Genomic DNA, 57523 nt, shown 5'->3' on the forward strand with positions numbered 1-57523 from the left:
GCCGGACGTCGCCATCGTCGACGTGCGGATGCCACCCACCCACACCGACGAGGGAATCATGGCAGCCGTCGAGGCACGCCGCCGCCGGCCCGGCCTCGCGGTGCTCGTGCTCTCGGCGTACGTGGAGCAGGCGTTCGCCACCGAGTTGCTGACCACCGGCGCCGACCGGCTCGGCTACCTGCTGAAGGAACGGGTGGGGCGGGTCGACGAATTCCTGACCGCGCTGCACCGGGTGGCCGGTGGCGGCACCGCCGTCGACCCCGAGGTGGTGGGCCAGCTGCTGGCACGCAACCCGCACACCAGCGCGCTGGGCCGGTTGAGCCCCCGGGAACGGGATGTGCTCGCGCTCATGGCCGAAGGACTCGGCAACACCGCCATCGCCGAGCGGCTCGTGATCACCGAGGGAGGAGTGCACAAGCACATCCGCAGCATCTTCGCGAAGCTCGACCTCGCACCCGACGACCGGGCCGACCGACGCGTCACCGCGGTCCTGCGCTACCTCAAGGGCGCCGGACCGAGGTAGCGCCGCTGGTTCACCGGGTCGGTCTGCCGGCCCTGTGGAGTCGTGGTGGCGGAAATGACGGCCGAGGGCATGGGCAGGCGTTTGGCACCACGGTGAGCCACTGTGGTGCCATCGTGAGCCAATGTGGCTTGCATGTGGTGCCACGGTGTGTCAGAGTGATGCCATGGACCTGACGCCGTACGTTGATTCCCTCGGTCGCGAACTGCTGACCGTCGCCGAGACCGGTGGTGACGACGCCACCGTGCTGATCGAGCGGTTGACCGTGTCGATGGAGTCGGCGATCCGGCTCGCGCTGCTCGAAGCCCTCTCGGCCGCTGCCGACGAGATCACCCGCGACCTGGCACCCGGCTCGGTCCAAGTGCGCCTGCGTGGCCGCGACCCGAACTTCGTCGTGACGGTGCCGCAGGCGGAGCAGTCGTTCGACAGCACGACGGACCTCGCCGCGGCGCCCGCCGACGATGCCGCGGCCGGCTTCGAGGACGGTCCGGCGGTGCGGTTCAACGTCCGACTCCCGGAGCAGCTCAAGGCCGCGATCGAGGAGGCGGCGGCGAAGGAAGGCCGGTCGCTCAACGCGTGGCTGGTCCGGGCGGCCACGGCCGCTTTGCAGACCCCCGCGCGCGACCAGGGCCCTGAACGGCGCAGTAAGCGCACTTCGCAGCACTACACCGGTTGGGTGCGCTAGCCCACCTCTCGCTCCGCTTCACCTCAACGCTCCCACCTGCGGGAACGTTCTTCCGACTCACTCTTAGGGGACAGCCATGCCTGTTTTCGCCACTCCGGAACCGATCTCCGTCACCATCGAACTCCGCGCCGGCGACGTGCAGATCATCGCGACCGACCGCACCGACACCCTGGTCGAGGTGCGGCCGAGCGACGAGTCCGACGAGTCCGACGTGGAGGCCGCGCAGAAGACCCGCGTCGAGTACGCCGACGGCGTGCTGCTGGTCCGCGGCCTGAAGGCCCGCGCCATCGACTTCTCCAAGAAGACCCGCTCGGTCGACGTGCTGATCGAGCTTCCCGCCGGCTCCCAGGTGCACAGCGACATGTCGGTCGCGGACGTCCGCAGCACCGGGGTGCTGGGGGAGTGCCGGTTCAAGGCCTCGGTCGGGCACTTCCGCCTCGACCGGACCGGCCCGCTGCGGCTGGAAACCCTCGGCCACGTCACGGTGGAAGCGGTCGACGGCGACGCCGACGTCGCCACCGGCACCGGACGGGTGCAGCTCGGTCACGTCAGCGGCGCCGTCGTCGTCAAGAACTCCAACGGCCACACCGAAATCGGCACGGTCGCCGGCGAGCTGCGGGTGCGTTCGGCCAACGGCGACATCTCCGTCGACCGGGCCGGCGCGAAGGTGGAAGCCAAGACCGCCAACGGGAGCATTCGCATCGGCGAGGTCGTGCGCGCCTCGGTCACGCTGAACACCTCGTCCGGCGACCTCGAGATCGGCATTGCCGAAGGCACCGCCGCCTGGCTCGACCTGAAGACCGGGCACGGGCGGGTGCGCAACTCGCTGGACGACGTCAGCGGGGCGCCGGCGAAGTCCGACGAGACCGTCGAAATCCGCGCGAACACCTCCTACGGCGAAATCACCATCCGCCGTTCCTGACCTGACTTCCTGAGGGGAATTCCCATGACCACGCCATCCCGATCGGCGATCACGGTGACCGGACTGCGCAGGTCGTTCGGCGACCACGTGGTGCTCGACGGCATCGATCTGAACGTGCCCAGCGGCACTGTCTTCTCCCTGCTCGGCGCGAACGGCGCGGGCAAGACCACCATGGTCAAGATCCTGTCCACCCTGATCAAGGCCGACGGCGGCAGCGCGAAGGTCGCGGGCCACGACATCGCCGCCGACCCCGACGCCGTCCGCGCCGCGATCGGCGTCACCGGCCAGTTCTCCGCGGTCGACAACCTGCTGACCGGCTACGAGAACCTGACCCTGATGGCCGACCTGCACCACCTCGGCCGTGCGGCGGGCCGGCGTCGGGCCGACGAGCTGCTCGAACAGTTCGACCTGGTCGAAGCGGGCAAGAAGACGGCGTCCACCTACTCCGGCGGCATGCGGCGGCGGCTCGACCTCGCGATGACCCTGGTCGGCTCACCGCAGGTGATCTTCCTGGACGAGCCGACCACCGGGCTGGACCCGCGCAGCCGTCGCGGCATGTGGCAGATCGTCCGGGAGCTGGTGGCCGGTGGCGTCACGATCTTCCTCACCACGCAGTACCTGGAGGAGGCGGACCAGCTCGCCGACCGGATCGCGGTGCTCGACCACGGGAAGATCGTCGCCGAAGGCACCCCGGAAGAGCTCAAGCGGCGCATCCCCGGCGGTCACGTGCGGCTGAAGTTCACCGACGCCCGTGAACTCGAATCCGCCGCTCGCGTCGTCGGCCAGGCGTCCCGCGACAGCGACGCGCTCGCCCTGACCGTGCCGCACGACGGCAGCCTCAAGTCGCTGAAGGCACTGCTGGACCGCCTCGACGCGGGCGCGGTCGAAGTCGACTCGCTGAGCGTCGACACCCCTGACCTGGACGACGTCTTCCTCGCCCTCACCGGCAAGCCCAAGAACGAGAAGGTGGCCACGCCATGAGCACCGTGTCCTACGCACTGACCGACTCGGCGACGATGATCCGCCGCAACCTCAAGCGCATGGTGCGGTACCCGTCGATGACGGTGATGCTCATGGTGATGCCGGTCGTCTTCCTGCTGCTGTTCGTCTTCGTCTTCGGCGGCACGCTCGGCGCGGGGATCGGTGGCGCCGCCGCCGGACGCGCGGAGTACGTCAACTACGTCACCCCCGCGATCATCCTGATGACGATCACCTCCGCTATCCAGGGCACCAGCATCTCGGTCGCCATGGACATGACCGAGGGAATCGTGGACCGGTTCCGCACCATGGCGATCGCCCGCGTCTCCGTCCTCACCGGGCACGTCGTCGGCAGCCTCATCCAGACGATGCTGAGCATCACGGCCGTGATCGGCGTCGCGCTGCTCGTCGGCTTCCGGCCGTCGGCGGACGTCGGCGGCTGGTTCGCCACCGTCGGTGTCCTGCTGCTGATGACGTTCGCCTTCGTCTGGCTGGCCGCCGCACTCGGCTTGGCCAGCAAGACCGTCGAGTCTTCGAGCAACGTCGGCCTGCCGCTGGTCCTGCTCCCGTTCCTCGGCAGCGGCTTCGTCCCGACCGACTCGATGCCGACCGCGCTGCGCTGGTTCGCCGAGTACCAGCCGTTCACCCCGCTCATCGAGACCCTGCGCGGCCTGCTGATGGGCACGCCGATCGGGAACAACGCCTTCATCGCGCTCGGCTGGTGCGTCGTCATCGGACTCGGCGGCTACCTCTGGTCGAAGAAGCTGTTCAACCGCGAATCCACCCGCTAGTCACCTGCTCTGGGGGAAGAAACCATGCCGCACCACGAGGTTCCGCCGCTCGACTCGCTACCCACCACCCGACCCGCGGGCTGTCCGTTCGACCCGCCCAGCGAGCTGGCCCGGATCCGTGCGGAGAGCCCGCTCACCAGGATGGTCTACCCGGACGGGCACGTCGGTTGGCTGGCCACCGGTCACGCCGTGTCCCGCGCGGTACTGGCCGACAGCCGGTTCACCTCCCGGTACGAGCTGATGCACTACCCGCTCCCGGGCGTCACCGAGCTGCCCCCGGCGCCGGTCGGCGACCTGACCGGGATCGACGCGCCCGAGCACACCCGCTACCGGAAGCTGTTGACCGGCAGGTTCACCGTCCGCCGGATGCGGGTGCTCACGGAACGCCTTGAGCAGATCACCGCCGAGCACCTCGACGCCATGGAAAGCCATGGCCCGTCGGTGGACCTGGTGCAGGCGTACGCCCACCCGGTCCCGGCGATGATGATCTGTGAACTGCTCGGCGTCCCGTACGCGGACCGCGAGACGTTCACCCGCCACGCGAGGGCGCTGACCGACCCGGACAACACTCCGGAGGAGATGTACGCGGCTTGGGGCGCGCTGGAGGAGTACGTGCGCGGGCTGGTGTCGGCCAAGCGCGCGAACCCGACCGACGACGTGCTCAGCGAACTGACCGCCACCGACCTGGACGACACGGAGATCGCGGGCCTCGGCTCGTTCCTGCTCGGCGCCGGGCTCGACACCACCGCCAACATGATCGCGCTGGGCGCCTTCGCCCTGTTGAGCCACCCGGACCAGCTCGCGGCCCTGCGCGCCGACCCGGACGGCATCGACCAGGCGGTGGAGGAACTGCTGCGCTACCTGACCATCACGCACACCGGCGCGCGGGCGGCGCTGGAGGACGTAGAGCTGGACGGCCACCTGATCAAGGCGGGCGAGACGGTCACCATCTCGGCGCAGGCCGCCAACCGCGACCCGGCGAAGTTCGCCGATCCGGACACGCTCGACCTGCGCCGGCAGGCCACCGGGCATCTCGGCTTCGGGCACGGCGTCCACCAGTGCCTCGGGCAGCAGTTGGCCCGGGTCGAGATGCGGGTCGCGTTCCCCGCGCTGTTCGCCCGCTTCCCGTCGCTGCGACTGGCCGTGCCGGACGAGGACGTCCCGCTGCGCCACGACGCGAGCATCTACGGCGTCCACCGACTTCCGGTCACCTGGGATCACCAGCACTGAGGCTCTGGCCCACCACCACCGAAGGAAATCCGATGACTCAAACGGTTCCCGTCCCGCAGGGCCTCCCCATGGACCGCGATGCCGGTCCCTTCGACCCACCCAGCGACATCACCCGGCTGCGTGAGGCACGCCCCGTCAGTCCCATGGTCTTCCCCGACGGTCACGAGGGCTGGCTCGTCACCGGGTACGACGCGGTCCGCAAGGTCATGGCCGACACCCGGTTCAGCTCACGCCAGGACATCGGCATCATCCACGTGCCGTACCCGACGCCCGGCATGCCCGAGCAGACCGAGCCGTCCCCGCAGATGCCGGGCCTGTTCATCTCCATGGACCCGCCGGACCACACCAGGTTGCGGCGCATGCTCACCGGCGCGTTCACCGTCAAGCGGATGAAGCAGCTGGAAGAGGGCATCGTCGAGATCGTCCAGCGGCAACTGGACGAGATGGCCCGCCTGACGCCGCCGATCGACCTGGTCAAGGAGTTCGCGCTGCCGGTGCCCTCGCTGGTGATCTGCGAACTGCTCGGTGTGCCTTATGCGGACCGCGAGACCTTCCAGTCGAACTCCTCCAAGTTCATGGAGAAGGACGTGAAGCTGGAGGACAAGATGGCCGCGTTCGGCGCGATGGTCGGGTACCTGGGCGAACTGGTCACGCGCAAGCGCGCCGAACCGGACGAGGACATGCTGTCCGACCTGGCCCGCAACGACGACCTCACCGTCGAGGAGTTGACCGGGATCGCCTTCCTGCTGCTGCTCGCGGGCCACGAGACCACCGCCAACATGCTGTCCCTCGGCACCTTCGCGCTGCTGGAGAACCCGTCGCAGGCGGCCGAGCTGCGGGCCGACCCGGACCTGATGCCGGGCGCGGTCGAGGAACTCATGCGCTACCTGTCCGTCGCCGACATCTTCTTCCGCTACGCCACGGAGGACATCGAACTCGGCGGTGAGACGATCCCCGAGGGGTCGACCGTCGTCGTCTCGCTGCTGGCCGCCAACCGCGATCCCCAGCGCTTCGAGAACCCCGACACCCTCGACGTCCACCGCACGGCTCGCGGTCACCTGGCGTTCGGGCACGGCATCCACCAGTGCCTCGGCCAGCAGTTGGCCCGCATCGAGATGCGCGCCGGTTTCGAAGGGCTGCTGCGCCGCTTCCCGACCCTGAAGCTCGCCATTCCCGCCGACGAGGTGAAGCTCCGGACCGACATGAACATCTACGGCGTCCACGAGCTGCCGGTGACCTGGACGGAAGCCGCCGGGTGACACCGTCGCCCGTCGAACCTGCTGACACGGGTTCGACGGGCGATGTCGTGCCTCAGTTGCCGCGGCCCCGGTCGTCCAGGACGAGAGGGGCGCGGCCCTTGACGCTGTAGCGGATGTGCGTGACGTCGGGGGTGTGCACGACCCTGGTCGGGGTCAGCTCGATGCCCTCCTTGACGCCGAGACCGAGGTCGGCGTCGAGCAGTCGCATCCCGGTGCCGAGCACGACCGGCACGACGTGCAGCTCCAGTTCGTCCAGCAGGCCGGCCGCCAGGATCTGCCGCACGAGCGTGCCGCCACCCGCGACCGCGACGTTCTTGCCGCCGGCCGCCGCCTTGGCCTGCTCCACCGCGCTCGTGATGCCGTCCGTGACGTAGGTGAAGCTGGTCCCGCCCTTGCGCTCCAGGGTCTGGCGCGGGCGGTGGGTCACTACGAAGACGGGGGCGCGGAACGGTGGCTCCTCGCCCCACGGCACCTCGCCGCCGTCGGCCATGCGACGTCCCATGACGTATGCGCCGGCGGCCTCGAACGTCTCCTGAATGATGTCGGAGTTGACGTCCCGCTCGCCGCCGGCGAAGCCCTGCCGTTCCCGCCACGCCATCGCGTTGATCACCCAGCGGGTGACGCGGTAGAACGCGGCGGCCTCCGCGGACTCCAGCCAGCCGTCGCCGCCCTCGTGGCGCGGTCCGGCGTAGAAGCCGTCGAGGGACACCGACATCTGCGCGGTCACCTTGGTCATCGTGTTCCTTCCTCCCGGCGGCCCCCGACGGGCTCGCTCGGGAGGGGATCGGAGCCGCCGGCCCGATTTCTACGTCGCCGGCGACTTCTTTTCGGCGGGTTGGTCGACGTCATCCGGTGGACGCGCAGCGCGCCGCGCGTAGCAGCAGGAACCGCTGCTCGGGGACGTTGCCGGCCAGCCGTGCGGCCTGGCGGAACGCCTCGCTCGCCTCCTTGAGGTCACCCGCCTGTTCGAGCAGGTGGGCGCGGACCGCGAACAGTCGGTGGTTGCCCGCCAGCACCCCCTGCTCCAGTTCCGCGACCGCCTCCAGGGCTGCTCGGGGGCCGTGCACCTCGCCTACGGCCACGGCCCGGTTCAGCGCGGCGACGGGGCTGGGCGCGAGGCGTTCCAGCACGTCGTACAGCGCGAGGATCTGCGGCCAGTCGGTGTCCTCGGCGGTGATCGCCTCGCAGTGCACGGCCGCGATCGCCGCCTGCACCTGGTACGGGCCGACGGCGTGGTCCGCAAGGCTGCGGGTCACCAGGTCGGCGCCCTCGGCGATCGCGGCCCGGTCCCACTTGGACCGGTCCTGTTCGGCCAGCGGGACCAGGATGCCGTCGGGTCCGGTGCGGGTCGCGGCGCGTGCCTCGGTCAGCAGCATCAGGGCGAGCAGGCCGGCGGTTTCACCGGCGTCGGGCAGCCGGCGGTGCAGCTCCTGCGTCAACCGCATCGCCTGTTCGGTGAGGTCCGGACGGCGCAGCGTGGGCCCGGCGCTGGCGCTGTAACCCTCGTTGAACAGCAGGTACAGCACGTGCAGGACGGTTCCGAGCGCTTTGTGATCGGGCGGCGGTTCGAACCGGGCGCCCACCTCGCGCAGCCGCTGCTTGGCGCGGGAGATCCGCTGGCCCATCGTCTTGTCGGGCACGAGGAACGCCGTGGCGATCTCGGTCGTGGTCAGCCCGGCGACGGCCCGCAGGGTGAGCGCCATCTGCGCGGACGGCGTCAGGGCGGGGTGGCAGCAGAGGAACAGGAGTTCCAGCAGGTCGTCCCGGACCGGCTCCGCGTCCGGCGGTGGGGCCAGCAGCTGGTCACGCGGCACGGCGTCGAACAGGGCCTGCTCGCGGCGCTCGCGTGCGGCGTCGGAACGCACTTGGTCGACGTAGCGGCGTGCGGCGACCGTGGTCAGCCAGCCCAGGGGGTGTTCCGGCACGCCGTCGCGCGACCACGTGGCGGCGGCGTCGATCAGCGCCTCCTGCACGGCGTCCTCGCACCGTGAGAAGTCGCGGTACCGGCGGACGAGGATGCCGAGGACCTGCGGTGTCAGCGTGCGCAGGAGGTGTTCGACCGGACCGCCGAAGGTCGCCGGACCGCTTGATGTCAAAGGTCGCCGCCGCCACGTTCCATCAGCGGCCACACCTCCAGGCCGCCGCCCAGACCCCGGCTGTAGCGCAATGCCGGGTACGACTCCGCGATCTCCACCGCGCGCTGTTCGCTGTCGACGTCGACCACGAAGTAGGAGCCGACGTGTTCCTTCGCCTCCAGGTAGGGGCCGTCGGTCACCACCGGCGCCTCCCCGACCACGCGCACCGACCGCGGCCGGTCCACCAGGCCTTGGGAGTCGACGAGCTCACCGGACTCCCGCAGGGCGGCGTTGAACCCGTCCACCTCGGCGACCAGCTTCGCGAACCCGTCCGCGTCGACGCTGTTCCACACCTCTTCGTTGCCGTAGATCAGCATCAGGTACTTCACGGCTGCCTCCTGTCCGTCCGGTTCGGATAGTCGATTCTGCCTGAGGCGCCATGTGCGTCGCCGGGGACGACGGCAAGTCCGTTCGTGTTGACGGCGCGATTGGCAACAGGAAACGCCGGCGCCACCCCCGCGCGCGGTGCGAAGGTGTGCCATGACCCATGAGGCGTTCGGCAGCGCGTTGCGCAGAAGGCGCATGGCGAAACGACTGTCACTCCAGGACCTGGCCACCGCGCTGCACTACAGCAAGGGCCAGCTCAGCAAGGTCGAGAACAACCTGAGCAGGCCGAGCTCGCAGTTGGTGCGGCTGGCCGACCGCGTGCTGGAGGCGGACGGGGCGCTGATCGCGCTGGCCGCGGCGCGCGAGGTGGCTCGGCCCGTGCGGAACAGCGCGGGGCAGGCGTCGATCGGCATCGCGGTGCGCCGCGCCGACGCCGAGGCCGCCGCCGAGAACGGGGACACGGAACTGGTGCTGCGACAGCAGTTCGACCTCCTCCGCGGCATGGGCAGGCACTCGCCGCCGGGCCTGGTGATCCACGGCGCCTCGGGTGTCCTGGAGCTGGTGAACAGCCTGCGCTCAGCGGCGCGCGAACCGGCCGCCCGGGCGCGACTCGACGTGTTGGCCGCCCGGTACGGCGAATACCTCGGCTGGATGGCGCAGGAGGCGGGCCACCCCGACCTCGCGTCGCAGTGGACCCGGTGGTCCGTGTCCGTCACCGACGACGACAGCCTGGCCGCCTACGCGTTGGTGCGCGAGGCGGAACTGGCCATGTACAACGGGGACGGCCGTCGGACGATCTCCCTGTCTCGGGCGGCGCGGCGGCACCCCGGCGCGGACGCGCGCATCCGCGGCCTCGCGTCGCACCGGATGGCGCAGGGCTACGCGATCAGCGGCGACTACGGCCGGTGCCGCACGGCGCTGGACGAGGCCGAGGAGTGGTTGGCGCGCCCGCACGCGTCCGGCCCGGCGAACCCCGTGCTCGGGTCCTCGACCGTGGCCGACCTCGGGCGCGCGGTCGCCGGCTGGTGCCTCTACGACCTCGGCCGGCCCCGGGCCGCGGCGGAGTCGCTGGAGTCGGCGCTGGCCCGCACACCCGATTCGGCGCGGCGGGCCCGTGCGCTCTACGGGGCCAGGCTCGCCCTGGCCCACGAGGCGGCGGGCGAACTGACCCGCATGTGCGAGGTCGCCGAGCAGGCGGTGGCCGACGCGGTGACGATCGACTCGGCGAGCGTCCGCGGCGAGCTGCGCACCTTGGCCCGGCGGGTGCTCCGCAGGAGGGGGCACCGCCCGGCACGCCGGTTGCACGTCGAACTCACCACGTCGCTGTCCCAGGGCGAACTGCTCGTCGAGTTTCCTGTTTCCACCCCACCACGGGACTGAGAAACACCAAAAAGGGTGATCACGAACGGAACAAGGGTGTTTGAATTGCCCGGTGGAACGGGAAGAGCACCGCCGGTGGCAGTTGGTCGAGCGGCGGACGGCGCACGTGACGCCGTGGTTCGAAGTGCTGGAGGACGACGTCGTCCGACCGGACGGCCTGGCGGACGTCTACCACCACGTAGTCGCACCGGAGTCGGTGACCGTGCTCGCGATCGACGAGCACGGTCAGGCCGCGGTCACCCGCCAATGGATCTACACCCACCAAGAGCGGCAGTGGCGGCTCCCCGCCGGCGCCGTCGACAAGACCGATGCCGACCCGGCCGCCGCGGCGGCGCGGGAACTCGCCGAGGAGACAGGCGTCCGCGCGGCGCGGTGGGAGCGGCTGGTCTCCGTCAACGGGGCCGACAGCTTCACCAACCACGTGGACCACGTCTTCCTGGCGACCGACCTGGTGCTCGGCGCGGCGCGGCAGGAGGGCGCGGAGGCGGATCTGGTCGTGCACTGGCTCCCCGTCGACAAGGTGCTGGCGCTGGTCGCCGAGGGCGAGATCCGGCACGCCGGCAGCGTGGGTGGGCTGCTGGCGTACGGCATGCGCCGAGACCACCCCACCGAACGGTAGTGGTGAGCCGACAGAGCGCGATGTGACAACTTCGCGCCCTGTGGCTACCCGTTCCTGTCCTGTCATGCCACTCGGAGCGGCCCGATAATCGGGGTATGCCGGTCACCGTCAAGGGCGGCTGACGTGGACCGCCGGGGAATCGCCAGACCCAGGCGGTCGCGGAGGCGGGACGCGACTTGATCAGTGGTTCGCTACCGGTGTTCGGCACGGACGAAGACCAGCGGGCCCAGGGTCTGCTGCCACTCGGTCAGTTCGTCCACCATCTGGCTGTCGGTGCGGCGCTTGATCGCCCGGTCCAGGGCGATCACGGCCGCGGCCACCGCCGCCGTGATCACCAGTGCGACCGCGTCGAAGGCGTACAGGGCGAACGGGGGCGAGGTGTGCAGGAGCGTCCCGGTCGCGATCAGGGCCGCGATACCGGCGGTCCACACCGGGAAGACGATCGGCACCGTGGAATGGCCGGAGGTCAGCCACGCGCGCCAGGGGAGGTCCCGTCTCGCGGCCAGGGCCACCTTCGTCTCGGCCAGGTCCAGGTAGACCTGCGTCACCTGTTGTTGGTGGAGGCGGGAACGGTACGGGGCCTGGTTCCTGGTCAGTACTTCGTGCAGTCGCACCGCGGCCCGGCGGATGTGGCCCGGTTCCGGGGACGGCGCCGGTGGCCATTCCTCGTCGCGCTGGATCTCCTCGTGCACCAGTCGGTGGATGTAAAAGGCCGCCAAAACGGCGACGAACGGCGTGAAGTAGAGAGCCCAAGGGCCCGCATCGATGGTGTACTGGATCGTGAAGATCGCCAACGCCGTGCACATGAGCGCCGGCACCACCCAATACTTGCGCATGTACTCGCGGTACAGCATGGTGCCGGTCCGGCGCTCCAATCGCGCGGTGGGGGGCAACAACCACAATTGCACGAGGAAGATCGCCGACGTCGCGATCATGAAGAACAGGGACAGGATCCCCGCCGCCAGGTAGGACGACCAGTCGCCGAGCACCGCGGCCAAGAGCGGCGGCAGTAGCACCGGCACGGCGGCCAGGGGAGTGGCCCGGAGCCACGTCCGCCGTCGTTTCACGGGCGGGCGTGGTCTCACCGGGCGGCTGGGCGGCAACCAACTCTCCAGCCGCGCGAGCAGCGCGTCCACGTCCTCGGACAGGTGCGCGGTGCGGAGGCGGGCGGCCTGGCGCATGGCCAGTTCGCCGATGTCGTCGGGTATCTCGGCACGTCCCGGCGGCGGGGTGTCCGCCAGGAGCAGGGGAACGACCTCCTTGCCGTCGGCCAGCGCGGTCCCGATCTCCCAGCGGACCCAGTCGGGCGGCTCGCGGTCGAACGTGTCGACCCACCCCGGGTGGATGACGGCCACCAGCACGTCGGCCGCCTTGAGCCTGGCCCGCAGTTCGTCCGGATAGCGGATGCCCGACTGCATGTGGTGGTCCACGAACACTTGATCGGGGCCGAAGTGCGCCGCCAGCCGGTCCGCGAGCGCGGCCACCGAAAACGAGTGGGTACCGTGCCGGTAGTTGATGAAGATGCCGCTCAAAGAAATCACTCCGTGAATGGCGACCGGAGGTGTCGCGATCGCCGCACACCTCTTGTTCCTTTTCTTCCCACTACTTGTCCGACGACTCCTCTTGCATTTATCTTCGTGCTGTGGACAACGTCGAAGCGACCCTGGCGGGAATCAACACCGAACTCGCCGGGCTGCACGCGCAGAGCAAGTTCCTCAACGAGGTGATCGACCGCCTGCACGCGGAGAACGAGCGGTTGCGCAACGCCGAGTCGAACCGCGCCCTGCAACCGGCGCTGCGCGAACTGGTCAAGCTCGCCGACGACTGGCGCAGCCGCCGCGGCGCGTTGACCGGCGCGGAGGACGCCGCCCGGCTGTGCGACGAGATCGTCGAGGACGTCACGCTCGTGCTGGAGCGCCAAGGGGTCGACGAGTTCCAGGCCGAGGTCGGCGCCGAGTTCGACCGCCGCGAGCAGCGGTCGGTCGGGACGCGACCGGTCGAGGAGCCCGACCTCGACGGCCGGATCGCCGAGGTGCGCCGTCCCGGGTACCGGGTCGACACCAAGGTCGTCCGGTTCGCCGAGGTCGTGGTCTTCAAGGTCACACCACCGCCGGCGCCGTGACCCAGCTCGCCACCAGCCACAACGCGAGCAGCACGGTGACGGCCACGGCGATCGCCAGCAGCGCCATCGAGACCTTGCGGCCGTTGGCGACCGCGGTCGGCACCTCCTCGCTCACACCTGCTCCTTCCGGTTGAGCAGCCACAGCAGCGGCGCGGCCGGGTCGTCGTTGACGACGGCGGCGTGCTCGGTCACCTCGACGGCGTCCTGGTAGCTGACCGCGAAGCAGGACACCGAGCCGAAGCGGTTGTCCAGCGAGGACAGCAGGTCCCGCTGTCCCACGGCGGCCAGCCACGCGCGGATCGCCTGGTCACGCTCGTCGCGGGTCGACCGGTCGAGCCCGGCGTACGGGTGGGTCGTGCCTGAGGGGTGGAGCAGCCCGTCGCACTTGGTCAGCACCAGCGCGAGCGGGACGTCGATCCGGTTGCCCCGGCGGGAGAAGCCCCGCTCCGCCAACGCCTCGACGAACCTCTCCAACACCTCCTTGGGCGCGGTGTTCGACGCGCTCACGCTGCCCAGCACCGCGCGGTCGGTGTCCGAGCGCACCTGGCGCAACGAGAACGGGTCCACGATGAGCACGACGCCCTTGGTGAACGCCAGGAACTGCGCGTCGGCCAGGTGGTCGACGCTCTCCACGTGCTCGCCCGCGGGGTCGTAGAGATAGAGCAGCCGACGCGCCCGGCTGCCGCTGCGACCGACGAACACGTTGTACGCGCGGGGTTTGACGGTCGCGGTCTTGAGCGCGCGGCTGGGGTCGAGGTGGACGCCCAGCTCGATGTTGCGCTCGAAGGACTCCTTTGCCCGCGGGTCGGCGAACTCGAAGCCGTCGTCGCGCAGCATCAGCCGTGACACCGCGCTGTGCATGAACACCGACTTGCCCGCTTTCGGGCCCGCGATCACCGTGATGTGCACGGTCGGCGCAGAGAGCCCCTTCGCGGGCAACTCGTGCCGGCAGGAGCCGCACTGCGCGCTCAGCTTGTTCTTGCCCAGCGCCAGCAGGGTCGGCAGCGTGTTGTGGCAGCGGCACGTCCGGCGCAGCACGCCCGCCGTGCCCGGCACCAGCTTCCGGTGGGCCGCACCGCACTCCGGCGCGGGGCACCGGTAGATCGGCCGCGTCACCCGCTCGTGGCAGGAGGGGCACTCCAGCGTGATGCCGCGCAGGAACAGCAGCCCGAACTCGGCCAGGCGCGCGCCTCCCGCCGTGAGGAGGGCGACGGCCACAAGGACCACCAGCAGCGCCAGGAAGACCAGCGACGTGAACGCCACGAAGGCCGAGGCGCCCACCGCGCCGCCGACGAGCCCCGCGGACGCCGCGACGGCGATCGGCACCGCCACCGCCACGTGCGCCGTCGAGTTCTCCCGCCACCGCCACACCCGGTCCACCAACGACGCCTGCGCCATCAGCACCGGGTCGTCCGACTTGCCCTTGACGACCTTGGACCACATCTGCTCGAAGGTCTTGACGAGCACCTTCCGGTAGTCCAGCAGCACCGGACCGGCGTAGTAGCTGCGGTACGCCGGGTCGGGCCCCTCCTCGGACGACTCCGGCGGCCCGATCCTCAGGTGCCCGATCCCGCCGTGCGGCGCGAAGCCCGCGAACGCGGCGGTGACGTACTCGACCAGGCCGATGAAGAGCGCCACGCCCACGCCGGCGAGGAAGACCGCGCCGAGCACGTACGGCGCCGCCGCCAAGGCCAGGCAGGCCAGCACCAGGAAGACGATCCCGGGCATGTCACCCCTTCCCTCGCCGGAACAGGGACAGCAGCCCGCGACGCTCGTGCCGCTTCCGCCACTCCTGCCACCACTTCGACCAGTTCGGCTTGGGCGCGGCCACGCCGAGCACATCCGCCATCGGCTGGAGCGACGAGCCGATCCCGTCCAGGTGCTTGGCCCGGCGCTTGCGCAGGGCGTCGGCGAGGACGTCGTCGACGAGCGCGTCCCTGGTCTTGGGGTCCGCCAGCCCGCGCCACGCGACGACCACCCCGGCCACCTTGTGCGGCTTCGCGGCGGCGAGGCTCCCGCGCGCCGCCTCCTTGTAGGCGGGCAGGAACACCGGCCCGTGCTCCGCCAGCGCCAGGTCGAGCAGGTCGCGGTGCAGCTTGTGGTCCGCGCGCAGCATGAACGACGCGACGGAGGCCAGCAGCCTGCCGCCCACCTCGTTCCGCAGGGACGCCGCCGTCGCGATGCTCGTCAGCACGGCCGCCTCGCTGCCGGGCCTGGGCGTGGCATCGTGGAAGTACGCGGCGCTCTCGGCCGCTTTCAGCCCGTCCCGGTCGCTGGGCCGCAGGCGGGCCGAGAGCGGGGACCGCAGCAGCGCCTCCAGGAGCCTGCTCTCGTCGCGGCTCAACTTCGCCCGGCCCGCGTGGTCGAGCGACTGCGCCACGATCCGCGTGCCCAGCCCGCTGTCGACCAGGACCTCCTCGGGGACGTGCCGCAGCAGCCGGATCGCGTCCTCCGTGGACGGGTCCGCCGGCCACAGGACGGGGCCGAGTTGCCGCCAGTCCGCCTGGCGCGCGTCGACCATGACTTTCACCTTGTCGAGCGCGCCGTGCCGGGCCAGCACCAGGTCGGTGAGCAGCTTGATCCGGTCGGCGCCCCGGCCCGCGAGCAGCCGGGCCGCGTCCGGGGGCAGCGCCGCGGCCAGCCGGGCCGTCTCCCGAGCGTCGACGAGCCTGCGCTCCAGCACCCGGACCAGGGCGTCGACCAGATCCCGCTGCTCGGCCACCCGCTCCACCAGCGCGGGGTCCGCCGTTTCGGTGAGCGAGGGCAGCACGACGTTCTCGGCGACGTCGTCCAGGTCCGCCGGCGTCAACTGCGGCAGCCACAGCCGTTCCCGGTCGCGCAGCGCCGCGATGAAGTAGGCGCCGAACAGCTTCGACGGCACGGGCTCACCCGTGTGCCGCGCCGTGCGCAGGACTTCCGACCACCCGGCCACGTCCACCGGCCCGCCGCTGTCCTGCACCTCGTCCGCTATCCGCTCCCATGCGTGGGCCGGCAGGCACCGCCGCATCCGGTCCACGGCCAGTCGCACGGCGGCGAGCAGCAGCGCCTGGTCCGCCGGAGCCTGGACCGGCAGGTCGAACGCCATCTCCAGCAGCACCGCGAACGCGTCGAGTTCCGCCGCGGTGAGGTCCGGGTCCGCCCGCGCGGCGAGGGCCAGCGCGTCCGCCACCGCGTCGCGGTCCCACAACTGCGCGAGCGCCGAGGCGTACCGCGTGCTGTCGGCGTCGCGCGGCTGGTCGGTGGTCAGGTCGATCGCGGTGAAGTCGCCGTAGGTGGGCAGCCGCACGTCCGGTGTCGTGCAGCTCACCAGCGCGGTCGACTCCTCGGGCCGAGCCGTGTAGGTGGTGAACGAGACGCGCAGCCCCAACGGACGCGGCAGCGACCGGCAGGTGGCGGCGAGCCACAGCGCGGCGGACCGGTCGTCCGGCACCACCAGCACGACCCGGCCCCGACCGGACACCAGCGCCCGCTGCGTCGCGCCGAGCACTCGTTCCAGCGCCGCTGTCGCGCCACGGCGGCCCAGGAACCGGCGCGTGCCGTCCGGGTCCGTCTCGTCGCCGGGTGCGAGCGAGGTCAGCTCGGGCAGCGCGGTGCCGGCGACCCTGGTGTGCGTCCAAGCCGGGCTGCGCCACAGGTCGATCGGCAGCACGTCGCCGAGTTCGCGCCGCACGTCGTCGAAGAGCAGGGCGTGGGCGAAGTAGTTGCCCATCCGGCCGGTGAAGTCGGCGCCCGCGTACCGGCTCTGGAACAGCGCCGCCCCGTCGCCGGACGCCACGTAGCCGAACGCGATGGGGAAACCGCTGAGGTCGCGGTCGTCCAGGCGTCCCACCAGGCCGGGGCCGACCTCGTACGCGCTGGCGCGCACCGCGAGTTCGGTGAGCGGGCGCGGTGCGCCGGGGGTCATCGCGCTGACCTGGAAGCCCTGGATGCCCTCCAGGCCGTCCTCGCAGGAGGTGTAGTGCAGTTGGCGGACCGCCATCACTTCCCCTTCGTCTTGATCGCCCCGAATCGGGCCAGCAACCACAACATCGGGTCCTCCAAGCGGTAGGGGTGCACGCCGGTGGGCGACAAGCGGGTGCCGCTGACCGGCGCCGCGCCGAGCGCGGACATCCCGAAGTACCGGTAGGTCCGGAACGTGTTGGCCACCGTGCGGTCGAAGGCGGGGTCGTAGTAGCGGTCGAGCCAGCCGCGGACCTCCTCGTGGACATCACGGCCGTCGTGCTCGTCGTAGACGCCGTCGTGCCGGGACGGTTGGCGCAGCGGCGATTCCGCGCCGAACATGTCGCGCAGCAGGTCGACCTTGGTGAGCGCGATGGCGAGCGGCGTGCGCAGCCGCGTGCCCGCCGCGCCACGGCTGCGCTCGCGCAGGAGTTCGCCGAGCCGGTTGACCACGTGGAGCTGTTCGGTGAAGCCGGTCTTCGAGGTGGCGCCGACCAGGTTGCGGACCTCGGGCATCTGGAGCGGGTCGAGCAGCAGGATGATCCCCTCGGCGGCGTCCAGGTAGCTGACGAGCTGGTCCATCGCCTGCGCGCGGGCGACGTCCTCGCCCGCGGTGTCGTAGAAGACCGTGACCACGGGTGCGATCCGCGTGGGGCCGATCCGCCGCTGCTGTTGGAAGCGGAGGCTGAACATCAGCGGCTCCGGGGTGGAGCGCAGCGCCGACGGCGTCTGCTGCACCGGACGGCCGTCCTCGAAGAGCGGCTTGGCGAAGTCGCGCGTGTAGCGCACCCGGGACGCCTCGCCCAGCAGGTCGAGCGACATGCCGGTGAACCGCGCGCTGACCTCGCCGCGCTGGAACTCGTGCACGAGCACGCCGACCCACGTGCTCTTGCCGGAGTCCGACGACCCGATCACCGCGATGTTGCGACCGCCGCTGTCGACGTACTCGCGCAGCAGGTCGCGCCCGCAGTCGGGACAGACCCGGCGTCCCTGCGGCTGGTTGCCGTGCGGGCAGCGGCCCTTCTTCAGGTCGCGCTCGCGGAACCGGGTGGCCTGGCCCGCGCAGCGCTCGCCGCAGCTCATCTGGAGATCGGCGCGGCGGTGCGTGGTCCAGCAGTACGGGCACTTCGTGGTCGCCATCAGGCTCCTCGCACGATGAGGTGGTCCGATCGCACCGGGACGAGCACGACGCGATCGTCGAGGGAGAACGCCCGCAGGTGCACGGGCCGGCGCAGGTGGCGCGGGACCGCGAAGTCCCGGCCGGCCGCGGCGCCGTCCCCGTCCACGCGGAGCAGCACCTCGCCGTCGTCGCGGTCCATCGGCCGGATGCCGGACTTGCCCACCAGGACGACGCTCGACGGCTGCTCGTCGCCCTCCACGGTGAGCACCCACCGGCGGCGGGGGAAGACCCCGGCGCGGTGCACCGAGTAGCGCGCGGTGCGCCTGGTCGACTCCCGGCGCAGGACGAGCGGGCCGAAGCTCGGCACGCCGTCGACGGTCTGCGCGGTGCACACGCCGAACCAGTGGTCGCCCTCGGACACCGGGACGGCGACGCCGCGGCTGTCGTAGCCGACCTTGGTGACGTCCAGGAACGAAGCCAGGGGATCGGTCGGGCCGGCGGGTTCGGCCGACTTGCGCCAGACCACGCGCGCCGCCGTCGCACCCCGCGGCCACTCCCAGGTGACCCGCACCGTCGTGCCCAGCCGGTCCAGCCGCAGGGTGGACACCGCGGCGTGCCGCGCGTCCACCACGAACGGCGTGCCGATCGCGGCGAGTTCGCCGAGCACCGTGACGGGGACGAGGGTCTGCCGCTTGCCGGGCGTGGACAGCCGCCCCCGCAGCACTCCCCGCCCGGTGAGCGTCCCGGCGGGCACCGGGGCGCCGTGCCGGCGTGCCTGGTGCGCGGACACCACGCCGGGCTCGGGCGGATCGTCGCCGGGCCGGAGCTCCAGCAGCTCGACGTCGCCCCGAGCCGGCGGGGTCCACCGCGCGACCAGGTCGTCCCGGTCGAACTCGGCGACCAGGTCGGTGACCCCGACGGGCACCTCCTGGCAGCTCGCGGTCGCCACCACGCCGAGGCTGAGCGGGGCCGACCCGTCGGGCAGGCGGTAGCGCGCTCGGACCCGGTAGTCGTAGGTCTCGCCGGGGCGGACGTCGTGGTCGACGAACGAGGACGAGTGCGCCTCGCCGACCGCCACGCCGGACCGGGTGACCAGCGCGCCGACCGCGCCCTCCGGCAGCCGCCACCGGCCCGACACCGCGTCGGAACCGCCGCGCAGCACCAGGTCGAGCACTTCACCGAGGACGGTGACCGGTCCGGTGCGCGCCGCCCGCGCCGAGGGGTTGCCGTCCCGGAGCGCGTGCACGGCGTACACCAGCGCCGTCCCGTTCGGCGGGTCCGGGTCGACCAGCTCCCCGGCCGCGATGTCCTCGCCCAGCACGGTGTCGCCACGGCTGACCCGGTAGGTGACGCGGCCGGCGGTCGCGCTGCTCGGTTCCCACGTGACGACGACCCGGCCGTCGCGCACCTCGGCCCGCGCGGTCGGCGGCGCGGCCGGGCGGCATCGCTCCAGCGCGGTGTCGATCCCGTCGTCGGCCAGCACCGCGCGGACCCGGTGGTAGCCCGCCACGGCCGCCTCGACGTCGGTCCGCTCCAGCTCGCGGCAGCGGGCGACTTCCGCGTCGAGCTCGGCCAACTGCCGCTCCAGCGCGGTCCGCCGCCGCGACCACTCGTCCGGCAGTGAGGGCTGCTGCTGGAGGACGGTCAGCGCGGTCCGCAGCCGCAGGTCGCGCACCGCCTGCTGGTAGTGCTCCTGCCAGCTCGGCTCCGCCGGAACGGTGGTGAACCGGCGGTCGCACCACACCGCGTAGGCCACCGCGGCCGGGTCCGCGTCGATCCCCACGGCGCGCAGTCGGTCCGCCACCGCCCGCGCGGCCTCGACCGCTTCGGCGTACCCGTAGGCCGCCCGGTCGAGCAGGTGGCTCACCACCTCGTGGCGCAGCACCCCGACCAGGTCGTCCAGCCACCCGTGCACCAGCCGCAGGAGGGTGGTCTCCGCGTTGCTGTCGGACGACCGCGACACCCGCAGCTTCTCGCGCCGCGCCGCGAGGTGCCGTTCGGTGGTGCGCAGGCCGCCGAGCCCGGCCAGGTAGTTCCACAGCGACTCGTGCCCGAGCTGCGCCAGGTGGCCCCGTGCTTCGGCCCACTGGCCGGGTTCGAGGTGCCGCGGCAGCTCCACCGGCTCCCGCTCGTCGGCGCCGTGCTCGCGCAGGGCGGCCACGATCGCGCTGCGCGGCACCTTCAACGCGCGGGCCTGCGCGTTCACCTCGGCGAGCGGCAGACCGGGTGCGCCGTGCAGCCGCGACTCGATGGTGGCGGCCAGCTTGCGCCGCCGCTCCTCGACCCACGCGCGGTGCGCCTCGCGCCGGTCGCGGTCCAGCAGCGTCTCGGACGCCGCCTCGTGCTGCCCGCGCAGGATGTCGACGGCCCGGCGGAAACCGCGGTACTGCTGCTGGGTGAACTGCCGGCCGACCTCCGCCAGCGCGGTCTCGATCGTGCCCCGGTCGGTCACTTCGTGGGGCAGCAGGTAGACGCGGAACAGGTCCTCGTCCGGGCTCAAGCCGTCCTGCACCGGCTTGAGCACCTCGGCCACGAACCGGTTCGCGTCGAACCGCCAACCGGTCACCGCTGGAGGGCGGGCAGCGGCGCCCGCTTGACCTCTTCCGGCACCAAGCCGCTGATCTTGGCTTCGAGCGTGATCTCCTCGCCGTTGCCCGCGACCGCGGTGACGTGCAGGATGCCGTCCGCCCCGAGGTTGCACGACACCTCCAGCGGCTGCCCGGCAGGCCCCGGCGGCAGGTTCTTCAGCGTGCCCTCGACCAGCTTCAGGTTGTCCTCCAGCTCGATGCTCAACACGTCCGTGGTGGACTCGTAGACCGAGATGTCCACCTCCTGCTGCCGGTCCTCCACGGTGCGGAAGGTGTCGTGCGGACGTGCCGGGATCTCGTCGTTCGGCTTGATCAACCACGCCACGACGAGGTCGCTGTCGCGCTTGCGGCCGTCCCGGACCACCGCGATGCCGTAGCCCTTGGACGTCACGTTGACGATCTTGGGCAAAGCCGTGCCGCCGGGCAGGCCCCGGGCCGCCGCCGCGGGGTCGCCGCTGGTCTCCGCGATGCTGTTGACCGCGAACAGGGCCGCGCCCTTGGCCACGATCTGGTCGGGGTCGGCGAGCTGCGGCGTCGGCAGGTCGGGGAACTCGCGGGCCAGCCCTTCCTTCACCGCGGGCGAGTGCGACATGCCGCCGACGAGCAGGAACTCGTCGATCCGGTCCACGCCCTTCTCGTGGGCGTGCCGGAGCACGTCCTTGGTGAAGTCCAGGGTCTTGCCGATGAGGTCGGCGGTCGCCTCCTCGTACTCCGCGCGGGTGATCTCGATCTTGGCCCGCAGGCCGTCGGCGATCACCGTGCTGCTGTAGCCGTCCCGCCGGCTGAGCGCCTTCTTGGCCTCCTCCGCCAGCAGCTCGATCGAGCCCGCCGCGTCCAGGTCCGTGCGCGGGTCGGAGCCGGGGTGCTGCTCGGAGAACTTGGCGCACACCAGTTCCACGATCCGCGCGTCCCACTCGGCGCCGCCGAGGTGGTGGTCGCCGCCGGTGGCCACCACCCGGATCTCGTCCGCCGACACCTTGATGATCGTGACGTCGAACGTGCCGCCGCCCAGGTCGTAGACGAGCACGGAGCGCTCGCCGCCGGACGAGATGAGCCCGTACGCGATGGCCGCCGCGGTCGGCTCGTTGATGATGTTGACGACTTCGAGGCCGGCCATCTCGCCCGCGTCCCGGGTGGCCTGGCGCTCGGCCGCGCCGAAGTACGCGGGCACGGTGATCACGACGTCGGCCAGCGGGCCGTCCGCCGGGACCTCCAGGCCGAGCACGGCGAGCGCGTCCTCGACCACCTGGCGCAGGATGATCGCGGAGACCTGCTGCGGGTAGAGCTGCCTGCCGTCGACGTCGGTGGTGTAGCCCTCCTCGCCCATGTGCCGCTTGATGAGCGAGACGACCCGGCTCTGCTCGTTCTTCAACTCGTTCTTGGCGAACTTGCCGACCGTGACGTTGCCGCTGTGCTCGAAGAACACCACGGAAGGCGTGGTGAGGTCGCCCTCCTGGTTGGGCAGCACCGACACCCGTTGGTTCTCGTCCAGCGAGGCGACGCAGGAGTACGTGGTGCCCAGGTCGATGCCGAGCACAGGACGACGGGTCATGGATTGTTGTCCTTCTTGGTGGGTGGTGTGCGGTCGAGGAAGTCGAGGGACATCGACCGGTGCGCGGGCGGGCTCCCGCTGTCGCTGTCGCCGTCGCCGTCGCCGTGGGTGGTCGCGGTGTCCGGTCCGCCGGTGCCTTGCCCGGAAATGTCCTTGCCGGTGGTGTCGTGGCCGGTGGCCCCGATACCGGTCGCGCTGTCGCGGAGCTTCCGGGTGAGGTCCCGGTGGTCGATCGGCTGTCGCGCCTCGACCCGTTGCCGCGCGGGCCGCCCCTTCACGCCCACCGGGCCGCGTTCGCGGTACCGCAGGAAGGCGATCAGCGCGATCGCCAACGCCGCGGCGAGAGCGGCGGCCAGCACCGGTGTCCACGGGAACGCCCCGGCCTCGGGCTGCGGCAACGCCGTGATCGGGACGCCGCAGGCACTCGCCACGATGTCGTACAGCCTGCGCAACAGGCTCGACTGCTCGCCCGTGAAGTAGTCCTGCTCCGCCCGGGGGCCGGTGACGGCCGCGAGGTTGGCGTCGCCGCCGGGCGGCAGGTCGATGCCCACCGCGACGATCCGCGTGCCCGCGGCCTTGAGCCGGTCCGCCGTCCCGGCCGCCACCGCGAGCGGGTCCTCGGGACCTTCCTGGGGCGGGTCGCCGTACGCGGTCGGCATGCCGTCGGTGATCAGCACGGCCACGTCGACGCCGTGCGACCCGGCCGCCGCCAGCGCCGCGTCCCAGTTCGTCGCGCCGCCGGTGCTGTCACCGGTGTCGAGTCGGTCGACGTCGTCCTTGAGCCCGCGCCTGAGGTCGGCGTCGGAAACGTCCACATCGGACTGGACGATGCGCGCCGTGGTGCCGAACCCGATCACCGTGACCTTGGACGGCTTGTCGCGCAGGGCGTCGATCACATTCCTCGTGGCCTCGCGCACTTCGCCGAAGCGGCTGCCCATGGAGTCCGACTGGTCGACCAGCAGGCCGAGTTCCATCGGGCACCGCGCGGGCCACGGCGGGTTCACGACGTCCTGCGCGGCCACCGTCGGAGGGGTGAGGAACGCCGCGGCGGCGAGCACCGCGAAAACGCGGCCGAACACTCTGGTTCCCCACTTCAACGGACGTTCTCTTCCTGTGCGGAGCGGTGCGCCAGGCAATCGCGTGGTCGAGGAGCGAGTCGAGGAGTGATCGGTAATGGTTACCACAGCGCAGGGTCGGTTGTTCAACACCTTGTCGCATAAGTGCTTTGGTCAATCCGCAATTCTGCGGTGCGCGGAAGGACCCTCGTATTTCTTCGGTGGTGCGGGGACGCTCGACTCGGATATCAGCGCGCGCAGTCGGGCCGTCTTCTCCGACGTCGTCTCGATGACCGCTCGCCCGCGCCGGCGGTGGAGCCGGTAGACCGACTCCAGCGCGCCGAGTTGGAACGCGACGGCGAGCACCACGCCGGCCGCGCACCAGAGCGGCGCCGACCAGTGCGACAAGCCGCTCGACCAGTAGACGGGCAAGGCCGACACGGAGGCGCCCACGGTGGCCCCGGCCAGCAGCGTGTGCAGGGAGGTGAGCCAGGGCGCCGTGGCGCGGAACCAGGTGATTCGACGCCTGGCCGACAGCTCCCGCAACCCGGCCACCGCCTCTTCGACCCGGTCGAGGGCGAAGTTGCCCTGATCGCGCTGCGTCCGGTTGAGCGGGGGCGTGAAGTGGGAGATGTGCTCGGCCGCCGTGTTGATCGCACGTCGCACGGTCGTCGGGTCGGCCTCCACCCCGGGCTGGGGCCAGTCGAGCCCGGAGCGGAGCTTGCGCAGCCCCGGCACGCCGCCGCCGATGATCAGGAGGACCACGACCGCCACCAGGAGCATCCGTCCGTTGGCGCTGAGCTCCGGAATGGTGAGCAGGACGAACAACCCGACCGAGCAGGCCATCAGCGCGAGGATGACGTCGAGCTTGAGGTCGCGCGGCAACGCGGTGTACTCGCGGTCGAGTCGGTCCAGGTACCGGTAGCCCCAGCTGTTCGCGGCAGCCACCAACGAGATCACGAACAGCACCAGGACTCCGGCCACGGCCGCCGCGGTGAGCCAAGCCGGCTGGTCGACAGTCGACGCGAACACCGTGGACGCCGCGAACGGGATCAGCGCGCCCACCAACCACGTGATCGCCGGCAGGACCGGGTGGCGGGGCCGGGGCAGCGGGGGCGTCGCCTTCTCGGGCAGCGATACAGGGGACAGGTAGGCCTCGACCTCCTGGATGAGCAGGCGCACGTCGCGTTCCCAGTGCCCGAAGTCGATGCGGCGCAACTGCTTGAGCGCGAACGGCCTGATGTCCTCGGGCAGCGCGTCGAGGCTCGGCAGGCCCGCCTTGTCGATCAGCACCGGGAGGACGTGCTTGCCGTCGTCCAACGCGGTGCGGATCTCGTCGCGCACCCAGTCGACCCCGGACCGGCCCATCCGGTCTTCGAGGTCGCGCAGCCACCCCCGGTGCAGCACGACGATGAGCAGCTCGGCATCGCGGAGCTTCACGCGCAGCGCGTCCGGGTAGTGCTCGCCCGCCCGGATGCCGGTGTCCAGGAAGACCTGGTTCGCGCCGAAGTGGCGGCGGAGCCGCTCGGTGATCGCCTCGACCACCTGGACGTGGGGCAGCCGGTCGAACCCGCCGTCCTGCGACCCGTTCTGCCGGTAGTTCACGAAGATGGCCTCACCCGGCACGGCAAGCCCCCTTCAGCCCACTCGACGACCCGCCCGGTGCGGACACACCCCCCAGGTGTCCCACACCGCATTGTGGCGGGGGACCGAGGTGCCACGACAGGTCAGGAACCTGACACCGCTTGCCACCCCTGTGCGGGGGTGAATGGCGCGACCGCGGCGGAGCGACCGCGCCATTCACCGTCAGCGGTCAGGCGGACAGCAGCATCAACAGGTGGACGAACAGGTGCGGCTCCATGGTCGTTCTCCTTCTCTGACGGCGGCGACCGGTGGGGAAACGTGAAACCCCGGATCAGCCCGCGATCACCACTGCCGGTCTTCGAGGGCGGAGGTGATGTCCCGTAGGACGTGCAGGTAGTCGGAGTCCTCGAAGATGGAGAGGGACTGGATCGCGCGGTCCAGGTGTTCGGCTGCCAGTGCCTTTCCCTGCTTGATGACCGGCTCGGAGCCCAGGAGCGCCACCAGGTCCGCCTGCTCCGTCGACGTGACCGCGCCGGACGAGAAGTAGCGCTGGAGGAGTTCACGTTCGCCGTCCGTGCCCTGCTCGTTCGCGATCACGACCGGCAGGGAGGCGCGGCAGGAGCGGACGTCGCTGAGCGGGTCCTTGCCGGCGGTGTCGAGGGTTCCCACGTAGGCCAGGACGTCGTCCTGCATCTGGAACGCCATCCCCAGGTTCTCGCCGAACGTGCGCAGTTGCGCGCGTTGCACGGGAGTGGCGCCGGCCAGCACCGCGCCCAGTTCGGTGCACAGCCTGATGTACGACGCGGACTTCAGGTAGATGACGCGGCGGTAGGTCTTCCACGTCAGGTCCGCCGTCCTGGTGGCTTCCGATTCGCAGGCCTGGCCCAGGCACAGCTCGTGGCCGACCTCGGCGATCGCCTTCACGGCTTCCACGGTCGCGTACGGGTCCGAGTGGGAATCCGTGACGGCGCGGAACAGCGCGAAGAACAACGCGTCACCGGCCAGGATCGCGGTGTCGGTGCCGTAGCGGTGCCAGACGGACGCACGGCCGCGGCGGATTTCGTCGCGGTCGATGATGTCGTCGTGGATGAGGCTCGCGGTGTGGCCGACTTCGAGGCCGACGGCCACGTTCAGGACTTCGCGGGGATCGCGTCCGCAGAGGGCGACGGACGCCGCGAAAAGGGTGGGGCGAACGAGCTTCCCGGCCGGGAAGCAGGCGTAGCGCATCGTCTCGACCAGCAGATCTCCCCCTTCCGAGGGAAGCGCCTGCAAGAACGAGTCCAGCGCATCGGTTACATTCGCAGCCAGCTCTAAGTATGCTGTGTTGGCGATGGTCTTCATCATGCCTCCTCCTGGCCTTGACCAAATCTCAACGGTGACCTCGCGGTCATCTCTAATTCCCCACGCCGCGTAGTGGCCGTAGTTCGACGTGCACGCGGCCCGCGACCGAGCCAAGAGGCGCGTAGCTGTGACGAAAATGCATTTTTCCCACCGGCGCGATGCGCGCTTGGGAGAGCAGGGTCCGATAGACCATCTTCACCTGGTGTCCGGCCAGTAGTCCGCCCACGCAGACATGTGCGCCCACACCGAAAGGCGAGAAGATTCCGGGCCTCGAACGGTGCTCGGACCGATCCGGCGAGAACCGGTCCGGATCGAACACCGCCGGTTGCGTCCACGCCTCCGGGTGACGTGCCGGCGGTCCGAGCAATGCGAAGACCAACGTTCCGGCGGGAATCTCGTGACCGCCCAGTTCCGTGTCCACGAGGTTGCGCCGCATCACGTGCGAACTCACCGGGAAGAGCCGCATGGTCTCGTTCCAGACGCGTTCGGTCTTCTCCATGCGAGCCAGGACCTGGACGCTCGGCTCACCCGACGAAGCGTCCAACGCCTCCTCCCGCAACTGCTCCTGCCAGTCGGGGTGGTGCGAAAGGACGTGCGCCATGCTGCTCATCGACAGCGTGTTCGTGTCGAAGGCGGCGAGCATGGTCGAGATGAACGTCCGCGCGAGCGTTTCGTCGTCGGTCCACTCGATCTCGCCCCTGGCCCGGCAGAACCGGCTGAAGAGGTCCGTGCCCTCGGGGTTCGGATTCTCGGCGATGCGCTTCGTCAGCGAACGCAACAGGCCGCGGTACGACTTGAGCATCCGGGATCGGACCGCGCCGAGCGGAATACCCACGGCGGGCGTGAAGCTGGCCAGCCAGAGGCCGCGGATCGTGCGGTCCAACTGCTCGGCCTCACGCGGATCCTCCACACCCATGAAGATGAGCGCGGAAATGCGCACCAAGAGCTTTCGGATGGCGGCCTTGGCCTCGATCCGGCCACGCCCGACCCAGCCCGCGACCTCTTCCTCCACCAGCTTCTGGCAACTCCGCGCATACGATTCCAGCGCGTCGGGGGCGAACGCCGGGGACAACAGGCGCCGCACGTCGCGGTGCGGTACTTCGTCGAGGGTGAGAATCCCGTCCCAGCCCTCGATGGAGTCGTCCATGCCGGAGAGGTAATAGCCCCAGGCAACTCCGGACGACCAGCACTTGTCCCGGTTCCGGCCGACGCGGGAAACCAGGTCCGGGTCCGCGACGCACACGATCGGATCGACGCCGAACATGTGCCGGTATACCGGCCCGAATCGCTCGACCTGCTCCCGGAGGTGGTCGTCGCCGCGACGGACCCAACCGGCCACGTTGCGGTATCCCGCGAACGCCCCGGATTCACCGGGCAGGTGGTCGAGTCGGTTGGCCAGCGGTATTCGGCCGATGCGTCGGATCGGCGCGCCGACATCCGGCAGGGCCGCACTGACCAGGTCGCTCTTCATCGGTACCTTCCTTGCCGGCCGAGGCGGTGGGCGCTCGCCGACCGTGAAATGTGGACTTGGCTCAGCTCACGCGGCGCGGGCGAAGGTGAAGACACGGTTCTTGGCCAGGAAGGAGAGCGCCGGGAGCGAGGTGATGGCGGTCAAGGCGAACAGCGCGAGCAACGCCGCGGTGCCGGCCGCCTGCGGCATGTCCCGGAAGCCGTACGACACCACCAGACCAAGGGCGGTGAGCACGAAGTTCCGGTAGACGAAGAAGCTCTTCATCTTCCGCATGAAGTACTCGGCGTCGCGCCACCTGGACATGAACATCGCGGTCTCGACCAGGTTCAGGAGCACGCCGGGGAGCACGAAGGCGAACGCGAGGTCGTCGACGACCAGCCAGGCGGCGAGCGCCGCGATGATCAGCGAGGTCACGAAGGGGACGCGGGACGCGTAGGTCTTGCCGAACCGGACGACGAGCGTCCGCTTGTTCCCGGCCTTGTCCTCGTCGTAGTCCAGCATCTCCTGGATGTGCAGGCTGCCGAACCAGATCGTGCCGAGGATCAGCGATTCGACCAGCACGGTCTCGCTGACGAAGCCGAGCAGGTTCCAGTTGGTCGCGTCGGCGGTCGCGGGTGATGCGCCCAGCCTCAGCGCGAGGTACGCGGAGCACACCAGGATCGGGCCGAACGAGATGAAGTTCGAGAACTCGCCGAGTCCGATGTAGGACAGCTTCAGCTTCGAGTTGTACCCGAACATGAAGAACATGCCGGCCGCCACGCACAACAGGAACCGCCACCCGACGAAGTGGATGATCCCGCCCAGGACGACCACGTAGACGGCCAGCAACGTGTAGAAGAAGCGCCACACCTGCGGCACGGTCAGCAACCGGCCGGTCAGCACACCGCTGCCGCCGGAGAACAGCGTGGGTGGCTGCGCGACCTCCGAATAGACGTTCTGCCGGTAATTGGAGTAGTCCTTCAACTCATCCCACACCTCCATCACGGCGTGTTGGATGAACGCGGCGCCAACGACGAGTGACGCCAGGCCGACGTGGGAGTAACCCTCGGACCAGGCCTGGAGAATGCCGACCATCACCGCGAGCGTGCTGGCGATCGTCCAGTGCGGGCGGACCAACCTGAAGTACGCCATCGGATGCTTAAAGCCCGCCATCGAACGACACCCTTCCGGACTGGTTCTTCTGCGCGACGATGAAGATCTCGGTCGGCTCTTCGGACACCTCGATGACGGACGCGTCCTCGGCCCCGAGCAACTGGGTGATCTCGTCGGCGATCTGCTTGGGGCGCTCGGCGTCGATCGTCCCCGTTTCGTAGGAGAACATTCCCTGGACGGCCCGGGGCTCGCCGCGTTCGCCCATGTGGATGTACCCGTTGGAAACGGAGTAGATGAGAATTCCGCCCTCCTTGACGAGGGCCACCGACTTCCGCACGCACGACTGGAGGTCGATCGACGTGCTGTTGAGCGTCCGCAAGGAGAAGAAGAGGTCGTACTCGGCGGATTCGGCTTTCCAGTCCTCGAACGAGCCGACGAAGCTGCGGACGTTCCGGTACCCGCTGAGCTGCTGGGCGACCTGCCGGATCGCCTCGGAGCTGATGTCCAGCAGGTCGATGTTCAGGTTCCGGTTCTCGAAGAGCTGGCGCACCTCGCGCCCGTCGTTGACGCCGACGCCGAGCACGGTCGCCTCCGGTGCGAGCGAGGTCGCGAACGGCGCGATCTTCTTGTACCAGGTGTCCTGGTAGAGCGCGCGGAGGTCGTTGACCTGGTCCCATTGGCCGTACTTCTGGTTGTACGCGTACTGCAAAGAGAGGAACGCGTCCTCGACGAACTGGTCGAAATCGACGTCGATGCGGTGGCTGCGCCACACCTCGTGGAGTCGGAGCGCCGAGGCGGCCTTGTCGGCGGTCACCTGCACACCGGTGTCATAGCGTCGGGAAAAATGCGTCTGGAACAGCAATTCAATGCTGTCTTCACGATGTTCGAGTGAAGCTAAATCGTGGTCGTGCGCGTTGGCGTCTTCGTCTTGCTCCACCGGTGTAGCTCCTTGGGGGGTATCGAGTCTCACGTGGCAGCATAGGTACCCGCCTGTGTGACCGGCGTGCGAACGCGAACATTCTTTACCTGACGCCGAACGGATATCCGAAGTGATGTCGCAGGCGGGGTGAAAATATTTCGCCGACCAACATCGACTGTGGTAGCATCCCGCGCCTCTACCTACTGGCGGGTCGTATGTGCGGGCCGGATGCGCGCGATCGCAATCCGTGACGGGAGCCATCGGCTATCGTTCGTCCGGACAGGGTCTTGCGAGAATGCGGAGGGGCAGTGAACCGGGCTGAATTGGGGCCGTTAGAACTGTTCGGTGTGCCGGCGCCGACGATGTTCACCATTGTTTCCGGTGTCGGCACGCTGTTCTGGGTCGCCGCGTACGTGCTCGTCATCAGGAAGGGGTTCCAGGACCGCAGCTTCGCGATGCCGATCGCGGCGTTGTGCGGCAACATCGCCTGCGAGGCGATTTTCTCGTTCCTCTACCCCGCCGAAGGACTGCTCCGGCTGTCCAACTACGCCTGGTTCGCGCTGGACCTGGTCATCCTCTTCCAGATCCTGAAGTTCGCGCCGGCCGAATTCCCCGACCGCCGGCCCGCCGCGATCCGGATCCAGGTCGTGTTCGGGATCCTGGTGGCGACCTGGTGCGAGATCGCGTTCATCCGGGAGTTCCACGACTACGGCGGCGCCTACGTCATCTACGGGCAGAACCTGCTCATGTCGGCCGTGTTCATCGCGATGGTGCAGCAGCGCCGGTCCGCCCGCGGGCAGTCGATGGGCATCGCGATCTCGAAGATGGTCGGCACCGGGCTGTTCTCCGTCACCCTGTTCCTCTTCTCGCGGGACGACTTCGCGCGGGGCCAGCTGTTGGTGTTCCTCTACGTGGCCTGCTTCGTGCTGGACCTCATGTACTGCCTCATCCTGCGCCGCTACGTCGTCGCCGCTCGCCAGGAGCGGGAGAGCGGGAAGGCGCAGGAGAGCGAGAAGGTGCCGGCATCCTGATCTCCGGGGTCCGGCGCGATCTCAAGCGCCGGACCCCGGAGGCAGTGCAGTGCTACGCGACGCCGAACACGTACACGGTCGAGGGGGTCGACCGGAACTATCGGTCCGGCGTTACCTCTCGGGAACGATCACTCAGCCGCTGCCGAGGCAGACGAACGGGCGGCGCAACGGGTCCGCGGCGATGGCGTCGGCGAGTGCCACGGCCGGTCGCGCGCCGGCGGCCAGACTGCGGTGGTAGTCGTCCATCGCGGCGGCGCAGGCCTGGTCGCCCACCCGGCTCAGCGGGGCCACCACCATTTGCGAGCCGCTGGCCAACAACGCGCTGGCGAACCCGAGCGGCTCGTCACCGGGACGGATCCGGTTGAGGGCGAGTTCGCAGGCGGCGAGCACGACCTGGCGGGGCGGGTGGGCCAGACCGGTGATCTCGTGCGCGTAGAGCGGGCCATCGCTGAGGTCCAGCCGGGAGAACAAGGCGTTCTCCGGCTCGTGGACGCCGTGCGCGGCCAGGTGGGCGATCTCCGCGCCGTCCAGCGCCTCCAGCACGGACGCCACCGTCGCGTCGTCGCCCGACATGAGCGCGGCGGTGCTGTAGTGCGCGCCCAGCTTGTCGATCTCACCGACGGCGGCGGGCAACCCGGGACCGCGGACCAGCACGGTCGGACCCGTCGGCCGGCGTTCGGCGCGGTTCGCGGCCAGCCAGGCGGTGGCCGACGGCGCGACCACCGTGGGCCGTCCGCGCAGGGTGGGCAACACGCCCCACGGGACCGCGTACAGCGCGCCGGTCGGCACGATCACCAGGTCCCGGTCGCCGATCAGCTTCGCCAGCGGCTGGATCAGCTGCGCGTCGAGCCGGTCCGCCTGCTTGCGGGCGGACACCGACATCACCCGCACCAACGGCTCCGGCAGGTGGTCCGGCGCCAGGGCGTTGAGGTCCGCGTTCAGCATCCGGGCGCTCTCCGCGGCGACTTCGGCCGAGCCGAGTCGGGCCAGCCGGACGGTGGAGTCCACCACGACCACGGCGACCAAGGCGTCCTCGGACGACGCGAAGCTGACCAGGGCGCGGTCGCCCAGCTGCGCCATCACGTCGGTCAGGCCGGCGACCGGGCGCGGCTTGCCCCACCGGCCGCTGTGCCAGCCGAGCCGGTTCGCCTCACGCAGGCGTTCGGCGTGACGGGCGCGCAGGCCGGCGGTGGAGTGGCCGTCGTGCTCGGCCTGGTGGATCGACTGGGTGAGGCTTCGGACCTCGGCGATGCGCTCGGCCAGCTCGGGGTTGTCCACCCGGGTCAACGGCTCGTAGCGGTACGTCTGCGCCCGGGTCCGTTCCAACCAGGTGAACAGCCTGCGGGCGTTGCCGCCGGCCAGGACCAGGTGCACGGCCAGTTCGGTCAGCTCACGGCCGTGCAGCGCGGTCCCGGACAGCAGTTCCAGACCGCCCATCCGGTCACGCACGTGGTCGAGGTCGGTCAGGCCGGCCCTGATCTCGGCCAGCGCCGTCACCCGGTCGCCGCGGGCGACGGCGAGTTCGGCGCGGCAGAGGCGGCGCAGCAGGCGGTGGTCGATCGGGGTCAGCTTTCCGGGGCGGGGTACCAGGTCGAGGATCTCGGCGGCGGCGTCGACGTCACCGCGCCGGATGTGCAGGCGCACCGCCAACATCCTCGCCGACGCCGCCTGCTCGGCCAGCCTGGGCACGGGCAGGTCGCCGGCGAAAGTGAGGGCGCGCGCGGGCAGGGAGCGGGGGACACGACCGGACCGCAAGGCCACCACCGTGTCGACGCGGAGACCGATCAGCGTCGCGTTGGCGACGCAGGTGTCGCAGCCCCACCGCCGCATCCGTTGCCGGGCGGACGACGCCATGCTGCGGGCCAGGTCGAGGTCGTCGGTCATGTAGGCGGCCACCGCCCGGTACAGCTCCACGTTGCCCAGCGTTCGGGTGATGCCGTGCTCGGCGCGCAACACGGCGAGCACGCTGTCGAGCTGGGTGCCCGCTTCATCCGCGAGTCCGGCGGCCATCAGGGCCTGCGACCGGTCCATGCCGAGCAGGGCCGGCACGTCGAGGCCTTGATCGCGGTACGAGCGCTCGCTCTGTTCATAGCGCCGCAGCGCGGACGGGACGTCGCCGACCCGCAGGTCCAGGATTCCGAGGCTGTGGTTCGCGTCGGCCGCCCGGTCGAGCAACCCGTGTTCGTTGGCCAGTGCAACGGCCCTGGTCAAATCCAGCCGCGCCTTGCTCACCGAACCCAGGCGGGTGTGGGCCGTCCCCAGGCTCCACAGGGTCTTCACCACCGGTTCGACCAGCGTTGGCGCCGGTTCACCGGCGGCGAGCCGGCGCTCCTCGTGTCCGAGCGCGGTGTCGAGGACGGCGATGGCCTCCTCGATCAGGCCCATGGTCAGCAGCAGCAGACCGCGGTTGTGCTCGACGCTCCCGAGCAGCTCCGCCTGCACGAGCGGATCGGTCACGTCCTCGATCAGCCGGCGCACCTCGGCCAGCCCGTCCAGTGCCGCGGCGGGACCTGCCGACTCGGCCATCAACGCAGACAGCGTCGACGACAGCCGGATGCGGGTCACCAGCCACTCGGACCGGGTGTCCGGATCGGTGGGGTCGATGCTGTCGGCCAGGCTCCGCCCACGCCGCAGCAACCGCAACGCATCGTGATGCCGCCCGGAGCACGACGCGTCCACGCCGGTGCGGTGCAGCTCGCGTGCTTCGCGGATGACAACGGCTTCGTCGCGTGAAGCGGTCACAGACACTCGCCTATGACATCACAGAACGCAACCGACCAAAGCCCGCCGACCGGGAGGGACCCGATCGGCGGGCGCGATCACGGTTGACAGCTCAGACCGGCATTTTCTGCACGCAGCCGCCGCCCGCGCACATCGGCTCCAGGTCGCCGTCGTCGTGGGTGTGGTCGTGCTTCGGATCCTGGCCCGGCAGCTGTTCCTGCTGGTCCTGATCGGGTTCCGGCACGGCCGGCAACAGGGTGGCGTCCGTTGGGACCTCTTCACCCAGGTATTCGTTCTTGGTGGTGTTAGACATAGCGATCTCCTCCCCTGATGATCGTTTAGCCCCTACAACTCGACCCACTCGGATGCTGTGGGTCACGCTCGGCGGGCCCCGTACCGCACGAACAGAGCAATGGTGGCACAACGGGGTAACCCTCGGGGAGGAAATTTCCACATCGGGTAGCTGCAAGCCGCTGTCCTGCTGAAACGGCCCAATTACCACACTTTCGGGTATTCGGTGTATTTAGCTGCTTCAACTGGCAGTAGTCGGCCCGTGCCCTGGCGTGTTCGCACAGTGCACGGGCCGACGCATTCCGGGTCCAAATGATCTACGTGCGATGAAGAATCCGCCTGTGGGGCAAGAGGAAATCGTCAGCTCGTCGGCACGACCGCGGTGGGCGGAACCGATTGAGTGGGGGGTGGAGCGGTCGACGTCACGGACGGCTGCCCGGTCGACGTCACGGACGGTTGTCCGGTCACGGGAGTGGTGGTGACCGTCGGTGCGGCGCCCGGGATGACGATCGTGAACGGCGGCACGCCCGGGATCTCCCGGCAACCGTTCTCGTCGTGGACGACCTGGGGACGGGGGAACCGGTTGTCGTCGCGGAACGGGGAGCCGTTGCAGCCGTGCCACGGCGTGTTCAGCGGCTGGCCGTCCTCGTCGTACAGGTGCACGTCGGTCAGCGGCTTGCCGTCTTTGTCGAACACGTAGATGTTGTCCGGCACCCGGGTCGAGGTGGTGTACGAGACCGGGGAGGAGGAGGGGCGGTAGTCGAGCCAGGACGTCATCGAGGCGAGGACGAGCAGCAGTCCGCCGATGGCGAAGCCGGTCGCGGGCAGGCTGATCCACAGCCAGCGCCGGTCGGTCTTCGCCTTGGGGCCCGCGAGCAGCGACAGGGCGGCGAGCACGATGAGGACCAGGACGATGGGCGACCTGACCCGGTACGCCAGCATGCCCACCCCGGCGATGAGCAGCGCCCGGCCGACCCACCACGCCGGCTGCCAGGCCCGGAGGGACGTGAGGAACACCCGCAGCGGCTCGGACCGCTCGGCGCGTTGGAGCGCTTCGTTCAGCGCCACGGTTTCCGGCAGCCTCGAGATGTCCGCCAGGAGACCCTTCTGCCTGAACACCAGCAGGGCGCCCACGGCGGCGACGAGACCGACGAGCAAGGTCAGTCCTTCGCCGTCACCCCGGCTGGTGGCGAAGGCGAACGCCATGACGGTGCCGGCGACGAGGCTCCACAGCGCGAACCGGGCCACGAGCATCGGCTGGATGGAAGTCGGCGCGGCGGGGGCGGGGGCCGGGTAGTCGGCGGCGGCACGCAGCTCCTGCGCGTACGCCTGCGGTGTGCCCAGTCGGTCGGTCAGCGCGGCGAGGGTGAACTCGTCGCCCATCTCCTCCGCGACCTCGACCACGTGCGCGCCGGCGTCGTCCATGATCTCGCCGACCTCGGCGGCGGGCAGATCGGACAGAGCCTCGCGCATCGCGTCCAGGTAGTGCTGGACCTCGGTGTTCGTCTGCGTGTTCATGCACCCTCCCCCAACAGATCGTCCAGCGCCTGCGCGAACGACTTCCAGGTCTTGCCCGATTCGAGCAGCCGCGCACGGCCCGGCTCGTTGAGGCTGTAGTACTTGCGGTGCGGGCCCTCTTCGCTGGGCACGACGTACGAGGTGAGCAGGCCGGCGTTGTAAAGCCGGCGCAGGGTGCCGTAGACCGACGCGTCGCCGACGCCGTCGAGGCCGCCTTGCCGCAGTCTGCGCAGCACGTCGTAGCCGTACCCGTCCTCCTTGCGCAGCACCGCAAGGACGGCGAGGTCCAGTACCCCCTTGAGCAGTTGACTGGTGTCCATTCGGTTCTCCCCGGTGGTGTGCGATGGATGCTACTACGTAATGCGGAGTACCGCGCACGAGGGGGTAGTGTGAAAATGACCGGGTGCGGGATCGCCGCACCCGGTCACCGGGACGTCAGCGGTTGAACGCCGTGATGGCGGGCAGGGCCCGGCCGGACCAGTCGAACAGGGCCTGGTTGTCCCAGCCGCTGCCGGTCGACGGGTCGTACGGGTCCCAGTTGTTGCCGGGCACCGCGTACCAGGTCGGCTCCCAGTACACGGCGCCCATCCCACGCCCACCGGGCACGGACTGCACGACGCTCAGCACGTCGCGGAAGTTGGCCAGCTGGCCCTCGGACGTGGCCGGGTAGCCCGGCACGAGCGCGGACGCGTCGGTGAACGCGTTCCCCTCGTAGTCCGCGTTGTCCATGGTGAACGGGTACGCGGTCTCCACGACCAGGATGTCCTTGTTGTACCGGGGCGCCGCCTCGAACATGGTGCGTTGCAGCTCGCCGAGCGTCCCGTGCCAGTAGCCGTAGTACGACAGGCCGATGATGTCGAACGGCACGCCGCGCGCGACGGCCGAGTCGTACCACCACCGGACGGCGCCGGTGTCCGTCCCCTTGGCCACGTGCAGGATGACCTTGGTGGACGACGACACGGCCTTCACCGCGCTGACCCCGCTCTTGAGCAGCGTGGCGAGCCGGTCCCAGTTGTCCGTGGAACCGTCCGGCCAGAGCATCCCGCCGTTGATCTCGTTGCCGACCTGCACCATGTCCGCCGTGGTGCCCTGCGCCTTGAGGGCGTTGAGCACGTCGTACGTGTGGTCGTAGACGGCCTGCGTGAGGCGTTGGAAGTTGTAGGACGCCCACGCCGCCGGCTTGTTCTGGCGACCGGGGTCGGCCCACGTGTCGGAGTAGTGGAAGTCGACCATCAGCTGCAAGCCCTGCGCCTTGACCTTCTTGGCCATCGCCAGGACCTTGGCCTTGTCGTTGTAGCCGTCCGCCGGGTTCACCCAGACCTTCAGGCGGACCAGGTTCATCCCGTTGGCCTTCAGGATCTGCAGGGCCTCCTGCTGCTGCCCGGACGCCGTGCGGTACACGCCGCCCAGGTCTTCGGCCTTCTTCAACGTGGACACGTCGCCGCCGCGGATCGGCAGTGACGTCTGCCCGGAGGCGAACTGGACGTCGTCGAAGTTCGCCCAGTTGCCCGCGCGCGCGTTGGAGGACAGGACGACCGTGCACTGGCCGCCGGTCACGTTCGTGGTGACCGCGAGCTGGATCCACAACGCGCCCGCGCTCACCGGCACGTGCGTGCGCTGTTCGGCGCCGCCGCAGCCGCGCAGGGCCACGTAGGACTGGATCTGCCCGCCGCCGGAACGGACCCAGACCCGTGCGGTGAACCGGCCGTTCGCCAGTCCGGTGAGCGTCTGCCGGTTCTCGACCTGGTACGCGGACGACGACCAGTGGGACAGCCGGTAACTCCCGGACCTGCCACCGGATTCGGTGAACGACGCGCCCTGCGTGCCGTTGGGCGAGGACGTCGTCCAGCCGGACGTGCCGGATTCGAAGCCGCCGTTCGTGATGGTGGACGCGGCCGAAGCCGCCGGTGCTCCTACCGCAGCGGCGGCGAACACGACCGCCGCTGCGAGGAGCTTCTTGGGACCTGTCATTCGTCCTCCTCGTTGAGAACGTGCTGGAGGGTTGGGGAAACCCGCTCAGGACCTGAGCACGGCCGTGCCGCCAGGGGGGACGCACAGCTCGGACTCGCAACGCAGCCCGGTGAGCAGCTCGGTGCCGGACGCGGCGAGCCGCACCTCGGCGTCGGTGTGGTTGAGCACGAACAGGTAGTCGGCGTCGACCCCGCGCCGGCGGACGACTTCCACGTCACGCGGCAGGTCGTCCCGGACTTCCACGCCAGCCTGTGCGAAGACCTCCCGCAGCACGTGGTCGAGCGCCGCGCCGCGCAGCCGGGTGGAGACGTACCAGGCGTTGCCCGAGCCGAACCGGTGTCGGGTGACCGCGGGACCGCCGGCCGCCGGACCGTCCACATAGGAGTGAACGCTCTCCGCTCCCGCGAGGCGGATGTGCTCCGCCCACACGTCACCGCGCAGCCCGCCGTCGAGCCCGACCTCCTGGCCCTCGCGCAACGGCAGGAACTCCTCGACCTCCAGCCCGAGCACGTCACGCAGCGCGCCGGGGTGGCCGCCGGGGTGCACGGCGTCGTTGGCGTCGACGATGCCGGAGAAGTACGAGACGACGAGCGTGCCGCCACCGGCCACGTAGTCGTGCAGCACCTTCGCCGCCGCGGGGGTCGTCAGGTACAGCGAGGGCACCACGACGAGCGGGTAGCCGCTCAGGTCGGCTTGCGGCGCGACGAAGTCCACCGTCAGCTTGGCGTCCCACAACTGCTCGTAGAACGCGCCGACGCGCTCCCGGTAGGACAGGTCGGCGGACGGCCGCCAGTCCAGCTCCAGCGCCCACCACGACTCCCAGTCCCACAGCACCGCGACGTCGGCCTGCACGAGGCTGCCGCGCACTTCCGCCAACGCGACCAGATCCGCGCCGAGCCGCACGACGTCGTGCCACAACCTGCTGCGCGTGCCCGAGTGCGGCAGCATCGCCGAGTGGAACTTCTCCGCGCCGAAGCGGGAGGCCCGCCACTGGAAGAACATCACCGCGTCCGCGCCGCGCGCCACGTGGGTCAGGCTGTTGCGGCCCATCTCGCCCGGCCGCTTGGCGATGTTGCGCGGCTGCCAGTTCACCGCGCCGGTGGAGTGCTCCATGAGCATCCACGGCTGCCCGCCGGCCACCGCGCGGGTCAGGTCCGCCGACATGGCCAGGTCGACGTGGTTCCGGTCGGCCTCGGCGGTCAGGTAGTGGTCGTTGGCGACCACGTCGACCTCGCGGCCCCAGCGCCAGTAGTCGATCGACTTGCAGTTGGTGGTCATGAAGTTCGTGGTCACGGGCACGGTGGAACAGCCGCGCAGGATGTCGCGCTCGGCGGTGTAGCAGGCCAGCAGCTCGTCCGAGCAGAACCGGGCGAAGTCCAGCTCGTGCGCCGGGTTGCCGGTGGTGCCGGAGACGCGGGGCGGCTCGATCTCGGCCCACTCGCCGTAGTGCTGGCCCCAGAAGCTGGTGCCCCAGGCCTCGTTGAGCGCGTCGAGCGAGCCGTGCCGGGCCCGCAGCCAGCGCCGGAACGCGGTGGCCGACTCGGGGCAGTAGCACGCGCCGACCGGTGCGCCGTACTCGTTGTGGACGTGCCACAGCGCCACCGCCGGGTGGTCGCCGTAGCGCGCGCCGAGCTGCCGGGTGATGTTCGCGGCGGCCTGGCGGTAGGCGGGCGCGCTCGGGCAGAACGTCGCCCGTGACCCGCGTTCCAGCTCCGTGCCGTCACGGGTGACCGGCCGGATGGCGGGGTGCGCGCGGTAGAGCCACGCGGGCGGCACGACGGTCGGGGTGGCCAGGTTGACCGCGATCCCGGCGCCGTGCAGCAGGTCGAGCAGCCGGTCCAGCCAGCCGAAGTCGAACTCGCCGGGTCTCGGCTCCAGCCGCGCCCAGGCGTGGATGGCGACGCTGACCAGGTTCACCCCGGCCTGCCGCATCAGCTCGACGTCCTCGACCCACACCTCCTCCGGCCACTGCTCGGGGTTGTAGTCCCCGCCGTAGACGAGTCCATCCACGCCTACCGGCATCCGCGGTGAGAAGGGGTCCTCCACCGCCTGCCCCTCGGCCTGGCGAGGCACCACAAACGTCATGAACACTCCATCGGCTGTGAACGTGCACGGTCTGATCGAAGATTACGTCGCAGATAAAAGCCTGTGTCAAGTAGTTGACAGGTGCGATAGGAGTGCAACTACTGTGCACGTTCACAGCGCGGTTCTCGCTGGCAGTGGCGTCAGCGACGCGGAACCCCCCGGAGACCCCATGCGACTCGACATCGCGAAGAAGGCCGTGGCAGTCGGCCTCGGCCTCGCACTCCTCGCCGGTTGCGGCGGAGACGGCGAGCAGGCCGCCGACGGCCCGGTCGAACTGTCCTTCTGGGCGTGGGCGCCCAACATCGACAAAGTGGTCGACAAGTGGAACGCGACCCACCCCGACGCCAAGGTCGTGGTGAGCAAGCAGGCCCAGGGCGACGACCTGGTGACCAAGCTCCTGACCAGCGCCAAGGGCGGCAACCCGCCGGACCTGGCGCAGGTGGAGTACCAGTCGTTGCCGACCCTGGTCAGCAACGACGTGCTGGCCGACATCTCCGAAGGCGCGGCGTCCGCCAAGGACAAGTTCGCGCCGGGCATCTGGGACCAGGTGACCCTGGGTGGCAGCGGCGTCTACGGGGTGCCCCAGGACTCCGGCCCGATGATGTTCTACTACCGCGCCGACCTGTTCGAGCAGTACGGCCTGAAGGCCCCGGCGACCTGGGACGAGTACGCGCAGACCGCCCGTGACCTGCGGGCCAAGGCTCCGGACAAGTTCCTCGGCACGTTCTCGTCCAACGACCCGGGCTGGTTCGCCGGGCTCGTCCAGCAGGCCGGCGGCTCGTGGTGGTCGGTCGACGGAGACGCGTGGAAGGTCTCCGTGGACGACGCCGCCACCAAGAAGGTGGCCCAGTACTGGAGCGGCCTGATCGCCGAGGGCGCGGTCGACAAGGCCCCGATGTACACGCCGGAGTGGAACAAGGCGCTCAACGACGGCACCCAGATCGGCTGGCTCAGCGCGGTGTGGGCGCCGGGCGTGCTCCAGGGCAACGCGGAGAGCACGTTGGGCAAGTGGGCGATGGCCCCGATGCCGCAGTGGGACGCCTCCAAGCCGCGCACCGGCAACTGGGGCGGCTCCACCACCGCCGTGACGGCGGGGTCGAAGAAGCAGAAGGCGGCGACCGAGTTCGCGATCTGGCTCAACACCGACCCCGCGGCCGTCGAGGCGCTGGTGACCGAGAGCGCGGTCTACCCGGCGGCCACGTCGGGCCAGGAGGCGGTGTCCAAGCCCCCGGCGTTCTTCCCGAACCAGCCGGACTTCTACACGCAGGCCGCGAAGATCGCCGCGACGTCCTCCGGGTTCACCTGGGGACCGAACGTCAACGTCACCTACACGGCGTACAAGAACTCCATGGGCGAGGCGATCACCGCCGGCACGGACCTGGTGTCCGTGCTGACCAAGATGCAGACCGCGACCGTGGACGACATGAAGGCCAACGGCTTCACCGTCGGCGGCTGAGGAGCACACCCGTGACATCGATTCGCGTGTCCGGGCGGGGTGGTGCGGCGCCGAAGGTGGCGCCGTACGCCTTTGTCGCCCCGGCGGTGGTGTTGTTCCTGCTGGTGTTCGCGCTGCCGATCGGTTACACCGTCTACCTGAGCCTGTTCCGGACCGAGGTCAAGGGGCTGGGTCTGGGCAAGGGCAGCCGGTCCGAGGTGTTCGTGGGCCTGGACAACTACGTGCGCGCGCTCACCGACTCCGAACTCGGCGCGGGCGCGTTGCGGGTGCTCGGCTACGGCGCGATCCTGGTGCCGACGATGCTGGGCCTGGCGCTGGTGTTCGCGCTGCTGCTGGACGAGGACCGGGTGCGCGCCCGGGGGTTCAGCCGGATCGCGATCTTCCTGCCGTACGCGATCCCCGGCGTGATCGCGTCGCTGCTGTGGGGGTTCCTGTACCTGCCCGCGACGAGCCCGCTCAACCAGCTCCTGGCGGAGCTGTCGTTGCCCGGGGTGAACCTGCTGTCGCCGACCGGGATCTACTTCGCGCTGGCCAACATCGCGGTGTGGGGCGGTGTCGGCTACAACATGGTGGTTCTGTACACCGCGTTGCGGTCGATCCCGCGTGACCTCTACGAGGCGGCCCGGATCGACGGCTGCTCGCCGATGCAGATCGCGTTGCGGATCAAGATCCCGCTGCTGGCCCCGGCGCTCGTGCTGACGTCGTTGTTCTCGATCATCGCGACGCTCCAGGTGTTCGCCGAGCCGATGACGCTGGCCCCGTTGACCAACTCACTCTCCCGCACCTGGACCCCGTTGATGAAGGTCTACCAGGACGCGTTCGGCCGCGGTGACATCTACTCCGCCGCCGCGACGTCCGTGCTGATCGCCGTGGTGATGTTCGTGATCTCGTTCGGCCTGCTGCGCATCACCCGCTCGCGGGCGTTCGGGGGTGAGCGGTGAGCGCCGTGCTGGTAGAGGACCGTGCCGTGACGCCGACGCCGCCACGGCGCGCGCGTTCGATCGCGTCCGCGTTGGGCGCGTTGCCGACGTTCGTGCTGCTGGTCGGCGCGGTGTACTGCCTGTTCCCGGTGGCGTGGGTGCTGATCGCCGCGACGAAGAGCAGCGGCGAGTTGTTCTCCACCACGACGTTCTCGCTCGGCTCGTCGCTCTTCGCGAACCTCTCCGAGCTGGTCGGGTACCGGGACGGGTTGTTCTGGAAGTGGATGGCGAACTCCGCGCTGTACGCGGGGGTGGGCGCGCTGCTGTCCGCCGCGTTGTCCGGCGTCACCGGGTACGCGCTGGCGAAGTACTCGTTCCGGGGCCGGGCGCTGATCTTCAACGCGTTGATCGCGGGTGTGCTGGTGCCGGCCGTGGTGCTGGCCATCCCGCAGTACCTGCTGATGGCGAAGATCGGGCTGACCGACACCTACCTGTCGGTGCTGCTGCCGAGCGTGGTCAGCCCGTACGGGATCTACCTGGCCCGCATCTACGCCGCCGCGGCGGTGCCCGAGGACGTGGTGGAGGCGGCCCGCACGGACGGGGCGAGCGAGGTGCGGATCCTGGGCTCCATCGCGTTGCCGATGATGGTCCCGGGGCTGGTCACGGTGTTCCTGTTCCAGTTCGTGTCGATCTGGAACAACTTCATGCTGCCGTTCATCATGCTGGGCGACGACGAGAAGTTCCCGGTGACCCTGGGCCTGTACACGCTGCTCAACCAGGGCAACACCACGCCCGCGCTCTACACCCTGGTCGTCACCGGTTCGCTCGTGTCGGTGCTGCCCTTGATCGCCCTGTTCCTCACGTTGCAGCGATACTGGCGCGTAGACCTGCTCTCCGGAGCGGTAAAAGCGTGAGGGAGCTATGAGCGTCGATCGCAGCAAGGCGGCGCGGCACCGGCCGACCATCCACGACGTGGCGGCAGCCGCCGGCGTGTCACGGGGCACGGTGTCGCGCGCGCTGAACGGCGGGCGCAACGTCAGCCCCGCCGCGTTGGAGGCGGTGCTGAAGGCGGTACGCGCCACGGGGTACGTGGCCAACCCGGCGGCACGCAGCCTCGTCACGCAGCGGGCGCACTCGGTGGCGTTCGTGCTGACCGAGCCGCAGCAACGGCTGTTCGAGGACCCGAACTTCAGCATCCTGTTGCAGGGGTGCACGCAGGAGTTGGCGGAACTCGACGTGCCGGTGCTGCTGATGACCGCGAGCACGGAGGTGGAGCGCAAGCGGACCAGCCGGTTCATCGCCGCAGGTCACGTGGACGGGGTGTTGCTGGTGTCGTCGCACACCGGCAACCCGTTGATCGACGACCTGCACGACTCCGGGATTCCCGTGGTGGCGTGCGGCAAGCCGATCGGGTTCGAGAACCGGGTGGCGTACGCGGCGGCGGACGACCGTTCGGGCGCGCGGTTGATGGTCGAGCACCTGAGGTCGCGGGGGAGGCGGCGGATCGCCACCATCACCGGGCCGCCGGACACGCCGGGTGGTGTGGAACGGCTGGCCGGGTACCGGGACGTGCTGGGCGTCGACGCGACGCCGGAGCTGATCGCGCACGGCGACTACAGCCGGGTCGGTGGCGAGACGGCGATGGCTTCGTTGCTGGAGCGCGCGCCCGACCTCGACGCGGTGTTCGTCGCGTCCGACCTGATGGCGGCGGGGGCGCTCAACGTCCTGCACGACTCCGGGCGGCGGGTGCCGGAGGACGTGGCGGTGGGCGGTTTCGACGACTCCAGCATCGCCACGTCGACCAGGCCGACGTTGACGACGGTGCGCCAGCCGTTCCAGCGCATCACCCGCGAGATGGTCCGGCTGCTGATGGAACAGATCCAAGGCGAACCGCCGGCGGCGTCGATACTGCCGACGGAACTGGTCGTGCGCGCCTCGACCTGAGCTAGCGGTCGCGCCAGGCGAGTGGTGAGAGGGTCACGGCGGCGTCGGCGACGCGGCGAGCGGTGTCGGTCTTGAGGTTCTTGCGGGCCGAGTCGATCCAGCCGTCGACGCGCCGCACGCCGGTGTCGCGGTACTCGACGGCTTGGAGCAGCATCTCCAGCTTGTCGGCGTCACTCGCGCACCGCGCCTCGGCGGACTCCTTCGCCTCGTACTCGTCCACGGCGTCGCGGACGACTTGACGTGACTTCGCCGGGAGGTTCGCGGTCTGGTCGGCGGTGATCGCACGCGGGTCGGGCTTGGTGATGTACCCGCTGACGGTGTGCGGCAGGTCGCCGGTGCGGGTTTCCTGGGTGTCGTGCCAGAGGGCCAGGAATGACGCGCGAGCCGGGTCCGCGCCTTCTTCGGCGGCGATCAGGGCCGCGAGCTGCGCCACCCGCATGCTGTGCTCGGCCACCGACTCCGGATCCCGCACCCCGGCGTGCCACCACCCGGCGCGGCGCATGCGCTTGAGCACGCCCAGCTCGTAACCGAATGCGGCGAGGGCCGCGGCGTCGTCCGACACGTGTTCTCCTAGCGGCTGGAAATGCGGAGGGCGTAGCGGAGACCGGCGACTTGATCCCGGTCGGTCCGGGACAGCGAGTCACTGGACGCCAACCTGTCCGAAGACTCGCCGAGACACGCGCGCAGGTGTGGTCGGGCGTCGAGCAGTTCTGAGCGCGAGGCGACGAGGGTGTGCAGCGTGTGCAGGTTGAGCGGGAGGTGGGGCGTTGTCGGGTCGAGACGACCCGAGAGGTGGGCCAGCAGCGCGCCTCCGCTCCACGCTCGGGTGTCCTCGTCCCGCATGAAGGAGTCGTCGATCCTGACGTCGTCGAGTTCGCCGATCCAGTAGGCCCAGTAGTTCAGGTTCGCCACCTCGTTGCTTGACTCCGACATCCTGCCCACGAAGTCGTGGATGTGCTCGTCCTCTCCGGTGGAAGCGAGGGCGACCGAGGCTGAGCGCGCTTCGAGCAGCGCGGTGATGTCGTTTTCGGGAATCGCCCGACGGCCGACCCGATGCCACTCTCCGCGTAGCCAATCGACAACCTGCCTGCGCCGGTCGAATCCGAGCAGGTACACGGACTGTCGCCGCAGGAGCGGCTCGCCGGCATGTTCTGCCCTTTCCGCTGTGTGCGTCAAGTGGTCGAAGAAGCGGGTGCGTTCGTCCTGGTTCAACAACGGATGTGAGGCGACCGGCCCCCGCCGGGAACCTTGGAGGTGAAGTCAGCTAATTGCGGCGGCGTAGTGCCGGTGAAAGGCCAGGTGATCAAATTGGTGATGGTCTTGCGGTGAACGGCGGCAGCCAGCGGGTGGTGATCGGGATCGACCCACGAGCCGCCGGCCGTGATGCCGGTGGAGAGCACCAGGTCCGCCTCGATCGCCTCGTTCAGGTGCCTTCCGGTGGAGGCGGGTGCCCCTGCCCGGGACAGTCTCGCGCTGAGCTTGACCAGCTCACCAGCGCCGACGGCGGCCAACGGTCGACGGCCGGACTCCCAACCCTGCACCGTGGTGGCGTCGACCCCGAGGAGTTCCGCCAACTTCTCCTGGGTGAGTCCTGCCGCCTGCCGACTCAGCTTCAGCACGAATCCCGCCACAACGCCGGTGGCGCGGGAACCGCGACCACCGGTCAGTGTTGCGACTCCGGACCGCACGACCACCTCCCATGCCGCTGTTCACGCTGTCGGACGCACTCGTACCGGCAGTCGACGTCGTTTCATCTGGAGCAGGAGCACCGATGCCACACACGGTCAAGCTGCGCACCGAGTCCTTCACCAAAGCGGGACAATTGGCGGGCTTCCACTCTGACTACGCGCTCGCCAAGGCGATGGACGTGAACCGCTCAACTGTCGCGCGGGTGCTCAGCGGTCGACTGCGCCCCGGTTCCGCGTTCATCGGCGGCGCGCTGGTCGCACTCACCCCGATGCAGTTCCACGACCTGTTCGAGGTCGTGCCCGATACCGAACGGAGCGACCTGTCGTGACCAAAGACGAGTTCGCCGCTGTCGTACACCAGCTGGCGGAAGACGATGCTCCCCGACTGTTCGCCATCGTGGAGGAGTACGGCGAGGCGGAAGACGCTCGCGTCGCAGGCTATGGCCTGGCGTACGACGACCGTGCCGAGGTCGACTCCGTCGAGGGCGGCTTCCGCCTGAGTTCCCAGAGCGCGGAGAGCGCGCGGGCGTTGTTCGAGGTCGGTTCGCGGTCGACGGGGACGCGGCGGGCGCACCTGGTGTGGCTCGGTGAGCCACAGGCGTCTGCTGGGCCGGAGAGAGCCCAGCAGACGGACGGTCAGTGGCCGAATTCGACTTCCAGCGCGCCGCGACGGGCGGTGACGTCGTGGGGGTCGTCGCCGTAGACCAGCAGTTGCAGTGTGCTCAGCATGACGGGGTTGTCCGTGCGGCTGGTGTCGTGGCCCGAGGTGATGAGCACTCCACCGGCGGCCAGGGCGGGGCGCAGGTGGGTCAGCAGGTCCGCCAGCGGCGCGGCGACGGTCAGTTTCACCGACTCGGCGTGCCCGTCCAGGGCGTCGGGGCGTACGGAGGCCAGCGCGAGGAGCGGGATGGAGCCGCTGGTGATCCGGAAGTTCAGGTCCAGCATGACCAGCTGCCCGTCCCTGGTCTCGGCGCAGTCCAGGCTGCACAGGCCCCGGTAACCGACGTCCGCCGCCCGCTGGGTGATCGCCAGGCACTCCGCCAGCAGGTCCGCCGGCGGCGGGCTGACCAGGCCGAACAAACCACCGACGTACACGCCGGTCGCGTCCACGCGCTGTTCGGTGACGGCCAGCAGCCTGGCCACCGCGTCCGCACCGACGTACAGCTGGATGCCCCAGTTGCGCGCGATGTGCAGGTACTCCTCGACCACGAACTCGCCGAGCACGTCGGTGAACGCCGGGAACTCCACCAGCTCGCCCGCCTGGTGCAGGTACACGTCCAGGCTGCCGCCGTGAGCGTCGTTCGTCGCCGCCTTCAGCACCCACGACTTCTCCGCCGGCGCCGCCTCGGCCAGCTCGTCCCGCGTGACGACACTGCGCCGCGCGTGGAACCGGGGGTCGACGAACGTGCTGATGCTCGCCTTGTTGTTCAGGAACCCGACCAGCTGCCCGGTCTTCACCATGCGCTCGTCCGGGCACAGCGCCGTCGGCAGCGGGTACTCAGCCGAGAGCAGCAGGCCGTCCGCCATCGCCTCGGTGACGCGCGCCGTGAACCCGGCCTCGTCGCGGAACGCGCGCAGGTCGTCGCCGACCGGCAGGCCGCCTTCGCGCAGCAACGCCAGCAGCGTCGGGTCCGTGCCACCCGCGCTGCAGATCACCGGGGTGTCACCGGCGACGGCGATCGGTCGGGCGGACAACGCGTCGACGGTGTTGCGGTGCCGGTTCGCCGCGACGCCGGCGGCCGGGCGCGCGCACACGGCGATGCCGGGGCCGTAGACGTCTGCGAGTGCGCGAGGCGCGCCGACGGCCGGCGACAGCGGAGTGGAGATGCTGATGACGTGCTCCCGTGGGGTAGGTCGGGACGGCCGCGACCGCCACACGGTGGTGTGGAGGGGCGCCGCAGGGTCCGCGTGGTGCGGGTTGAGACCGGAGAACGATCAAGTGCCGTCGAGAGGCGGCGTCCACTGCGTGCCCGGTCGATGCTCGGGAGCCGGATTCGTGAACCGTGGGCGAAACTGCCCGGATGCGGGCGGTATGACCCCAGAGTCTCACGACTTTGCCACGTCACCCAAATGCCGTGCCACCGGGGTGTCCCGGGCCACCCCTCCGGACCAGGTGTTTCGTCGGCTTGGGCGGGGTCCAAGAAAGCGCGCGGTGATTTCCCGCGGTGAGGTGAACTGGCGATTAGGTGAAATTATCCCAACTACATTGTTGGGATGGTTACTCGGTACCGCCCGTTTCTCCTACAGTGTGCCGGTGAAGTTCGGAGTGCTGGGCCCGCTTACCGTGTACGGATCGGATGGTGCGCACGTACAGATTCGCGGCCGACGTCTGCGCACCCTGCTCGCGGTCCTGTTGATGCACGCGGGAAAACCGGTTTCCGTCCACCATCTCGTGGACGCGATATGGGACGGCGAGCCGCCCAAGTCCTATCTGTCCAACCTGCACACCTACGTCTCACGGCTGCGCGAACGGCTGCCCGGTCTGCGGATCGACCACGTCGACGGCCAGTACCTGCTGCGGGTCGAACCGGGCGACCTGGACCTGAACGTCTTCCGCACCAAGGTCGACGCCGCACGGCTCGCCGCCCGGCGCGGTCACCACGCCGTGGCGGCGGACCTCTACCGGAGCGCGTTGGCGCTGTGGCGCGACGACCGCCCGGTGGCCGACCTCGACATCGCCGCGCTCGAACCGGAGTTCTCGCACTGCGAGGCCACCAGGCTGATCGTCGTGGAGGACCGGTTCGAATCGGAGCTCGGGGCCGGTCGGCACGTCGAGGTGGTGGGCGAGTTGGAGGCGGCGGTCGCCGAGCACCCGACCCGGGAACGGTTGTGCCGCCAGCTGATGATCGCGTTGTGCGGTGCGGGCCGGCAGGCGGACGCGCTGGCCGTCTACCGCACGACCCGCGACACGTTCGTGCGCGCGCTCGGGCTGGAACCGAGCCCGGCGCTGAGGCGGCTGCACCAGGAGATCCTGCGCGGTGACGTGCCCGAGCCAATGCCCGAGCCCACGTCGGAACCGGTGGCGGTCGAGCCGGTGTTCCCGCTCTGCCAGCTGCCACCGGACACCGCCGACTTCGCCGGTCGGGGAGCCGAACTGGAGCAGGTCGTCGCGGCGCTGCGAACGGACGCCGCGTCGGTGCCGGTCGTGGTGCTGACCGGTGAGCCCGGTGTCGGCAAGACCGCGTTGGCGATCAGGGTGGCGCACCGGCTGCGCGCCGAGTTCCCCGACGGCCAGCTGTTCGCGCACCTCGCGGGCACGTCGCCGAACCCGAAGCAGCCCCGGGACGTGCTGGGCGGCCTCCTGCGCGCGCTCTGCCCCAACGGCGCCGTGATCCCCGAAGACCTGGAGGAGCGGACGGCGGCCATCCGCGCGTGCCTGGCCGACCGGCGGGTGCTGGTGGTGCTGGACGACGCCGCGTCCGCCGCCAGGGTGCGCGCCCTGCTGCCGGGGACGGCCGGCTGCGCGGTGCTCGTCACGGGTCGGAACCGGCTGAACGGCCTGGCCGGCTCGACGTCGGTGCGGATACCGCCGTTCACCTCGGACGAAGGCCGCGCGCTGCTGGGCCGGATCGCCGGTCACGAGCGCGTCGACCGGGAGCACGAGGCCGCTGACGAAGTCGTTTCGCTGTGCGGAGGCGTCCCGTTGGCGGTGCGGATCGCCGGCACCAGGCTGGCCGCGCGCGGGCACATGAGCGTGCGGGTGCTGGCCGACCGGCTGGCCGACGAGCACGGTCGGCTGGACGAACTCGCCGTCGGCGGACTCCAGGTGCGGCCCGCCGTCGCGCGGAGCTACGAGAACCTGGGTCCGCTGGCCCGCGCCGGACTTCGCCGACTGGCGCTGCTCGGTCCGGTCGACGTCGCGGAAGACGTGGTCGCGGCCGTGCTCGACGTGCCGGACGCGGACGGCGTGATCGAGGAGTTGGTGCAGTCCAGCCTGGTGGCCACCCGGGGTGTCGACGCGGGCGGCCGGCCGCTCTACCGGTTGCCCGAACTCCTCCGCGTGTACGGCGTCGAGCGGGCGGACCGGGACGACCGGGCCGCGGTCTCCGCCGCACACCACCAAGCCGCACATCACCAGGCCGCACACAGCTGAGAAAGGCCACAGGGCCCGACGGAACGTTCCCGCCGGGCCCTGCAAGAGTGCTCGGATCAGGTGCCGATGCAGGACGCGGTGGCGTACGGGCCGGTGGCGGTGTCGGTCGACACGACCTCGCCGTCCACGGTGATCTTGCAGGTCACCGTGCCGCCGTTCTCGTCGGCCGTGGCGGTCAGAGTGCCGCCCTTGTACACGCCCTGGTTCTCGACCTGCTTGGTCCACGGCAGCGCCGGGACCGTCTCGGTCTTCGGGTCCAGCACCTCGCCGTAGACGATCTCCACGTTCGCCGCGTCACCGGAGATCTCGTAGTCGACCTTGGCGACCCGGTTGACCTCCTCCTTGATCTCGTTGACCGCCTTGTTGAAGGCGACCACCCAGATGATGCAGACGGCGAGGCCGATCACGGACGTCACGATGCCGGCGATCGACAGGCCCTTGTTGGTGGCCACGCCCTTGCCGACCCGCGCCAGGCCGACCGCGGAGAAGATCAGACCCAGGATGACCAGCGGCCAGGCGACCACGCCGATGAGCGGGATGGGCGAGAACACCAGACCCACCACGCCGAGGACGAACCCGGCCGTGCCCAGGCCGTTCCTGGGCGGCTGCGCGGTGTGCTGCGGCACTGGCGGATAGGAGGTCTGCTGGGTCATGAGTTCATCTCTTCCTGAATTGCGAAATGTGTGTGCCGGGCGGATTCGCGTCGATTCGTGCCGTTTCCGGATAACGGCGGAAAATGACGCGCCGGGCGGCGGCGACGCATAGCCTCGCACGGCCCACCACACGCGATGAACACAAACCGTGCACAGTTCAGAGCGGGCTCGAAGTCCTCACAGATCGTCCTCCTCGTCGTCGTCTTCCTCGTCGTCGTCCAACGGCTCGAACAACGGCTTGGACGAGTCGGAGACCACCTCCGCGGTGAGGGTCGGCTCCAGCGAGGCGGCCGGCGCGGCGGGGAGCACCGGCGCGGACGCGGTGGTCGGCTCGACGGCGAACGGCGCGTTCGTCATCCGGCCGGTCAGCAGCGTGGTGGCCCGGTCCACGATGCCGGTGACGTCGCTCCGGGCGACGAGCCCGTGCTTGAGCATGACCTCCACCAGCTCCCTGGCGTCGTCGAGGTCCATCCGGTGCCGCTTCATCAACATGTCGATGACCTCGGGCGCGCGCTCCGGGGACTGGGACAGCATGATGCCGATCAGGTTGTTCGGGTCCTGCGCGACCGCGCCGCTGAAGAACTCCATCCGCTGGCGCTCCAGCTTGAGCTTGTACTCCTCCTCCAGCTGCTTCATCGCGAGCTCGTGCTGTCGGTTCATGAGGTCGATCCGCTGCTGGGCGGTCTGCTCGATCCCCTCGCGCAGGAGCCCGTCCGTCTTCACCACGTGCGCCCGCGCGTCCTCCGTGCGCTTGGTGACGTGGGCGATGGTGGCGTCGTCCAGGGTGAGCGCGGCGACGCAGCCGAGGACGCTCACGCCCTGGGTGAGCTGCACCTTGCGCCGGCCGTCGGAGAACGCGTAGGTGATGGCCCGCTCGGCGCCCGTGCTGTCGTCGATCGGGAACATGACGCTGATGTCGCGCAGCACCCGCTCGACGTGCGGCAGGAGGATCGGGGCGGCGTCCACCAGGTTCGTCTTCACCGCCTCGACCGGGTCGGTGATCCGCCAGCGCACAGTCACCTTGGCGGTGAAGTAGAACGCCTGCTCCCGGCTCGGCAGCCGCAGCTCGAACTGGCGGGAGAACACCGACATGTCGACCAGGAACAGCTCGCGGAAGCCCATCACGCCGCCGAGCGGGACCTGCTGGGTGGCGTGGTGGTAGCGGCCGTTCGCGTCGAGGTAGATGGTCGCCTGGTCGGCCCTGGGCACCGGGCGGCGCCGGGACATCATCTCGCCGAGGGTCACCGGCACGTGGGTGATCAGCGGCTCCGGGGCGGGGTTCGGGTTGTCGGTCACGGTCGGTTCTCCTCACGGTCGAGAACGGCGAGCAGCCGGGTGACGGCTTGGGTGGGGCCGCGCCGGGCCTGGGCCCAGTCGGTCAGGTGGGACCGCATGGTCTCGGACGTGCCGATGGCATCGACGACGTCGGCGAGCAGCGCGCCCAACGGCTCCAGTTGCGTGTCGTCGCGCTCGGCGGTCTTGACCCAGCGCTGGACCACCTTGAACGCGTCGGGCATGAAGTACTGGGCCTCCAGCGCACGGGCGATCAGCAGGACGACCGCCTCCCGCCGGGTGAGCCGGCGCGTGCCGACGGCGACCGGGCGTTCCGGGTCGTCCGCGCGCCGGTCCTGGTCGGCCATCCACAGCAGGCCGGGCCACGGATCGGTGCTGCCGTCCTCGGACACCTGGAGGTACACGGTCAGCTGGAGCACGCACATCAGAGCGGTGTTGCGCACGGTGGTCCTGGTCGCCCGAGTCCACAGCAGGAGCGCGCCGAGCACCAGGTCGAGCCGGTCGTCCTCCAGCGTGAGCGTGGTGATGGCGTCGGCCACCGAGATGATCATCCGCGGCTCTTCGGTGTCGGCGGCCCTGCGCAGCCGCTTGAGCACCTGCGCCGTCGTCATGATCGGCAACGTGCCCAGCGCGGCGACGGCGGCGGTCCGGCGTCCGGTCGCCTCCCGGCCCTGCAACCAGCGGTCGATCATGCGGGTGATCAGCGGTTGCAGGTCCGGCTCCATGGCGGGCAGGCGCAGCGCGCCGATCACGGCCTGGCGTTCCCAGTAGTCGTTCTCGTCGGCCCACGGCTCGATCACGTGCCGCCGCGCGTGGTCGAACTCGGACAGGCTCAGCAGCCCGACCGCGACGCCCGCGCGGATCCGCACGTGCCGGTCCGGTGAACTGCCCAGGCCGCGCAGCCAGCGCCGGACCACCCCGTGCGCCTCCGGGTACTCGCGCCAGACGTGTTCGAGCACCTTGCGCGGCCGGTGCGGGTCGCGGTAGCGGACCACCTCGGCCGCCAGGCTGCCCAGTTCGCTGTCCTCGACGGCGGAGGTGATCTCGGCGTCCATCCGCTCGACCAGGTCCCGGGTGCGGATGGCGAACACCGCGCGGGTCCGTTCGTGCGGGTCCGGGATCTCGGCCGCCTGGATCAGCTTGGCGAGCGCCGTGCCCGCCTCCGCGACGGTGGCCAGCGGCATGCCGTCCAGCACCCCGAGCGCGATGGCGAACGCGCGGTGTTCGTTGTCGGGCAAGGCCTCGAACCACTCCCGGAACGCCGACTCCGCGCTGTGCGCGTACTGGAGCCGGACGTCCTCGATGGTGCGATCACCTGAGACGACCGCGCACAGGCCGCGGCCGAGGTCCGCCAGGTCGTGGGCCCGCAACGTGCGGCTGACCACCTCCTCGACCAGGTCGGCGAACTCAGGGAAGTCCGAGAGGTCTTGTGGCGGCAGTCCGGCGGCACGCAGCCCGCTCCGGAAGTGGCTCAACACCAACGCCTGGTCGTCCGCCCGCTGCGCGCCTTCCACGAGGTACGCGGCGACTTCCCGGTCCCGCAACGGCGTGTCGGCGGTGACGAGGACGACCATCCGCGCCTTCGACTCTTCGAGCCTGCGCCGCCACAGGTCGAGCGCGAACTCGCTCAGCGCCGCCGCCTGGTCGTACTCCAACGCCTCCAGCAGGTACCCGTGGTCGCCGGAGAGGTCGATCGGGGTGGACGGCGAGCGGAGGTCGGTGTCCGGGCTGAGCTTGTCCACGCCGAGCGCGCACTCCACGCCCAGGAGGTTCAGCGCGGTGGCCGTGCGTCCCCACCCGGTGGGCGCGCGCAGCAGCACCAGCCACTGGTCGCGAAGGCGGCGGCGCAACTCGTCGTAGTTGGCGGGCTTGACGAACGTCCCGATGACCCGGCTCAGGGCTTCCGACGGGATCGGTCCGGTCGGCAGGGAGCCGTGGCGTGAGCCCGACGCCCGCGGCAGACCGGCGTCGACCAGGCCGATGGTGTTGGCCACGAAGACGTTGCCGATGCCGTTGCCGTTGCGCTCGCCAAGGAGGGCCGCGAGGGCGTTCTCCATCGCACGGGCGTCTTGGTGCAGCTTCCGGGCCTGGGTTGGGTCGGACGCACTGGCCTTCGCGTCCGGCTCGTCGGGGTCCTCGTCCGGTTGTGGGTCGGCCTGCTTTTCCTCGGTGGCGGGTGTCGGTTCTTCCGCTACCGGCTCCGGCTGTTCTTCCGGCTGTTCGTCGCTCACGGCGTGCCCCCGAACCCTATGCGGGCGTCGACGTTCATCGTGTCGGCGTTGAACACGTGGCCGTTGTTGTAGGCGTTGAACACCTTGCCGGGAACGGTGTCCGTCGGTTTCGGGGCGTCACCGGACAGTGGAGGCTTTGCGTAGCCGGGCACCCGCACCCACACCGTGCGGCCGTCGTCGATCAGCTTCCCGTAGGACTCCGGCTGGATGCCGCGGTAGCCGTGGCGCACCACGCTGTCGTGGACTGCCTCGGAGACCACCACGACGGACTGCGCCCGGCCGGCGGCCCTGAGCACCTCCTTGACGCCCGCGCCGTTGACGATCCGGAACGCGGTGGTCATCGCGTCGCCGACCCAGCCGTGCTCGTCCCGCGCCACCAGTCCGAAGTGGACGCCCAGGCGCAGTCGCAGCCAGGCTTCCGGTCGCAGACCGGCGTTGTGGCGGGCGAGCCCGTCGACCACCACGTCCGCCAACGGGTCGAGCAGCGGCAGCACCTCCGAGTCTGCCACCACCAGCACGCCGTCGCCCAGGTCGTCCGACCGGCGGCGCTCGGCGGGCAGGCCGGCGGCGTCCAGCGCTTCGTGCAGCACCCGGTAGAGCACCGCGCGCAGGTCCGCCTTCTCGGTGTCCGTCCGCTCGCTGGACTTCTCGATGTCCACGACCAGGATCGAGCGGCTCACGGGTTCGAGCGTCACGACGTCCTCCTTCATCAGGTGATCAGGGCAGCCGGCTGCGGGTGCAGACCGAGTCGAGCACCACCGCGATGCCGTGCGAGACGACGGCGTCGCGGACCATGCGGTAACCGGCCCCGTACACCGGGTCCGGGTTCTCCAGCGCCACCCGCCGCATGGTGCGGGCGAACTCCGTGCCCCGGCGCTTGAGCCAGGCGCCCGAGAACAGCTCGCACAACCCCTCTTCCAGCGGCTTCGCCAGACCCCGCGCTCCCCGCTGGGCGAGCCACGCGTGCCCGATCTCGTGCGCGACCGTGGCGCCGAAGTGGGTCGCGGTGAGGCCGCGCGCGATCTCGATGCCGAGCACGTCGGTCACCGATTCCTCGATGCGCTGGAGGGTGCGGCCGAGGCACAGGCCCGGACTGCCGAGGTTGATCACGTCCGGCTCCACCAGGGTCACCCGCACCCGCTGGTCGAGTTGGATGCCCAGTGCGGCCATCTCCCGCCGGACCGCGGGGATGTGCCGCCTCGCCTCCTCCTGGCTGTCCACGGCCTGGTGGGAGCAGGTGGGACAGCGCGCGGTGGTCGCGGTGAACGACGACCACCCCGACTCCCCGCCGTCCCTCGGACGTCCGCACAGCACGCAGCCCTCCCGGGCGTGGTGCCGCGCGCACGTCACCTCGCCGTGCATCGACACGATGTACCGGTCGACCGGCGGACGACCGCAGACGGTGCAGCTGTGGGCCAACTCAGGTCACCGGCACCCATCTCTTGGTCCGCGGATCACGCCGCCACCCGGAGGTTCCCGTCCGCTCCACGTTCGGCGTGCTCGGTGTGGGAGAGCCGGTCAGGGTCGCGTCGAAGTACCGGCCCCACGTCTGCGCCGTCGTGCGGACGCCCGGGTCGCGGCTCAACGCGTCACGCAACAGCTTCGGGCCACCACCCGGCAGCACGTCGTCCACCCGGCTCGGATCGCGGGCGATCGAGGCGAACGGACCGGGGCTCAGGCAGCGGAGCACGAACAGGCCGAACTTGTAGAGGTCGGTCGACTGGCTGAGCACGCTCTCCGGCGGATCCCAGTCGGGCGCGTTGAGCTGTCGGACGACCGCCGCCGCGCCCTTGATCCGGATCGAGTCGCAGTCGACCAGCATCACGCACGGCCGCGCGGTGAGCCGGAAGACGGCGTTCTTCGGGTTGAGGTCGCCGATCACCATCCCGTTGCGGTGCAACAGGTGCACCACGACGGCGAGGTCGCGGCACACCAGCAGCCGTTCGGCGGTGGACGGCGCGGGCATGCCGAGCCGCACCGCCCGCTCCGGTGCGATGAACAGGTGCTGCACCTCGCGCAGCGTCCGTGCCGGGATGCCGCTGGGCTTCACCCGGTCCTCGAAGAAGTCATCCGGGATGAGCCGCATCAGCACGCCGCGCACCTCGCCGTCCTCCTCCACGGCGCGGACCGGCCACGCGGTCATCAGGTCCAGCCGCTCCCGGGTCCGCTCGTCCAGCCGCAGGCGACGCGCCACCACCGCGTTCAGTCCGTGCGGTGGCGCGTGCCCGGCCTTGTACTGCTTGTAGACCAACGGTCCCGGCACGTCGGCGAGCGTGACGTGCGGGGCTCCGTAGACCTTCGCCTGCCCGCCCTCGCCGAGCAGCGCGCCGAGCGGGCCGAGCGCGTCGAGACCGACGACGTGGGCGCTCATGCCCTGGGGACCGGCCAGAACGCGACGGCGGTGCGGTCGTCGTCGAAGCTCTTGCGCGCGAACCCGATGTGGGCCGCGAACTCCAGCCCCGACGCGGGCGGCTTGGCCCAGACGTCGGCGAGGAACCGGCCGACCGCGCCGGTGCCGTGGCCGAGCGGGTCGCCGATGCCGTCGGTCATCAGCACCAGCGCCTCACCGGCGGCGACGGTCGTCCGGACCGGTTTCGGGTCTGTCACCGGTGGCAGCGGCAGCGCGTGGACCGAGGACGAGTGCAGCTCCGCGCCGTCGTTCTTCACCGCGTTCTGCGGCTCCCACCGGCCGCCTTCGCGCAGCACCCAGGCGGACGTGTCACCGACCGCGAGCAGGTGCACGACGTGCGCGCCGCCCACCGGCGTCAGGTCGACCACCGCGTACAGCACGGTGGACGCGATGTGCGCGGCCACGTCGCGCACGGACATGGTCTGCGCGTCGGCGTTCCCCATCGCGGCGAGCCGCTCGCGGCCCAGCCGTTCGATCCGGCCCGCCACCGCGTGGACGAGGTCCGGCCACGGGAAGTTGTCCGGCGTCAAGTCGTTCGGTGCCGTCAGGGCCTTCGCGATCAGTTCCGCGCCCTTGCGCGCGGCGACGATCGCGGCCTTGTGCGACAGCTTGCCCGCGGACACGCCGTCGGCGACGCCGATCACCAGGTACCGGCCGTCCGTGGTGCGGCGGAAGCTGTACTCGTCCTGCCGCACCGTCCCGTACGCGCGGTGCGACAGCCCGCGCACGCTCGCCGCACGCACCTCGGCGATGGGCTTCTTCGCGCCGTCCATCAGCGCGACCCCGTCCAGGACGGTGTCCCGGCGGTCCCAGCCGTCCGGGTCGGGGATCGGCACCACCAGGGACGCCGCCCGGCCCGGATCGCCGACCTGGAACGGCTCGGAACGGCCACGCCACTCCGGTTCCGGCACCGGCGTGGGGACTGCTTCGGTCGACGTGTCCATCAGACGAAGTCGTCCGACGAGTGCGCGGAGATGCCGTTCGGCAGGTCCTGCTTGGCGGGCAGGATGAGCCCCGAGCTGCCCTGGGCCATGCTCTGCCCGGACGCGAGCATGCTGGAGATCAGGATCTCGGCGATCATCGCGATCGCGTCGGCCGGGTTCTGCCCGTCCTGCATCAGGTACATCTGCATGGCCTTCGGCCCGGACGCCGGGTAGATCAGCGAGGCCAGCGTCTTCGGGTTGGCCGCGTCGACACCGCACGGCACGACGTTCGGGTACGTCGGGAAGTTCTCGGTCAGGTCCCGGAACGCGTCGCGCCAGTCGCCGTCGCGGTCGGTCGGCTCGCCGTCGCTGATGAAGAACACCGCCGGCCGGTGCACCTGGAAGCCGTCCGCCTTGAGCTGCTTGACGTTGCTCTCGATCTCGTCGCGCAGCAGCCGGAACGCCGCCGCGTACGAGGTCGCGCCGCGGACGTTGAGCGCGGGCAGGGTGACGTTCTCGTCCAGCAGGTCGCACAGCGGCAGCCGGACCAACGCGTCGGTGCCGAAGTCGATGACGCCGAACCGGACCTTGTCGGACAGGATCGGCGCGTCGGACAGCGCGTCGACCACCGCGGGCATGATCGCGTTCGCCTGCTTGAGCTTGTCG

52 protein-coding genes (2 of these 52 running past the window's edge) are annotated in these 57523 nt (G+C 70.3%); 18 read left to right on the forward strand and 34 right to left on the reverse strand.

All coding sequences use genetic code 11. The features are described 5' to 3' along the window. The 7 genes from F4560_RS38145 to F4560_RS38175 form a co-directional block, all read left to right on the forward strand. Positions 1-523, forward strand: the 3' portion of a protein-coding gene (locus tag F4560_RS38145; RefSeq protein ID WP_184927909.1) for a response regulator. The gene continues 134 nt to the left of window position 1, outside the view; 523 of the gene's 657 nt are visible here — the last part of the coding sequence; its start codon lies beyond the left edge, outside the window; it ends in the stop codon at positions 521-523. A 163-nt stretch (positions 524-686) separates the two neighbouring features. Beyond that, positions 687-1205, forward strand: coding sequence for a YlcI/YnfO family protein (locus F4560_RS38150; protein ID WP_184927910.1), 519 nt, complete (start codon positions 687-689; stop codon positions 1203-1205). A gap of 76 nt (positions 1206-1281) precedes the next feature. Next, positions 1282-2127, forward strand: coding sequence for a DUF4097 family beta strand repeat-containing protein (locus tag F4560_RS38155; RefSeq protein ID WP_184927911.1), 846 nt, complete (start codon positions 1282-1284; stop codon positions 2125-2127). Positions 2128-2151: 24 nt separating this feature from the next. Then, on the forward strand, positions 2152-3108 hold the full coding sequence (locus F4560_RS38160) for an ATP-binding cassette domain-containing protein (RefSeq protein WP_184927912.1): 957 nt from the start codon (positions 2152-2154) through the stop codon (positions 3106-3108). Further along, positions 3105-3896, forward strand: a complete 792-nt coding sequence (locus F4560_RS38165) for an ABC transporter permease (RefSeq protein ID WP_184927913.1) — start codon at positions 3105-3107, stop codon at positions 3894-3896. Before F4560_RS38160 ends, F4560_RS38165 begins: the two co-directional genes overlap by 4 nt. A gap of 24 nt (positions 3897-3920) precedes the next feature. After that, complete coding sequence (locus F4560_RS38170) at positions 3921-5126, forward strand: cytochrome P450 (protein WP_184927914.1); 1206 nt, start codon at positions 3921-3923, stop codon at positions 5124-5126. 32 nt (positions 5127-5158) lie between these two features. Then, a complete protein-coding gene (locus F4560_RS38175; protein WP_184927915.1) occupies positions 5159-6385 on the forward strand; it encodes a cytochrome P450 in 1227 nt (408 codons plus the stop codon). Positions 6386-6437: 52 nt separating this feature from the next. Here F4560_RS38175 and F4560_RS38180 read toward each other — a convergent pair whose 3' ends face one another. The 3 genes from F4560_RS38180 to F4560_RS38190 all read right to left on the reverse strand — a co-directional run bounded on the left by F4560_RS38180 (position 6438) and on the right by F4560_RS38190 (position 8849). Further along, positions 6438-7121 (reverse strand): dihydrofolate reductase family protein, encoded by a 684-nt coding sequence (locus F4560_RS38180; protein ID WP_184927916.1) that lies wholly within the window; start codon positions 7119-7121, stop codon positions 6438-6440. Positions 7122-7230: 109 nt separating this feature from the next. After that, on the reverse strand, positions 7231-8481 hold the full coding sequence (locus tag F4560_RS38185; protein ID WP_184927917.1) for an RNA polymerase sigma factor: 1251 nt from the start codon (positions 8479-8481) through the stop codon (positions 7231-7233). Then, the gene (locus F4560_RS38190) at positions 8478-8849 is read right to left on the reverse strand and encodes a YciI family protein (RefSeq protein ID WP_184927918.1); all 372 of its coding nucleotides are present in this window, start codon (positions 8847-8849) and stop codon (positions 8478-8480) included. The genes F4560_RS38185 and F4560_RS38190 overlap by 4 nt, the downstream gene beginning before the upstream one ends. A 151-nt stretch (positions 8850-9000) precedes the next feature. Here F4560_RS38190 and F4560_RS38195 point away from each other — a divergent pair, with 151 nt between their 5' ends. Both F4560_RS38195 and F4560_RS38200 read left to right on the forward strand, forming a co-directional pair. Continuing rightward, positions 9001-10227 carry a helix-turn-helix domain-containing protein gene (locus tag F4560_RS38195; RefSeq protein WP_184927919.1) on the forward strand — a complete coding sequence of 409 codons (1227 nt, stop codon included), beginning with the start codon at positions 9001-9003 and terminating at the stop codon, positions 10225-10227. 52 nt (positions 10228-10279) lie between these two features. Continuing rightward, entirely contained in the window at positions 10280-10846 is a 567-nt protein-coding gene (locus tag F4560_RS38200; RefSeq protein WP_184927920.1) for an NUDIX domain-containing protein, read from the forward strand. A gap of 191 nt (positions 10847-11037) precedes the next feature. Here the strand turns inward: F4560_RS38200 and F4560_RS38205 are convergent, their stop codons facing one another. Next, the gene (locus tag F4560_RS38205) at positions 11038-12378 is read right to left on the reverse strand and encodes a TIR domain-containing protein (protein WP_184927921.1); all 1341 of its coding nucleotides are present in this window, start codon (positions 12376-12378) and stop codon (positions 11038-11040) included. A gap of 110 nt (positions 12379-12488) precedes the next feature. Between F4560_RS38205 and F4560_RS38210 the strand changes: the two genes are divergently transcribed. Then, a complete protein-coding gene (locus F4560_RS38210) occupies positions 12489-12968 on the forward strand; it encodes a nucleotide exchange factor GrpE (protein ID WP_184927922.1) in 480 nt (159 codons plus the stop codon). Here F4560_RS38210 and F4560_RS38215 read toward each other — a convergent pair. The 12 genes from F4560_RS38215 to F4560_RS38270 form a co-directional block, all read right to left on the reverse strand. Then, positions 12946-13083: a hypothetical protein gene (locus F4560_RS38215; protein WP_184927923.1), complete on the reverse strand. Its 138-nt coding sequence runs from the start codon at positions 13081-13083 to the stop codon at positions 12946-12948. The genes F4560_RS38210 and F4560_RS38215 overlap by 23 nt on opposite strands. After that, positions 13080-14696: a TRAFAC clade GTPase domain-containing protein gene (locus F4560_RS38220; protein WP_184927924.1), complete on the reverse strand. Its 1617-nt coding sequence runs from the start codon at positions 14694-14696 to the stop codon at positions 13080-13082. Before F4560_RS38220 ends, F4560_RS38215 begins: the two co-directional genes overlap by 4 nt. Position 14697: 1 nt before the next feature. Beyond that, positions 14698-16947 carry a GTPase-associated protein 1-related protein gene (locus tag F4560_RS38225; RefSeq protein WP_184927925.1) on the reverse strand — a complete coding sequence of 750 codons (2250 nt, stop codon included), beginning with the start codon at positions 16945-16947 and terminating at the stop codon, positions 14698-14700. Next, positions 16947-18047 (reverse strand): TRAFAC clade GTPase domain-containing protein, encoded by a 1101-nt coding sequence (locus F4560_RS38230; protein WP_184927926.1) that lies wholly within the window; start codon positions 18045-18047, stop codon positions 16947-16949. Before F4560_RS38230 ends, F4560_RS38225 begins: the two co-directional genes overlap by 1 nt. Continuing rightward, complete coding sequence (locus tag F4560_RS38235; RefSeq protein ID WP_184927927.1) at positions 18047-20593, reverse strand: hypothetical protein; 2547 nt, start codon at positions 20591-20593, stop codon at positions 18047-18049. Before F4560_RS38235 ends, F4560_RS38230 begins: the two co-directional genes overlap by 1 nt. After that, positions 20590-22167 (reverse strand): Hsp70 family protein, encoded by a 1578-nt coding sequence (locus F4560_RS38240; protein ID WP_184927928.1) that lies wholly within the window; start codon positions 22165-22167, stop codon positions 20590-20592. Before F4560_RS38240 ends, F4560_RS38235 begins: the two co-directional genes overlap by 4 nt. Then, complete coding sequence (locus F4560_RS38245; RefSeq protein WP_184927929.1) at positions 22164-23246, reverse strand: vWA domain-containing protein; 1083 nt, start codon at positions 23244-23246, stop codon at positions 22164-22166. The genes F4560_RS38240 and F4560_RS38245 overlap by 4 nt, the downstream gene beginning before the upstream one ends. A gap of 150 nt (positions 23247-23396) precedes the next feature. Continuing rightward, complete coding sequence (locus F4560_RS38250; protein ID WP_184927930.1) at positions 23397-24848, reverse strand: TIR domain-containing protein; 1452 nt, start codon at positions 24846-24848, stop codon at positions 23397-23399. Positions 24849-25148: 300 nt separating this feature from the next. Then, entirely contained in the window at positions 25149-26150 is a 1002-nt protein-coding gene (locus tag F4560_RS38255) for a polyprenyl synthetase family protein (RefSeq protein WP_184927931.1), read from the reverse strand. 49 nt (positions 26151-26199) lie between these two features. After that, a complete protein-coding gene (locus F4560_RS38260) occupies positions 26200-27618 on the reverse strand; it encodes a cytochrome P450 (protein WP_184927932.1) in 1419 nt (472 codons plus the stop codon). 66 nt (positions 27619-27684) lie between these two features. Continuing rightward, on the reverse strand, positions 27685-28770 hold the full coding sequence (locus F4560_RS38265; RefSeq protein ID WP_184927933.1) for a prenyltransferase: 1086 nt from the start codon (positions 28768-28770) through the stop codon (positions 27685-27687). Beyond that, complete coding sequence (locus tag F4560_RS38270; RefSeq protein WP_184927934.1) at positions 28757-29647, reverse strand: methyltransferase domain-containing protein; 891 nt, start codon at positions 29645-29647, stop codon at positions 28757-28759. The genes F4560_RS38265 and F4560_RS38270 overlap by 14 nt, the downstream gene beginning before the upstream one ends. Positions 29648-29937: 290 nt before the next feature. On the opposite strand from F4560_RS38270, the gene F4560_RS38275 reads away from it, so the two are divergent. Beyond that, a complete protein-coding gene (locus F4560_RS38275) occupies positions 29938-30660 on the forward strand; it encodes a transmembrane-type terpene cyclase (protein WP_184927935.1) in 723 nt (240 codons plus the stop codon). A 132-nt stretch (positions 30661-30792) separates the two neighbouring features. On the opposite strand, the gene F4560_RS38280 is transcribed toward F4560_RS38275, so the two are convergent. From F4560_RS38280 to F4560_RS38305, 6 genes are all read right to left on the reverse strand, one after another. After that, on the reverse strand, positions 30793-33402 hold the full coding sequence (locus F4560_RS38280) for a CHAT domain-containing protein (RefSeq protein WP_184927936.1): 2610 nt from the start codon (positions 33400-33402) through the stop codon (positions 30793-30795). Positions 33403-33493: 91 nt separating this feature from the next. Further along, positions 33494-33694 carry a hypothetical protein gene (locus F4560_RS38285; protein WP_184927937.1) on the reverse strand — a complete coding sequence of 67 codons (201 nt, stop codon included), beginning with the start codon at positions 33692-33694 and terminating at the stop codon, positions 33494-33496. A gap of 338 nt (positions 33695-34032) precedes the next feature. Next, positions 34033-35190 carry an HAAS signaling domain-containing protein gene (locus tag F4560_RS38290; RefSeq protein WP_184927938.1) on the reverse strand — a complete coding sequence of 386 codons (1158 nt, stop codon included), beginning with the start codon at positions 35188-35190 and terminating at the stop codon, positions 34033-34035. Further along, positions 35187-35510: a PadR family transcriptional regulator gene (locus tag F4560_RS38295; protein WP_184927939.1), complete on the reverse strand. Its 324-nt coding sequence runs from the start codon at positions 35508-35510 to the stop codon at positions 35187-35189. The genes F4560_RS38290 and F4560_RS38295 overlap by 4 nt, the downstream gene beginning before the upstream one ends. A gap of 115 nt (positions 35511-35625) precedes the next feature. Continuing rightward, positions 35626-37161 carry a glycoside hydrolase family 53 protein gene (locus F4560_RS38300; protein WP_184927940.1) on the reverse strand — a complete coding sequence of 512 codons (1536 nt, stop codon included), beginning with the start codon at positions 37159-37161 and terminating at the stop codon, positions 35626-35628. Between the two features lie 45 nt (positions 37162-37206). Next, the gene (locus F4560_RS38305) at positions 37207-39246 is read right to left on the reverse strand and encodes a beta-galactosidase (protein WP_246477938.1); all 2040 of its coding nucleotides are present in this window, start codon (positions 39244-39246) and stop codon (positions 37207-37209) included. Positions 39247-39415: 169 nt separating this feature from the next. On the opposite strand from F4560_RS38305, the gene F4560_RS38310 reads away from it, so the two are divergent. The 4 genes from F4560_RS38310 to F4560_RS38325 are packed head-to-tail and all read left to right on the forward strand — an operon-like array spanning position 39416 to position 43566. Then, positions 39416-40702: an ABC transporter substrate-binding protein gene (locus tag F4560_RS38310; RefSeq protein ID WP_184927941.1), complete on the forward strand. Its 1287-nt coding sequence runs from the start codon at positions 39416-39418 to the stop codon at positions 40700-40702. A gap of 11 nt (positions 40703-40713) precedes the next feature. Further along, the gene (locus tag F4560_RS38315; protein ID WP_221483791.1) at positions 40714-41643 is read left to right on the forward strand and encodes a carbohydrate ABC transporter permease; all 930 of its coding nucleotides are present in this window, start codon (positions 40714-40716) and stop codon (positions 41641-41643) included. Further along, on the forward strand, positions 41640-42536 hold the full coding sequence (locus F4560_RS38320) for a carbohydrate ABC transporter permease (protein ID WP_184927942.1): 897 nt from the start codon (positions 41640-41642) through the stop codon (positions 42534-42536). Before F4560_RS38315 ends, F4560_RS38320 begins: the two co-directional genes overlap by 4 nt. Before the next feature lie 7 nt (positions 42537-42543). Further along, positions 42544-43566, forward strand: coding sequence for a LacI family DNA-binding transcriptional regulator (locus F4560_RS38325; protein ID WP_184927943.1), 1023 nt, complete (start codon positions 42544-42546; stop codon positions 43564-43566). A gap of 1 nt (position 43567) precedes the next feature. On the opposite strand, the gene F4560_RS38330 is transcribed toward F4560_RS38325, so the two are convergent. The 3 genes from F4560_RS38330 to F4560_RS38340 form a co-directional block, all read right to left on the reverse strand. Beyond that, entirely contained in the window at positions 43568-44128 is a 561-nt protein-coding gene (locus tag F4560_RS38330) for an HD domain-containing protein (RefSeq protein ID WP_312869723.1), read from the reverse strand. 8 nt (positions 44129-44136) lie between these two features. Next, entirely contained in the window at positions 44137-44499 is a 363-nt protein-coding gene (locus F4560_RS38335; RefSeq protein WP_184927944.1) for a hypothetical protein, read from the reverse strand. 275 nt (positions 44500-44774) lie between these two features. Beyond that, entirely contained in the window at positions 44775-45185 is a 411-nt protein-coding gene (locus tag F4560_RS38340; protein WP_184927945.1) for a helix-turn-helix domain-containing protein, read from the reverse strand. Positions 45186-45337: 152 nt separating this feature from the next. Between F4560_RS38340 and F4560_RS38345 the strand changes: the two genes are divergently transcribed. Next, positions 45338-45583 carry a helix-turn-helix domain-containing protein gene (locus tag F4560_RS38345; RefSeq protein ID WP_184927946.1) on the forward strand — a complete coding sequence of 82 codons (246 nt, stop codon included), beginning with the start codon at positions 45338-45340 and terminating at the stop codon, positions 45581-45583. Next, positions 45580-45957, forward strand: coding sequence for a hypothetical protein (locus tag F4560_RS38350; protein WP_184927947.1), 378 nt, complete (start codon positions 45580-45582; stop codon positions 45955-45957). Before F4560_RS38345 ends, F4560_RS38350 begins: the two co-directional genes overlap by 4 nt. Here the strand turns inward: F4560_RS38350 and F4560_RS38355 are convergent. Continuing rightward, a complete protein-coding gene (locus tag F4560_RS38355) occupies positions 45891-47132 on the reverse strand; it encodes an ATP-grasp domain-containing protein (protein ID WP_184927948.1) in 1242 nt (413 codons plus the stop codon). The genes F4560_RS38350 and F4560_RS38355 overlap by 67 nt on opposite strands. Before the next feature lie 154 nt (positions 47133-47286). Here F4560_RS38355 and F4560_RS38360 point away from each other — a divergent pair, with 154 nt between their 5' ends. After that, complete coding sequence (locus tag F4560_RS38360) at positions 47287-49347, forward strand: AfsR/SARP family transcriptional regulator (protein WP_281391986.1); 2061 nt, start codon at positions 47287-47289, stop codon at positions 49345-49347. A gap of 56 nt (positions 49348-49403) precedes the next feature. On the opposite strand, the gene F4560_RS38365 is transcribed toward F4560_RS38360, so the two are convergent. The 8 genes from F4560_RS38365 to F4560_RS38400 all read right to left on the reverse strand — a co-directional run. Beyond that, complete coding sequence (locus F4560_RS38365; RefSeq protein WP_184927950.1) at positions 49404-50000, reverse strand: MmpS family transport accessory protein; 597 nt, start codon at positions 49998-50000, stop codon at positions 49404-49406. 177 nt (positions 50001-50177) lie between these two features. After that, positions 50178-51296, reverse strand: a complete 1119-nt coding sequence (locus tag F4560_RS38370) for a hypothetical protein (protein WP_184927951.1) — start codon at positions 51294-51296, stop codon at positions 50178-50180. Then, the gene (locus tag F4560_RS38375; protein WP_184927952.1) at positions 51293-53524 is read right to left on the reverse strand and encodes an amino acid adenylation domain-containing protein; all 2232 of its coding nucleotides are present in this window, start codon (positions 53522-53524) and stop codon (positions 51293-51295) included. The genes F4560_RS38370 and F4560_RS38375 overlap by 4 nt, the downstream gene beginning before the upstream one ends. After that, a complete protein-coding gene (locus F4560_RS38380) occupies positions 53521-54219 on the reverse strand; it encodes a nucleotidyl cyclase domain-containing protein (protein WP_184927953.1) in 699 nt (232 codons plus the stop codon). The genes F4560_RS38375 and F4560_RS38380 overlap by 4 nt, the downstream gene beginning before the upstream one ends. Positions 54220-54241: 22 nt before the next feature. Next, positions 54242-54886 carry a protein DA1 gene (locus tag F4560_RS38385; protein WP_221483792.1) on the reverse strand — a complete coding sequence of 215 codons (645 nt, stop codon included), beginning with the start codon at positions 54884-54886 and terminating at the stop codon, positions 54242-54244. 58 nt (positions 54887-54944) lie between these two features. Continuing rightward, positions 54945-55895, reverse strand: a complete 951-nt coding sequence (locus tag F4560_RS38390) for a hypothetical protein (RefSeq protein WP_184927955.1) — start codon at positions 55893-55895, stop codon at positions 54945-54947. After that, positions 55892-56878: a protein phosphatase 2C domain-containing protein gene (locus tag F4560_RS38395; protein WP_184927956.1), complete on the reverse strand. Its 987-nt coding sequence runs from the start codon at positions 56876-56878 to the stop codon at positions 55892-55894. Before F4560_RS38395 ends, F4560_RS38390 begins: the two co-directional genes overlap by 4 nt. After that, on the reverse strand, positions 56878-57523 hold the 3' portion of the coding sequence (locus F4560_RS38400; protein WP_184927957.1) for a vWA domain-containing protein. 68 nt of this gene lie beyond the right edge of the window; only the last 646 of its 714 coding nucleotides appear in the window; its start codon lies off the right edge, out of view; the stop codon is at positions 56878-56880. Before F4560_RS38400 ends, F4560_RS38395 begins: the two co-directional genes overlap by 1 nt.

The sequence above is a fragment of the Saccharothrix ecbatanensis genome (assembly GCF_014205015.1).
Lineage (GTDB): Bacteria > Actinomycetota > Actinomycetes > Mycobacteriales > Pseudonocardiaceae > Actinosynnema > Actinosynnema ecbatanense.

What these genes read in the sequence shown, in the direction of transcription:
- F4560_RS38255 (WP_184927931.1), bottom strand. Translation starts at nt 26,150, where the DNA reads ATGATGAAGACCATCGCCAACACAGCATACTTAGAGCTGGCTGCGAAT.
- F4560_RS38260 (WP_184927932.1), bottom strand. Translation starts at nt 27,618, where the DNA reads ATGAAGAGCGACCTGGTCAGTGCGGCCCTGCCGGATGTCGGCGCGCCG.
- F4560_RS38160 (WP_184927912.1), top strand. Translation starts at nt 2,152, where the DNA reads ATGACCACGCCATCCCGATCGGCGATCACGGTGACCGGACTGCGCAGG.
- F4560_RS38195 (WP_184927919.1), top strand. Translation starts at nt 9,001, where the DNA reads ATGACCCATGAGGCGTTCGGCAGCGCGTTGCGCAGAAGGCGCATGGCG.
- F4560_RS38310 (WP_184927941.1), top strand. Translation starts at nt 39,416, where the DNA reads ATGCGACTCGACATCGCGAAGAAGGCCGTGGCAGTCGGCCTCGGCCTC.
- F4560_RS38180 (WP_184927916.1), bottom strand. Translation starts at nt 7,121, where the DNA reads ATGACCAAGGTGACCGCGCAGATGTCGGTGTCCCTCGACGGCTTCTAC.
- F4560_RS38155 (WP_184927911.1), top strand. Translation starts at nt 1,282, where the DNA reads ATGCCTGTTTTCGCCACTCCGGAACCGATCTCCGTCACCATCGAACTC.
- F4560_RS38225 (WP_184927925.1), bottom strand. Translation starts at nt 16,947, where the DNA reads ATGGCGGTCCGCCAACTGCACTACACCTCCTGCGAGGACGGCCTGGAG.
- F4560_RS38150 (WP_184927910.1), top strand. Translation starts at nt 687, where the DNA reads ATGGACCTGACGCCGTACGTTGATTCCCTCGGTCGCGAACTGCTGACC.
- F4560_RS38265 (WP_184927933.1), bottom strand. Translation starts at nt 28,770, where the DNA reads ATGGCGGGCTTTAAGCATCCGATGGCGTACTTCAGGTTGGTCCGCCCG.
- F4560_RS38325 (WP_184927943.1), top strand. Translation starts at nt 42,544, where the DNA reads ATGAGCGTCGATCGCAGCAAGGCGGCGCGGCACCGGCCGACCATCCAC.
- F4560_RS38170 (WP_184927914.1), top strand. Translation starts at nt 3,921, where the DNA reads ATGCCGCACCACGAGGTTCCGCCGCTCGACTCGCTACCCACCACCCGA.
- F4560_RS38345 (WP_184927946.1), top strand. Translation starts at nt 45,338, where the DNA reads ATGCCACACACGGTCAAGCTGCGCACCGAGTCCTTCACCAAAGCGGGA.
- F4560_RS38175 (WP_184927915.1), top strand. Translation starts at nt 5,159, where the DNA reads ATGACTCAAACGGTTCCCGTCCCGCAGGGCCTCCCCATGGACCGCGAT.
- F4560_RS38395 (WP_184927956.1), bottom strand. Translation starts at nt 56,878, where the DNA reads ATGGACACGTCGACCGAAGCAGTCCCCACGCCGGTGCCGGAACCGGAG.
- F4560_RS38390 (WP_184927955.1), bottom strand. Translation starts at nt 55,895, where the DNA reads ATGAGCGCCCACGTCGTCGGTCTCGACGCGCTCGGCCCGCTCGGCGCG.
- F4560_RS38335 (WP_184927944.1), bottom strand. Translation starts at nt 44,499, where the DNA reads ATGTCGGAGTCAAGCAACGAGGTGGCGAACCTGAACTACTGGGCCTAC.
- F4560_RS38295 (WP_184927939.1), bottom strand. Translation starts at nt 35,510, where the DNA reads ATGGACACCAGTCAACTGCTCAAGGGGGTACTGGACCTCGCCGTCCTT.
- F4560_RS38360 (WP_281391986.1), top strand. Translation starts at nt 47,287, where the DNA reads ATGACCCCAGAGTCTCACGACTTTGCCACGTCACCCAAATGCCGTGCC.
- F4560_RS38240 (WP_184927928.1), bottom strand. Translation starts at nt 22,167, where the DNA reads ATGACCCGTCGTCCTGTGCTCGGCATCGACCTGGGCACCACGTACTCC.
- F4560_RS38290 (WP_184927938.1), bottom strand. Translation starts at nt 35,190, where the DNA reads ATGAACACGCAGACGAACACCGAGGTCCAGCACTACCTGGACGCGATG.
- F4560_RS38300 (WP_184927940.1), bottom strand. Translation starts at nt 37,161, where the DNA reads ATGACAGGTCCCAAGAAGCTCCTCGCAGCGGCGGTCGTGTTCGCCGCC.
- F4560_RS38365 (WP_184927950.1), bottom strand. Translation starts at nt 50,000, where the DNA reads ATGACCCAGCAGACCTCCTATCCGCCAGTGCCGCAGCACACCGCGCAG.
- F4560_RS38385 (WP_221483792.1), bottom strand. Translation starts at nt 54,886, where the DNA reads ATGCACGGCGAGGTGACGTGCGCGCGGCACCACGCCCGGGAGGGCTGC.
- F4560_RS38285 (WP_184927937.1), bottom strand. Translation starts at nt 33,694, where the DNA reads ATGTCTAACACCACCAAGAACGAATACCTGGGTGAAGAGGTCCCAACG.
- F4560_RS38230 (WP_184927926.1), bottom strand. Translation starts at nt 18,047, where the DNA reads ATGGCGACCACGAAGTGCCCGTACTGCTGGACCACGCACCGCCGCGCC.
- F4560_RS38305 (WP_246477938.1), bottom strand. Translation starts at nt 39,246, where the DNA reads ATGACGTTTGTGGTGCCTCGCCAGGCCGAGGGGCAGGCGGTGGAGGAC.
- F4560_RS38165 (WP_184927913.1), top strand. Translation starts at nt 3,105, where the DNA reads ATGAGCACCGTGTCCTACGCACTGACCGACTCGGCGACGATGATCCGC.
- F4560_RS38220 (WP_184927924.1), bottom strand. Translation starts at nt 14,696, where the DNA reads ATGCCCGGGATCGTCTTCCTGGTGCTGGCCTGCCTGGCCTTGGCGGCG.